At 32.1% G+C, this 57671-nt stretch carries 50 protein-coding genes (1 of these 50 running past the window's edge); 29 read left to right on the top strand and 21 right to left on the bottom strand.

Features of this window, described 5'->3' with window-relative positions:
* Positions 1-1116: the 5' portion of a hypothetical protein gene (locus AA089_RS25585; RefSeq protein ID WP_064972227.1), read on the bottom strand. It extends 666 nt beyond the left edge of the window; the window shows 1116 of its 1782 coding nt (coding positions 1-1116); the start codon lies at positions 1114-1116; its stop codon lies beyond the left edge, outside the window.
* Positions 1117-1229: 113 nt separating this feature from the next.
* Between AA089_RS25585 and AA089_RS17230 the strand changes: the two genes are divergently transcribed.
* The 7 genes from AA089_RS17230 (at position 1230) to AA089_RS17200 (ending at position 9390) form a co-directional block, all read left to right on the top strand.
* Positions 1230-1754 carry an RNA polymerase sigma factor gene (locus AA089_RS17230; protein WP_046758235.1) on the top strand — a complete coding sequence of 175 codons (525 nt, stop codon included), beginning with the start codon at positions 1230-1232 and terminating at the stop codon, positions 1752-1754.
* A gap of 46 nt (positions 1755-1800) precedes the next feature.
* Positions 1801-2715 (top strand): FecR family protein, encoded by a 915-nt coding sequence (locus AA089_RS17225; protein ID WP_046758234.1) that lies wholly within the window; start codon positions 1801-1803, stop codon positions 2713-2715.
* Positions 2699-5224, top strand: a complete 2526-nt coding sequence (locus AA089_RS17220; RefSeq protein WP_046758233.1) for a TonB-dependent receptor — start codon at positions 2699-2701, stop codon at positions 5222-5224. Before AA089_RS17225 ends, AA089_RS17220 begins: the two co-directional genes overlap by 17 nt.
* A 189-nt stretch (positions 5225-5413) precedes the next feature.
* On the top strand, positions 5414-6091 hold the full coding sequence (locus AA089_RS17215) for a response regulator transcription factor (RefSeq protein WP_046758232.1): 678 nt from the start codon (positions 5414-5416) through the stop codon (positions 6089-6091).
* 1 nt (position 6092) lies between these two features.
* Complete coding sequence (locus AA089_RS17210; RefSeq protein WP_046758231.1) at positions 6093-7367, top strand: sensor histidine kinase; 1275 nt, start codon at positions 6093-6095, stop codon at positions 7365-7367.
* Positions 7368-7439: 72 nt separating this feature from the next.
* Entirely contained in the window at positions 7440-8843 is a 1404-nt protein-coding gene (gene omp85 / locus AA089_RS17205) for an Omp85 family outer membrane protein (protein ID WP_046758230.1), read from the top strand.
* Positions 8844-8943: 100 nt separating this feature from the next.
* Positions 8944-9390: a PepSY-like domain-containing protein gene (locus AA089_RS17200; RefSeq protein ID WP_046758229.1), complete on the top strand. Its 447-nt coding sequence runs from the start codon at positions 8944-8946 to the stop codon at positions 9388-9390.
* A gap of 96 nt (positions 9391-9486) precedes the next feature.
* Here AA089_RS17200 and eptA read toward each other — a convergent pair whose 3' ends face one another.
* Together eptA and AA089_RS17190 are read right to left on the bottom strand one after the other, a co-directional pair.
* Positions 9487-11007 (bottom strand): phosphoethanolamine--lipid A transferase EptA, encoded by a 1521-nt coding sequence (gene eptA, locus AA089_RS17195; protein ID WP_046758228.1) that lies wholly within the window; start codon positions 11005-11007, stop codon positions 9487-9489.
* A complete protein-coding gene (locus AA089_RS17190) occupies positions 10991-11872 on the bottom strand; it encodes a phosphatase PAP2 family protein (RefSeq protein WP_046758227.1) in 882 nt (293 codons plus the stop codon). The genes eptA and AA089_RS17190 overlap by 17 nt, the downstream gene beginning before the upstream one ends.
* A gap of 226 nt (positions 11873-12098) precedes the next feature.
* Between AA089_RS17190 and AA089_RS17185 the strand changes: the two genes are divergently transcribed.
* The 5 genes from AA089_RS17185 (at position 12099) to AA089_RS17165 (ending at position 17873) form a co-directional block, all read left to right on the top strand.
* A complete protein-coding gene (locus AA089_RS17185; protein ID WP_046758226.1) occupies positions 12099-12980 on the top strand; it encodes a diacylglycerol/lipid kinase family protein in 882 nt (293 codons plus the stop codon).
* Between the two features lie 83 nt (positions 12981-13063).
* Positions 13064-13636: a phosphatase PAP2 family protein gene (locus AA089_RS17180; protein WP_082113307.1), complete on the top strand. Its 573-nt coding sequence runs from the start codon at positions 13064-13066 to the stop codon at positions 13634-13636.
* Positions 13637-13653: 17 nt separating this feature from the next.
* The gene (locus AA089_RS17175; RefSeq protein ID WP_046758225.1) at positions 13654-14226 is read left to right on the top strand and encodes a phosphatase PAP2 family protein; all 573 of its coding nucleotides are present in this window, start codon (positions 13654-13656) and stop codon (positions 14224-14226) included.
* A 165-nt stretch (positions 14227-14391) separates the two neighbouring features.
* Positions 14392-17133: a gluzincin family metallopeptidase gene (locus tag AA089_RS17170; protein ID WP_156169076.1), complete on the top strand. Its 2742-nt coding sequence runs from the start codon at positions 14392-14394 to the stop codon at positions 17131-17133.
* A gap of 125 nt (positions 17134-17258) precedes the next feature.
* Entirely contained in the window at positions 17259-17873 is a 615-nt protein-coding gene (locus tag AA089_RS17165) for an HD domain-containing protein (protein WP_046758223.1), read from the top strand.
* 384 nt (positions 17874-18257) lie between these two features.
* Here the strand turns inward: AA089_RS17165 and AA089_RS17160 are convergent, their stop codons facing one another.
* The 6 genes from AA089_RS17160 to AA089_RS17135 form a co-directional block, all read right to left on the bottom strand.
* Positions 18258-20210: a heavy metal translocating P-type ATPase gene (locus AA089_RS17160; protein WP_046758222.1), complete on the bottom strand. Its 1953-nt coding sequence runs from the start codon at positions 20208-20210 to the stop codon at positions 18258-18260.
* Positions 20191-20568 (bottom strand): DUF3703 domain-containing protein, encoded by a 378-nt coding sequence (locus AA089_RS17155; RefSeq protein ID WP_046758221.1) that lies wholly within the window; start codon positions 20566-20568, stop codon positions 20191-20193. The genes AA089_RS17160 and AA089_RS17155 overlap by 20 nt, the downstream gene beginning before the upstream one ends.
* 53 nt (positions 20569-20621) lie before the next feature.
* Positions 20622-21038 carry a Fur family transcriptional regulator gene (locus tag AA089_RS17150; protein ID WP_046758220.1) on the bottom strand — a complete coding sequence of 139 codons (417 nt, stop codon included), beginning with the start codon at positions 21036-21038 and terminating at the stop codon, positions 20622-20624.
* Between the two features lie 2 nt (positions 21039-21040).
* Positions 21041-22240, bottom strand: coding sequence for an efflux RND transporter periplasmic adaptor subunit (locus tag AA089_RS17145; protein WP_046758219.1), 1200 nt, complete (start codon positions 22238-22240; stop codon positions 21041-21043).
* A gap of 4 nt (positions 22241-22244) precedes the next feature.
* Positions 22245-26579, bottom strand: a complete 4335-nt coding sequence (locus AA089_RS17140; RefSeq protein ID WP_046758218.1) for a CusA/CzcA family heavy metal efflux RND transporter — start codon at positions 26577-26579, stop codon at positions 22245-22247.
* A 119-nt stretch (positions 26580-26698) separates the two neighbouring features.
* Positions 26699-27079, bottom strand: a complete 381-nt coding sequence (locus AA089_RS17135) for a DUF6660 family protein (protein WP_053002523.1) — start codon at positions 27077-27079, stop codon at positions 26699-26701.
* 544 nt (positions 27080-27623) lie between these two features.
* On the opposite strand from AA089_RS17135, the gene AA089_RS17130 reads away from it, so the two are divergent.
* Positions 27624-27851, top strand: a complete 228-nt coding sequence (locus AA089_RS17130) for a hypothetical protein (RefSeq protein ID WP_046758217.1) — start codon at positions 27624-27626, stop codon at positions 27849-27851.
* A 34-nt stretch (positions 27852-27885) separates the two neighbouring features.
* On the opposite strand, the gene AA089_RS17125 is transcribed toward AA089_RS17130, so the two are convergent.
* From AA089_RS17125 to AA089_RS17075, 11 genes are all read right to left on the bottom strand, one after another.
* Complete coding sequence (locus AA089_RS17125) at positions 27886-28326, bottom strand: heavy-metal-associated domain-containing protein (RefSeq protein WP_046758216.1); 441 nt, start codon at positions 28324-28326, stop codon at positions 27886-27888.
* A 32-nt stretch (positions 28327-28358) separates the two neighbouring features.
* The gene (locus AA089_RS17120; protein ID WP_046758215.1) at positions 28359-30137 is read right to left on the bottom strand and encodes an efflux RND transporter periplasmic adaptor subunit; all 1779 of its coding nucleotides are present in this window, start codon (positions 30135-30137) and stop codon (positions 28359-28361) included.
* Positions 30127-30618 carry a DUF305 domain-containing protein gene (locus AA089_RS17115; RefSeq protein ID WP_156169075.1) on the bottom strand — a complete coding sequence of 164 codons (492 nt, stop codon included), beginning with the start codon at positions 30616-30618 and terminating at the stop codon, positions 30127-30129. Before AA089_RS17115 ends, AA089_RS17120 begins: the two co-directional genes overlap by 11 nt.
* A gap of 17 nt (positions 30619-30635) precedes the next feature.
* Positions 30636-31343 (bottom strand): PepSY domain-containing protein, encoded by a 708-nt coding sequence (locus tag AA089_RS17110; protein ID WP_046758213.1) that lies wholly within the window; start codon positions 31341-31343, stop codon positions 30636-30638.
* Position 31344: 1 nt separating this feature from the next.
* Positions 31345-31929: a DUF2911 domain-containing protein gene (locus AA089_RS17105; RefSeq protein ID WP_046758212.1), complete on the bottom strand. Its 585-nt coding sequence runs from the start codon at positions 31927-31929 to the stop codon at positions 31345-31347.
* Positions 31930-31931: 2 nt separating this feature from the next.
* On the bottom strand, positions 31932-34655 hold the full coding sequence (locus tag AA089_RS17100) for a heavy metal translocating P-type ATPase (protein WP_046758211.1): 2724 nt from the start codon (positions 34653-34655) through the stop codon (positions 31932-31934).
* A 77-nt stretch (positions 34656-34732) separates the two neighbouring features.
* Complete coding sequence (locus AA089_RS17095) at positions 34733-35242, bottom strand: helix-turn-helix domain-containing protein (RefSeq protein ID WP_241480008.1); 510 nt, start codon at positions 35240-35242, stop codon at positions 34733-34735.
* Positions 35243-35293: 51 nt separating this feature from the next.
* Complete coding sequence (locus tag AA089_RS17090; RefSeq protein ID WP_046758209.1) at positions 35294-37609, bottom strand: multicopper oxidase domain-containing protein; 2316 nt, start codon at positions 37607-37609, stop codon at positions 35294-35296.
* A gap of 3 nt (positions 37610-37612) precedes the next feature.
* Positions 37613-38830 carry a TolC family protein gene (locus tag AA089_RS17085; protein ID WP_046758208.1) on the bottom strand — a complete coding sequence of 406 codons (1218 nt, stop codon included), beginning with the start codon at positions 38828-38830 and terminating at the stop codon, positions 37613-37615.
* Positions 38827-42588, bottom strand: a complete 3762-nt coding sequence (locus AA089_RS17080; protein ID WP_046758207.1) for an efflux RND transporter permease subunit — start codon at positions 42586-42588, stop codon at positions 38827-38829. Before AA089_RS17080 ends, AA089_RS17085 begins: the two co-directional genes overlap by 4 nt.
* Positions 42589-42699: 111 nt before the next feature.
* Positions 42700-43113 carry an HYC_CC_PP family protein gene (locus AA089_RS17075; protein ID WP_046758206.1) on the bottom strand — a complete coding sequence of 138 codons (414 nt, stop codon included), beginning with the start codon at positions 43111-43113 and terminating at the stop codon, positions 42700-42702.
* A 639-nt stretch (positions 43114-43752) separates the two neighbouring features.
* Here AA089_RS17075 and serS point away from each other — a divergent pair.
* The 6 genes from serS (at position 43753) to mgtE (ending at position 50502) form a co-directional block, all read left to right on the top strand.
* Positions 43753-45024 carry a serine--tRNA ligase gene (serS, locus tag AA089_RS17070; protein ID WP_046758205.1) on the top strand — a complete coding sequence of 424 codons (1272 nt, stop codon included), beginning with the start codon at positions 43753-43755 and terminating at the stop codon, positions 45022-45024.
* A 722-nt stretch (positions 45025-45746) separates the two neighbouring features.
* Positions 45747-47531, top strand: coding sequence for a tetratricopeptide repeat protein (locus AA089_RS17065; protein WP_046758247.1), 1785 nt, complete (start codon positions 45747-45749; stop codon positions 47529-47531).
* A gap of 64 nt (positions 47532-47595) precedes the next feature.
* Complete coding sequence (locus tag AA089_RS17060) at positions 47596-47910, top strand: DUF4286 family protein (RefSeq protein WP_046758204.1); 315 nt, start codon at positions 47596-47598, stop codon at positions 47908-47910.
* Between the two features lie 17 nt (positions 47911-47927).
* Positions 47928-48374, top strand: coding sequence for a hypothetical protein (locus AA089_RS17055; RefSeq protein WP_046758203.1), 447 nt, complete (start codon positions 47928-47930; stop codon positions 48372-48374).
* A 6-nt stretch (positions 48375-48380) separates the two neighbouring features.
* Positions 48381-49163 carry a 16S rRNA (adenine(1518)-N(6)/adenine(1519)-N(6))-dimethyltransferase RsmA gene (rsmA, locus tag AA089_RS17050; protein ID WP_046758202.1) on the top strand — a complete coding sequence of 261 codons (783 nt, stop codon included), beginning with the start codon at positions 48381-48383 and terminating at the stop codon, positions 49161-49163.
* Positions 49150-50502: a magnesium transporter gene (mgtE, locus tag AA089_RS17045; RefSeq protein WP_046758201.1), complete on the top strand. Its 1353-nt coding sequence runs from the start codon at positions 49150-49152 to the stop codon at positions 50500-50502. The genes rsmA and mgtE overlap by 14 nt, the downstream gene beginning before the upstream one ends.
* Positions 50503-50601: 99 nt before the next feature.
* Here the strand turns inward: mgtE and AA089_RS24910 are convergent, their stop codons facing one another.
* Positions 50602-50823 carry a hypothetical protein gene (locus tag AA089_RS24910; RefSeq protein ID WP_156169074.1) on the bottom strand — a complete coding sequence of 74 codons (222 nt, stop codon included), beginning with the start codon at positions 50821-50823 and terminating at the stop codon, positions 50602-50604.
* A gap of 205 nt (positions 50824-51028) precedes the next feature.
* On the opposite strand from AA089_RS24910, the gene AA089_RS17040 reads away from it, so the two are divergent.
* The 10 genes from AA089_RS17040 (at position 51029) to AA089_RS16995 (ending at position 56737) form a co-directional block, all read left to right on the top strand.
* On the top strand, positions 51029-51556 hold the full coding sequence (locus tag AA089_RS17040; RefSeq protein WP_046758200.1) for a GNAT family protein: 528 nt from the start codon (positions 51029-51031) through the stop codon (positions 51554-51556).
* A gap of 181 nt (positions 51557-51737) precedes the next feature.
* A complete protein-coding gene (locus AA089_RS17035; RefSeq protein WP_046758199.1) occupies positions 51738-51938 on the top strand; it encodes a hypothetical protein in 201 nt (66 codons plus the stop codon).
* 155 nt (positions 51939-52093) lie between these two features.
* Complete coding sequence (locus AA089_RS17030; RefSeq protein ID WP_046758198.1) at positions 52094-52459, top strand: cupin domain-containing protein; 366 nt, start codon at positions 52094-52096, stop codon at positions 52457-52459.
* Between the two features lie 17 nt (positions 52460-52476).
* Entirely contained in the window at positions 52477-53415 is a 939-nt protein-coding gene (locus AA089_RS17025; protein WP_046758197.1) for a 2-hydroxyacid dehydrogenase, read from the top strand.
* A gap of 1 nt (position 53416) precedes the next feature.
* The gene (locus AA089_RS25765; RefSeq protein WP_046758196.1) at positions 53417-53857 is read left to right on the top strand and encodes a response regulator transcription factor; all 441 of its coding nucleotides are present in this window, start codon (positions 53417-53419) and stop codon (positions 53855-53857) included.
* A 101-nt stretch (positions 53858-53958) separates the two neighbouring features.
* Positions 53959-54474 (top strand): DUF4199 domain-containing protein, encoded by a 516-nt coding sequence (locus AA089_RS17015; RefSeq protein ID WP_046758195.1) that lies wholly within the window; start codon positions 53959-53961, stop codon positions 54472-54474.
* 31 nt (positions 54475-54505) lie between these two features.
* The gene (locus AA089_RS17010) at positions 54506-54892 is read left to right on the top strand and encodes a VOC family protein (RefSeq protein WP_046758194.1); all 387 of its coding nucleotides are present in this window, start codon (positions 54506-54508) and stop codon (positions 54890-54892) included.
* A gap of 153 nt (positions 54893-55045) precedes the next feature.
* Positions 55046-55726: a YtxH domain-containing protein gene (locus tag AA089_RS17005; protein WP_046758193.1), complete on the top strand. Its 681-nt coding sequence runs from the start codon at positions 55046-55048 to the stop codon at positions 55724-55726.
* Positions 55727-55824: 98 nt separating this feature from the next.
* Positions 55825-56157, top strand: coding sequence for an ArsR/SmtB family transcription factor (locus AA089_RS17000; RefSeq protein ID WP_046758192.1), 333 nt, complete (start codon positions 55825-55827; stop codon positions 56155-56157).
* A 163-nt stretch (positions 56158-56320) separates the two neighbouring features.
* Complete coding sequence (locus AA089_RS16995; protein ID WP_046758191.1) at positions 56321-56737, top strand: arsenate reductase ArsC; 417 nt, start codon at positions 56321-56323, stop codon at positions 56735-56737.
* Positions 56738-57671: the final 934 nt, after the last annotated feature.

The following is a 57671-nucleotide window of genomic DNA, read 5'->3' as shown; positions in this document are numbered from 1 at the left end:
TGAATTGACTAAAGCAGTGTCATCCACATTTCCATTGTTTCCTGAAGATGTGCAGTCACTTTCAAATCGTAGACGATCATCTCCAAGTCGTAAATCTACTTTTGTCTCATCATTTTCTTGTTCTATCTCATGAAGATTCCAAGTAGCGTTAAAGTCTGGGAAATCAGGTATATTTATGATGACTGAAATGTTATTTCCTGAACCAGAAGATTGCCAAGTTCCTGCAAAGTTTCCAGTACCAGAAGTGATTTGTATGCTTCCATCTGTTCCAAAGTTGAAATTGTAACCTACATAGGTATCTTCTAAATCATTGTCATTTCGTTCTAACTTATCTACCATCCAATTGGAACATTGACTTAATACGGTTGCTAATTGATCGTTTGTACAGTTGTTGCAATCGTCATCATTATAATCATAGTCATCGTCTTCATCGCATACATCATCATAGTTATTGATCGTGTTTTCTAGTTCTGTAAAGTTATTGATGGTAATGGTTTGTCCATCAAAGGTTGTCACTGTAATTGGAAATTGAATGGTAATGATATCGTTGTCATCAATATTTTCAATAAACGCATACATTTCTGCATCATTCATAATAGAAATAGTTTCTAACAATTCATTATTTGTATTAAAGAATGAAGCGACAATAGGATAATTAAAATCTAAACACTCAATATCGTCATCACTTACATTTTGACCGTTACAATTGGCAGTAAATGTTGCAAATTCAGTGGCATTATTAATCACTACTTCTGTAAAATCAGTTAATGTGATGGTAATAGGAAATTGAATTTCTAAATTATCATTATCATCATCAAATTCATCAAAAATAGCTTCAATAGTGGCAAAATCCTCTTGGGAATCAATTGTTATTTCCAGTCCATTTACAACTACCGTGACAGGCAACTGAACAGTAGTACAATTTGCATTATCAATAATATTATCAAAAGAACCATCATTGGTTGCAGTGCGTTGCATCAGGCTTTTTACTGGAGAGTTGATATCCAACGTTTGTTCCTGTGGCGCTTCAATAACTTCCATGTCTTCTGTTCTACAGGAAGTACTTACCATTACAAAAAGTAATGCAATTGCGAAAAGTTGTGTTAGTGCTTTCATAAGTATTTAAGTTTAGTTTTTTCTTCTTTTGCTAATACAACAACCATGAAATTAAAATCCCTGACTTTTGATTAAAAAAAAATGAGTATCTTGATTTTTTAACATTTTTATACGTGGAAAAAGAACTAGAAACTCATGTTTGCGAAGAACGTATTTTTGAAAGTATCTATCGGAAGCTTTCAAAAAATATACATGATTTTTTATATTACAAATATGGTAGCACTTGCAATCCTAATGATACTACACAAGAAGCCTTTTTAAAACTTTGGAAGAATTGTGGTATGGTTTCTCCTTCCAAAGCAAAATCTTTTCTCTTTACAGTTGCTAATAATTTAGTACTAAATCAACTAAAACATGAAAAAGTAAAACTGAAATATCAAAAAACCAATACTCAAACCCATACCAACGAGAGTCCTGAATTTATTATGCAAGAAGCGGAGTTTTTAGAGAAATACAATTCAGTTTTAGAAAATATGAAAGAGGAATACCGAGTCGCTTTTTTGTTAAGCAAGGCAGAAAACAAAAAACAAAAAGAAATCGCAGAAATGTTGGGTATTACTGTTAAGGTAGTAGAATACAGGGTTCACAGAGCTTTTATGATATTAAAAGAACAATTAGAAGGATTTTCCATAAAATAATCAGGGATTTTTTAAAATGAGTTGTTACATATAAAATGCACTAGAAATGGATAATGATAATTTGATACAAAAATGGCTAAATGAGGAGCTTTCAGAATCTGAATTGAAAGATTTTGAACAGAGTGCTGATTTTGAATATTATCAGTCTATTGTAGAAAATGCAAAAAAATTTAAAGCTTCAAATTTTCAAACCGTTGATGATTTTGAAACTTTCAAGGCTAACAAATTATCATCGCAAACACAAAAACGAAATTTTTCAAGAATTTTTATGCCGATTTTAAAAATGGCAGGTGTCTTTGTAGTTTTATTTGGACTATATACACTCTTTTTTAATAACAGCCTTATAACTATTACAACTGTAGCTAGTGAAAAAACTACTATTCTATTACCTGATACCTCTGAAATTGTGCTCAACGCTGAATCATCAATTAAATATGACAAAGAGAATTGGAACAATCAGCGAATGGTACAATTAAATGGAGAAGCCTTTTTTAAAGTTGCCAAAGGAGAAACATTTGATGTGATTGCACAAAAAGATACTATTCGTGTGGTAGGAACGCAGTTTAATGTAAAAAAGCGAACTAACTATTTTGAAGTAACGTGTTATGAAGGCGCAGTAAAAGTTGTAACAGGAACACATCAACGTCTTTTAAAACACGGCGATCAATTGGTGATTCTAAATGATGAATTGATAGAACGAAAATTAAGCGATACAAAACCATACTGGATGCAAAACCTCAGTTCGTTTTCGGCTGTACCGTTGCAAGAAGTCTTTGACGAAATGGAACGCCAATTTAATGTAAAAATTTCTACAGAAAATATGAATGGTCGTCAACTCTTTACAGGAGGTTTTCAACATGATGACCTACAAAAAGCCTTAAAATCAGTTACCGAACCTATGAATTTACGCTTTGAAATAGATACTGAAAAAAGTGTAATCGTATATGAAGTTAACCAATAACATATATACATTTCTTATTATTTTGCTCTTTGCTACATACAGTTTTGGGCAAAATAGTATCGCTCCTGATAAGAAAGAATCGCTGATTGCGGTTTTAGAAAATGTAAAGAAAAAATTTGAGGTTGAATTTAATTATTCACAAGAACAACTCAAAGAAGTCAGTGTCACAACTCCTGATTTTTCAACATCACTTTCCAACATATTACTACAACTTGAAAGAGAAACAAAGTTTACTTTCCAACAAATGGACAGTCGCTTTATTATTGTGAAGTTAAAAAAAGGGGTAATTGTTTGTGGTTTTTTAAAAAATAAAGACACAAATGTTCCCATTGAATCAGCAACCATTCAAGGCTTGACAAACGCCACTACAAGTGATGAAAATGGTTTTTTTCGTTTACAAATTTCTTCTCCGAAAGAATTGATTACTATACGACATATATCTTATAAAACCATACAACGCATTAGTGAAAATTTTACTGAAAATGGATGCGGAAGCGTATATCTTATCCAGCAAGCAGAATCGCTCTCTAGTGTCATTATATCTAACTATATAGCATCAGGAATTAGCAAACTTAGCAATGGTTCGTTCACATTAAATTTTAAGAATTTTGATTTGTTGCCAGGAATGATAGAGAATGATGTATTGCAAGCTGTGCAAGCGTTTCCTGGTATTCAAAGTACTAATGAAACAGTATCTAATTTGAATATTCGTGGTGGAACTCACGATCAAAACCTGATTAAATGGGATGGTATCAAAATGTATCAATCGGGACATTTTTTTGGGTTGATTTCGATGTACAATCCTCAAATTACCCAAAAAGTTCAACTCTTAAAAAATGGTACAGATATAAGTGAAACAGATGGTGTTTCGGGTACGATAGCTATGGAAACAGCCAAAAATATTTCAACAACTTTTAAAGGAAGTGTAGGAGTAAATTTTACGGATGCGAATGTATTTTTTGATACGCCACTTGGTAAAAAATCATCTATACAAATTGCAGCTCGGAAATCAATTAATGATCTGATAGAAACGCCCGCATACAATGCCTATTTTGAGCAAATAGAACAGGATACCGAAGTAGCAGAAAATCAAGAAAATATTATCAATTCTGATAAGGGCTTTGATTTTTATGATACTTCTTTTCGTTGGTTGTATAACATAGATGATCGTAATGAATTACGATTGAATGGAATTTTTGTTTCTAATACATTAAGTTTTACCGAAACATTAGTAACAGGTACTATTGAAGATTCCAGAGAAAGTAACTTGGAACAAAAAAGTTTTGGTGCAGGATTGTATTTTAAAAATAATTGGAGAGACAAACTGTTTACAACACTTGAAATTTACGAATCAGACTATAAGCTAAGAGCTATAAACGCTAATCTGTTAGATTCACAACGTTTTTTACAAGAAAATAAAGTTTCAGAAACCAGTGCAAAATTAAAATTGAATTATTTGTACAATGATAATTTTACCATCAATGCAGGATATCATTTTGTAGAAACAGAAGTGACCAATTTGGACGATATTGACATTCCTTTGATTCGTTTGTTACTATCGGAAGTGTTGCGTACGCATGCTTTCTTTTCAGGAATTAACTATAACTCAAATGATAAAAACACACAAATCAGTTTTGGAGGACGTTATAACTATTTAGATAAGTTTAAAAAGCATATCATTGAACCAAGATTTAGTTTGAGTCATACGTTTTTGGATGATTTTATTGTGGAAGCACAAGCAGAATTTAAACATCAAAACACCTCACAAATTGTGAACTTTCAAAATGATTTTTTGGGTATTGAAAAAAGACGTTGGCAATTATCGAATGATAGCGATATTCCTGTACTTACCAGCAAACAACTATCGGTTGGACTTAACTATCAAAAAAATAATTGGTTGGCAAGTGTTGAAGGGTATTTTAAAGAAGTTGATGGAATTACCACACAAAGTCAAGGTTTTCAAAATCAATATGAATTTACAAAAGCAAGTGGACAGTATGGTGTTTATGGAATTGATATGCTACTTAGAAAAAAACTAGACAACTTAAATATGTGGCTTAGTTATTCGTATATGAACAATGAATACACGTTCAAGTCATTAGAAGCAAATCCGTTTGCTAGTAACTATGATATCACTCATTCGGTAACTTCTGGGATTACTTATTCTTATAATTCTTTAAAATTAGGCTTAGGACTAAATTGGAGAACAGGAAAACCAATAACGATGCCTATTGTTGGAAACGAAATCTCAAACGGAGAAATCAACTACGAACAAGTAAATACTTCACGATTAGAAGATTATCTCCGATTAGACTTTTCAGCTAAATATGCGTACCAATTATCAGAAAAGATGCGATTAGATTTTGCATTTGCACTCTGGAATGTACTAAATACTAACAATCAAATAGAAAAATATTACCGAATTAATTCACAAGATACTGTTTCTGATATACAGCGTTTTTCACTAGGTATGACACCTAATTTTTCGTGTAGGTTGTATTTTAATTAAATTCATTACCTCTTGGTGAACATTACTAAAACTCTTAGATGCTCGAACTCACTCTACATAAACATTTACATTTAAGGATTCTGTAGATAGTAGCGTAATTAATAACTATATTAATCGCAGTGTACATTAATACTTTCTTAAGAATACATTTAGATTTATACACTATATTTATCTATAATTTTTTTTAAAATGAAAATTCTCATAGCAGAAGATGAAATAGAATTACAGCAATCTATTGTTACTTTTTTAAAAAGAGAGAATAATGTGTGTGAAGTCGCTTCTGATTATGAAGAAGCGATTTATAAAGCGTCATTATACGAATATGATATTGCGGTAATAGATATTAATCTTATTACAGGAAGTGGTTTAGATGTTATCAAATTACTGAAAGATAAAAATAATAATACGGGCATTATAATCATTTCAGCTAACAGTTCTTTGGACGACAAATTACTAGGATTAGATTTAGGAGCAGACGATTATATGACAAAACCCTTTCATCTAGCGGAACTAAATTCGCGTATAAAAGCAATATTTAGAAGACGGAAACAAAATGGTGGGGAACATATAATCTTTAATGAAATTAAAATGAATACTGACGCTAGGACAGTTTTTGTAAATAATAATTCAATTCAGTTAACCCGAAAAGAATATGATTTATTATTATTTTTTATTACCAATAAGGAAAGAGTTCTTTCAAAAGAAACCATCGCAGAACATTTATGGGGAGATCAAAGTGATTTATTAGACAATTTTGATTTTATTTATGTACATATTAATAACTTGCGAAAAAAAATAAGTACTGCTGGAGCAAAGTACATAAAAACCGCTTACGGTAGCGGATATAAATTTACTGAAAACTCATAATTTGGAAACACATCAAGACAAAATAAAGCTTCTAAAAAAAATTGCAAAAAGCTACATTCAGTTCGGATTAGTTCTTGCTTTATTATGTCTTATTTCCTTATACTTTATTACAAATGCTATTATTAAAGATGAGACTGATGAAGGTCTTTATTCATCTACTCATAGAATAGAGGAACTCTTAAAACAAAACAAAACAGTAACTTCTTTGAGTCCTTTATTTGAAGTTAGTGAAGTCAGTGAAATTAAACCACAATCAATTGGTTATGTAGTTCTTTATGATGCTTCTCAAAATGAAGATGAAGAATTTCGTGAGTTAAATACATTTATAAAAGTAAATAATGTTAACTATAAAATTACAGTTAGGACTCTTGTAGTAGAATCTGAAGATATATTAATCTCAATCTTGATTGCATTTGCTATCATATTTTTTGTGATGTACTTAGCTCAATACTTTTATACTAACTACATAAATAAAATAATATGGAAGCCATTTTTTGAAAATTTGGAAGCAATCAAAGCATTTTCTGTTAAGTCAAAATCAAAAATTGAATTGAAGGATTCTGATATCTTAGAGTTTGTTGAACTTAATGACAATTTAAAATCATTAACAGAAAAGGTTATTTCAGATTATGAAAACTTAAAACAATTCACTGAAAATGTCTCTCATGAAGTTCAAACTCCTTTAGCCATTATCCAAGCCAAAATTGAAAACTTGATAGACAATTCCAGTGTTTTAAGTGAAAGAGACACAATTACATTAAATGATATACAGCGAAATGTAAGACGATTATCAAAACTTAATAAAAGTCTTATTTTACTAACTAAAATTGATAATCAACAATTTTCAGAAACAGAAAGTATCAATCTTAATGAGCGTGTATCATCAATTATAGAAGCGGTTGAAGAAATAGCTAAAAGTAAAAAAATACTAATTTCTTACAAGGAGCGCGATATAGTTACACTATTAATGAATAAAACCTTGTTGGATGTTTTAATTTCAAATTTAATAGGTAATGCAATTAAATACACCGCTGAAAATGGAAAAATAGTTATTTCGATTACCGAGAATAATTTATCCATAAGTAATAGTGGAACTGAAATCTTACATGCACCTGAAAAAATATTTCAACGCTTTTACAAAGAAAACAATAACACTCAATCTTTAGGGTTAGGGTTGGCTATCGTCAAAAAAATTTGTGACTATCATAAAATGTCAATTCAATACCATTTTAAAGACAGTATGCACCAATATACATTCTCTTATAATTCACTTTAGATTTCCTTTAAATAGTCTTTAGATTCTAAAATTAATTTTGCCTCTGAATTTGTATAGTTAATTTAAGAACGTATGAAAATAATTAATAAGGTTTGGACTCTAGCTTTGATTCTAGCCTTTTCAACACACCTATGTAATTCTCAAGTTAAAGACTCGCTCTCTTTTATTAAATCCAAAAGAATGTCTGATGATGATTTGGCTAAAAAAAAGGAAGGAACTTTTTTTACTGGAATTCCAGACTTTTCTTCTGACCCAATCACTGGCTTTGGTTTTGGAGTAAGAGGTAATGTTTATTGGAATGGGACACGAGACAACGAATTGTTTGCGTACACACCTTATCTAGCGAAACTGAAAGCAAATGTGGCTTATTATACTTCAAACGCTAGAGAATTGACTTTATCTTTAGATGTACCTTATTACAAAGGTTCTCGTTGGAGATTTAAGGTAGATGTTAAAATACAGCAGAATCCTGCTAATCTCTATTTTGGACTTACAGAAGCAACCTTAAACCCTTTAAGATTGCCATCATCACAAAATGGAGAAACATTCAGCACCTATGCTGATTATGATAGAGCTAGAAAAAGATTACGTCCAGGGCAAAATGGAGAAGCAGATTTTGTAACCGATGCCTTGTCTAACCGTTTTCGTGAAACAGAATATATGCTTAATTTGAAGGCAGATTATGCTCTTGGTAATGGAAAATGGCGTATTATGGGAGGATATGAAATACAAAATTTAAAGTATAAAACTTTTGAAGGAAAGGAAGCAGACGCAATAGACCCAAATACAGGAAATACTATTCAGGCACCAAATGGTGTTTCACTATTACGGAGAGATTTTGAACAAAATAAAATATCAGGATTAGATGGTGGTTGGGTATCTATATTACAGACTGCGTTAATATATGATACTAGAGATTTTGAACCAGATCCAACAAAAGGATTTTATTTTGAAATCGCAAATGAATATTCAAGTAATATCATTGGTTCTGAATTCAATTTCAATAAATTATTCATTCAAGGTAGATATTACAAAAAGATACCGTTCGGCAAGCGTACAGTATTTGCAAGTAGATTGGGTATAGGTAATATTTTTGGCAGTAATGCTCCATTTTTTGAATTTCAAGATCAATGGAGTCCAGACGGAAGTATTAATGCGCTTGGAGGTAAACAATCGCTACGTGGTTATAGAGCCAATAGGTTTTTGGCAAGATCACTATGGTTTGCAAATTTTGAACTACGTTATAGATTTACTGAATTCTCTATAGGAAAACAGCGTTTAGCTTTTGGTGTGGCTCCCTTTTTTGATGCAGGAACCGTTAGAGACAAATGGCAAAACTTAAATTTTAGTAAAATTAAAACATCTTACGGAGCAGGTTTACGTGTAGCTTGGAATCAGTCTACCATAATTTCTTTTGATTATGGTAAATCTAAAGAGGATGGACTATTTTATATAGGCATAGGACAAGTTTTCTAATTTTACATTACTTCAAAAAACTTTTTTGATAAACTTTAGATTTCCTTTAAATAGTCTTTAGAATTTAGTAATAACTTACCTTTTATAAAATAAAGAATTTATGAAAATAAAATTACTTACAAATGTATTTATATGTTTACTATTTTTATCATGCGATGAAAAAGAAGTTAAGCAAACTAACGCCCCTAAAACAGTTCAAGAAGCTTTCTTATCAAAGTTTCCTAGTGCTACCAAAATAGAATGGGAAAAAGAAAACGATACAGAATGGGAAGCAGAATTTGAAATGAATACTACGAAATATTCAGCTAATTTTGGATTAGATGGTTCATGGAGAGAAACCGAACATGAGATAGAGGTTTCAGAAATCTCTAAAGAAATTCTGAGTAATTTAAAAGCAGAATTTCCGAACTATAACATAGACGAAATAGAAATTTCTGAAACACCTTCTGTAACATTGTATGAGTTTAGCTTAAAGAAAGGTGATGCTGAGTTAGAAGTTTCTATTAATCTTGAAGGCAAGATAGTTGGCACTATTAAAGAAGATTAATAGATAAATTTGATATTTGGTGCTTTTAAATATTAGCATCAAATATCAAAATCATCTAGTTTAGGATATAAAGTATTTAAAATTTACAAGAATCCTTTATTTTTCATAGATACTCATACTTTCCTCATAAATTGGACTTTCAACTGATAATAGGTCTAAGACAGTATGAAATATGTTGTGTTGTGAATATTCTTGATCCTCTTTTATTATTTTAGATGTATTAGATGACCATACAATAAAAGGAATGTCTAATTGTTCTGTCGGAGCTATACTTGATGGTATTCCATGCATGTAAAGATTATTTTCACCTAATGACTCTCCATGATCAGAAATGTATATCATAGATGACTCATATTTTTCTATCTTTTTCAATTGTTCAATTAAAGTCGCTAATATATAATCAGTATAAAGAATCGTATTATCATACGCATTTATAAGTTCTTGTTGAGTACAATTAGCTAATTCTACACTTTTACATACTGGACTAAATTTTTCAAACTGTTTCGGATACTTTTTGTAGTATGTTGGACCGTGACTTGTATTTGTATGTAAGACAATGAGAATTTTATTTTTCTCACTATTTTCTATCTCTTGCTGTAAATCTTTTAATAATATTTCATCGTAACCACAAATTTCACCTTCACAGTTTTGTCTTAAAAAATCTTTGTTTTGAAAACTTTTTACTTTTATTGTAGGTTCTCCCCAATTAGTAGTTTTCCATATAACATCTACACCATTCCTGTACAAGTAATTTGGTAATATTTCATAAAGTTTTCCTGTGTTCTCATGTTCTAAGATACATTTAAGACCAGCAGTTGTATATGTAGCACAAGATTGAGTTTTAAAATGGTTTACATTATCAATATTAGAAAGTAAAGGGTTTGTGTTTCTATCATATCCATATAAGGAAAAATTACTACTTCTAGCGGATTCTCCAATAACCAGTACAACAATTGATTTTGTGGAATCTTTTATAGTAGCATTTGGCAATAAAATTTGTTTTTCATTTTTCTTATTGATATGACTGTAGTATCTAAAAGTATTAACAACATAAGACCACGGCATAGTAGTAGCACCTAAAGTTTTTGAATTTTTATCAATCCAAAGCCAATTAGATGAGTTTACATACGCTAAGGTTCCAAGCAGTAGTAACGTTACAACAGAATTTAACGCAAATATTTTAATTTTAGGGATTATGATATCCGCCTTGTATATGAAGATACTTGGTATGATTCCAAGAATAATCAGATATAAAAATAAGTTGAATGACAAAAAACTTGTAGATTCTTCATAATTAGTATTGAGTATATTACCAATCATAGTCCTGTCCAAAATAACTCCATAAGTATTTATAAAATACACTGCAACGGCACTAATATTAAATAGTAATATAATTAAATACTTACCAACAACTCGCATTAAATAAATACCAATATAAAAGGCAAACGCATTTAATAATATCGAAGCAACTATTAGACTAAGAAGAAATAATACGCCATTAAAACTTCCAATATTCTTATTTGCGAAAACAAACTTGAAAAAAGGATATTGATAGAGAATTAAATTAATAAAGCTTACAAATAGCGCAAAGTAACTTAATTTAATTTTTTTTGACATATTCCTTTGTTATTGAGAAAAAAGTAAACATTAATGCTATTAAAGAAAAATAAAATATTGGAATATTATGTTTTACAGTTTTCATAAGAATCAAGTAAAACCAATACATTAAAATTAAAAAAATAATTGGATAATATTTTTTTAATTTCATCCAGTACAACCAACTGATATTTCTATTCAAATTAATACCAATAACAGCAATAATAAAACCCAAACAAGCTCCAAAGAGGACATCTCCAGGATAGTGCGCTCCAACAGCAACTCTTGAAAGACCAATAATACAAGCGATTGTAATTAAAAAAAGTGTCCAATAAATTCTATGCACCATTTTTTTTGGCATGAACGCAAACAATAAAATAGTTATAATCATAAACGCGGTCATTGCGTGTCCAGATGGTAATGAAGTATGTAAAATATTTGGTCTTCCCATAATAGTGAATGTATCCATGTCCATTACGGCTGCGGGTCTGGGAACTGCTAATATATGTTTAAGAATGGCTGATGTAATTAATGTGAGTATGGATGAAGTCAATAAAGCTTCCCAAAGTTTTGGTGCAACAAAAAGAAATATAAAAATAAATGGAAACATTACTCTTGCATCTCCTAAATATGTCACATTATATGCTAGATTTGGATACGTTGATAAGATTTCATTTAGCTCTAAAAACATATCTTTTTGTGAATCAACATAGGTGCTTACAAAAGAACCATCAAATGAAAATAAATAATAACTAAAGAATATTAGTAATAATAAAAATGGTACTATTACTAAATTCAAACTTACTTTTTTAAAATTTTGGATAACGATACTATCAGTTTTGATTTTATCTCTTATGGAGGTATCTAATGCTATACTGTTTATCATAAAATTGACTTCAGAATCAAGTTAATAAAGGGGAACATTGTAGTTGTAATGTTTAACTTTTACGCCAATTTATAGTCGAATTCTAAAGAAAACTTAAAGATTTTTTGATCATTTTTTTCTTTAGAATTAATTAAGATTTCAATAGTAATTTCGGAAGTTTTATATCAAGATTCAAAGTCATTTACAAGATGGTATCATCTGTAAAATATTCAAATATAAAATTGTATTGATAAAAATTCACTTCATAGTTAATCCAATTGCAGGATCTGGTCGCAATACTATTTCTAAAAAAATTCTCCAAGATTATTTTGAGGTAGAAATGTTTGATATTTGTATAAAATTTTCAAATTACAAAGGGCACTCAGTTGATTTAACTAAAGAATCAGTACATCAAAAAGTTGATATTATTGTAGCTTGTGGTGGTGATGGAACCATTAATGAAGTTGCTTCTGTTCTTGTAGGAACTTCTATTCTATTTGGAATAGTCCCTAAAGGATCAGGAAACGGTTTAGCGTCTCATTTAGGTATTCCGAAAAATATTAATAAAGCGTTAAACAAAATAAGAAATGGCGAAATTTCTAAAATAGATGCAGGTTGTGTAAATAAACGTTATTTTTTTAGTAATACAGGTTTTGGCTTTGACGCTAATGTCATACAAAACTATGAAGCTCTCAACAGAAGAACACTTTATTGCTATTTAAAAGCGACTGTTCAGTCTTTTCTCAAATACAATAAAAGAAAAGAAGTTATCATAAACATTGACGGTAATTACGAATTAATGAACCCTTTCCTCATTTTTATTTCTAATTCTAATCAACTAGGCTATAATTTTAGTTTAACTCCTTCTGCATCCTTGCAAGATGGACTTTTAGATATCGTTATAGTTCCCAAAATTAGTAGGCTGAAAATTCTTTTGTTTGGTTTTTATTTACTCATCAAAAAACCAAGATTATTTAAAGAAGCTAAGTATTATAGATCATCATCAATCTTTCTAGCAATGAAAAAAGGTGAGTTTTTTTCTTCCCAAATAGATGGCGAATTTTCAATAATAGAAAATAATATATTATTAATTGACATTAAGAAAAATGCACTAAATGTGATAATGTAAAATATACTTTATTGAAAAGACTTTAAATTTTCTTAAGATTTCCAATATAAATTTACAATATAACCCCCAGATTATACCCTTTAATGAAATGTAAGCTTATAAAGACTTTATTATTATGCTTTTTTTTAAGTATCTATCCTGCTGATCTTACAGCGCAAGATACCAGTGAAACAAAACCAAAAGCAGGAACAACACAAACAATTGGAGATGTAATTTTAATAAGTCTTCCATTAGCATCTGTGAGTACTTCATTCATTATAGGAGATAATAAAGGAGCTTGGCAATTCACTAAAGGATTTTTGTTGACTACAGGAATGACTTACGCCTTAAAACTTAGTATCAATAAACAACGACCAGATATGAGTAATGATAATTCATTTCCTTCTGGTCATACTTCCATAACTTTTCATAGTGCAGGATACATCCACAGACGCTATGGTTTTAAATACAGCATACCCGCGTATGCACTAGCAGGATTTACAGCAGCAAGCAGAATAGACTCAAATAAGCATGATCTATTAGATGTCATTGCAGGCTCTATTATTGGACTAGGAAGTAATTTGTTGTTTACTACTGAATATCAACAAAAACACATGGAACTCACTTTTAAGAGTGATGAAAAAGGCTTTCTCGTTGGCTTTACGTATAAATTTTAATTCACATAGTTAATTTAATGAAGAGAATATTTTTTTTATTGATAATGGTTACTACACCATTAGTTATGTTGGCACAAGATTTTGACTCTCCATCTGAAATAAGGAGAGAAACAAACCTAGAATTAGCTGGAGATTATTTACAGCACTTACCCGCTCTAACATCTTTAGTCGTTATTATTGCTGAAAAAGATAAAAAAGGATTTTGGCAATTCACAAAATCTTATGGTACGACACTTGGATTGACCTATATATTAAAATATGCAATAGACAAACCAAGACCTGATGGAAGAACTGATGGAAAAGCTTTCCCTTCTGGACATACATCTGTCGCTTTTTCAGGGGCTTCTTTTTTACAAAGACGTTATGGTTGGGGCTATGGAATTCCTGCCTATGCAGTTGCAGGATTTGTAGCATATAGTAGAATCGAAGGTATTAATGACAGGCACGATGGATGGGACATTTTAGGAGGAATAGTTGTTGGTATTGGAAGTACGTACTTATTTACAACTCCTTATCAAAGAGAACATTTCGAGTTAACTTTTAATAGCGGAGAAGGAAATTATATGCTTGGGTTTAAATATAAATTCTAATGATAAACACGGAATTAATAGTGAAATGAATAAAATTTTAAATATTAATGGATTTAAAAAATCAAGCTAGAGTAGTATATCCTTAACTAAATGAATGTAAAAAAACTTATAACTAATATTATTTTTTTCATTTCAACTGTAGGCTTCGCGCAACATAAAATAATTATGAAAGCGGAGCTTGACTCTGTTACGAATACTATCAAAATCAATCAGAAGTTAGTATATCTCAATACTTCAAAAGATACCTTATCTACTATTTTATTGCTTGATTGGGCAAATAGTTACTCCGATAAAGAAACTCCTCTAGCTGTGCGTTTTGCTGAAGATTTCAGACGTAACTTTCATTTTGCAGGATATAAAACACGTGGTTTCACTGAAATTAATTCAATTTTTAATAATACTAAAGACTCATTGACTTGGAAAAGATTTAATGATATTCAAGATATTTTAGAAATTAATTTATCTAAACCTTTACATCCTAAAGATAGTACTATTGTCAATTTATCATATTCGATAAAGCTTCCACATTATAAGTTTACGGGAAATGGATATACAAATGAAAAAAATTACAATCTAAGACATTGGTATTTAATTCCTGCTGTTTATAATTCAAAATGGGAGATATATAGTAATAAAGACTTATTTGATTTTTATGCTCCTCTGATAAACTATGAGATTGATTTAAAAATTCCAAATGGATATAATTTGGCTTCTGAAATGATGCAAGATGAACAAGTTACCAAAAATAAAAAAGAGATTTTTTTACGTGGAAATAATCTCAGAGACGTAAAATTATATATCCAAAAAATATCGAATTTTTATAATGTAAAAACAGGTGAATTTGAATTAGTAACAAACATTAATTCAGGTAAAACAAATACTTCTACAAAATATAAAGTAGCAAATAAAATTGGGGATTTTTTAAAAAATAATTTAGGAGATTTGTCTACGGATAAACTAATAATTTCAAGTATAGACCAACGTAAAAACCCTGTTTATGGTTTTAATCAGCTTCCCCAAAAACTACGACCGTTTTCTGATGAGTTTCAGTTTGAAATTTCATTACTAAAAAGTACGATTGACGCTGTTTTGAAAAAAACGTTGGTCATAAACCCAAGAACCGAAAAATGGGTGACAGATGGGATATTAGTGTATTTAATGATGAAATACATAAACGACAATTATCCTGAAATGAAACTGGGCGGAGCTTTGACAGAAGTAATAGGTTTAAGATGGTTTCATGCCGCAGATTTGTATTTTAACGATCAATATTATCTAGGATATAAAAACATGGCTAGACTTTTTATAGATCAACCATTAAAAACTCCAAGAGACTCTTTACTCAAATTTAATTATAATATTACTAATACATATAAAGCTGGACTAGGCTTAAAATATCTTGAAGATTATTTGGAAGATAAAACTATTAGCAAAAGTATTAAGCAATTTTATTCAGGAAATAAATTGAAATTGTCATCTGCTAAACAATTTCAAAAGATAATTGACACGCTAGCAAATAAAAATGTTGATTGGTTTTTTAATGAATTCATTTCTGATAATAAGAAACTAGATTTCAAATTTAAAAATGTAGAAAAAATAGGTGATTCTCTTATAATTACGATAAAAAACAAACGTGAAAATACGATGCCTGTTTCCGTATCTTTAATTAAAGATGATAAAGCAATTTACAAAATATGGATTGATGGTTTTACAGGAAAGAAAACAATAAAAATAAAAAATGACAACGCGGATAAATTAGTTATAGATTACGAAAGAAATATACCTGAGGTTGATCGATCAAATAATTACAAAAATTTAAAGGGATTACTGAATAAACCCTTACAAGTAAGATTACTCCAAGATATTGAAGATCCTAGTAAAAATCAAACTTTTTTTATGCCCATCATTGAATTTGATAATATTTATGATGGGTTAACTTTGGGCGGAAGAATATATAATAGAACACTTTTTAAAGCACCGCTTATATATAAAATTACACCTACTTACGGTTTTAAATCTAATGCTTTAATTGGTTCTGCATCGTTAGTCTTTACGCAACAGATAAAAGAGTATGGTTGGTATTCATATACGATAGGACTTTCTGGAGATAGAACAAGTTATGCTCCAAACTTATTTGCAAATAGTTTCTCTCCCTACATTGATTTCAATTATAGAAGAAAAGATTTAAGAAGTAACTTACGTCAATCAATTATATTAAGGAATGTTGCTATTTCACGAGATGAAAGTTCGGAGCTTCCGCTAGAAACACCCAATTATAGTGTTTTCAATGCTAGATACCTTTTTCGTGACTTCAATTTTTCAAATAGTTTTACGTTTCAGGGAGACTTTGAGCTTTCCAAAAACTTTAGCAAAATATCTGCAACAGTATTTTACAGAAAATTATTTCTTGACAATCGAAAAATTAGCGCAAGGTTGTATTTAGGTACTTTTTTGAATAATAAAACGCAGTCTGACAATAACTTTTTTGACTTTGCACTTGATCGACCTACAGATTATTTATTTGATTACAACTATCTTGGAAGGTCTGAGGATGAAGGTATTGTTTCGCAACAATATATAACGGCAGAGGGAGGATTCAAGTCAATACTTGACACTCGATTTGCAAACCAGTGGATAGCAACGTTAAATGGAGAAGTGAGTATTTGGAATTGGATTCACGCTTATGGAGATATAGGTTACCTAAAAAATAAAGGATTAAAGCCATATTTTGCCCATGATTCAGGTGTTAAGTTGAGTTTGGTTGAGGATTACTTCGAACTCTATTTACCAGTGAGTTCAAACAATGGTTTTGAATTATCGCAATATAAATACACTGATAAAATTCGATTTAAAGTGACCTTAAGTATATCAACACTTATTAAACTATTTACAAGACGTTGGTACTGATAAGTTATAGTAACAAAGTCTAAATTTCTGACACAAGCTAAAACGACAATTATTATTTCAAGAAAATTTACAAAAATTAAGCCTCAAATTTTTTCAAAAAGTCTGCGTTATATTAAAACTCAATTATGAATACAACCCTAATAAGTAAAGCGAAAGAATACTGTTTGGATTTACTGACAAATAGTAAATGTAAGTCATTACCATTTCATAGCTACAAACATACTTTAGAAGTTTTTGAAAATGTACAGGTTATAGGTAAATATGAAAATTTAAACGAAACTGATTTAGAAATTTTGATGTTAGCAGCTTTATTTCACGATACAGGAATGTCGATTGAATTTGATAAACATGAAAATATGAGTGCCAAATATGCGCATGATTTTTTGAGGAATTTAAACTTCTCCAACAAAAAAATAGTTGCAGTTATAAATTGTATTAAAGCTACTGTAATGCCACAGAATCCTAAAACACTTTTAGAATCTATAATCTGCGATGCTGATTTATTACATTTGGCAAGTAAAGAATACTTATTGAAAAATAAGTTGTTAAGAAGCGAGTGGAGTGTATATGCAGGACTTCGGCTTACTGATGAAGAATGGTGTCAGTTAAATATCGACTTCCTTACAAATCATAAGTATCATACCCAGTATGGAAAAAGAGTATTAGAGGAGCTAAAAAAACAAAATATTAGGTTGTTGAAAAATTTAAAAGTTAAAAGTTCTTTACAAGAAAAAAGTTAGTTCTTTAGTTCTACTTCAATCGTAGTCTTATAAAAGTTATTTTCTCATAAATATTAAACTAATCTGTTACAAAATTGGTAATATGTGGTATTGCCATTTAAAGAATAATCAAAGTTTCCAAATATTTTGTAAATGGGTGTGCTGAATTAAATTAGGTAATACGGAATTCACATAATACTCGAAATCAATGAACAGCTATCTTATTAACTTATCTAATGTCTTATAGTTGTAATCTTTAAAAGAATCATCACAATGATAATTTATTCTCAGTAAAAATATTGTGGGGATTAATTTTGAAAACCAACAAGGAACATCATTTTATAGTGTTGTAATTTATTATTCACTAGAGATAAAATTAATATCTAGGCAAATTTGATATTAAACCTATTTCCAATTCATTCGTTGTAGTCTGACTGCATTAAGTATTGCCAATAATGCTACACCAACATCTGCGAAAACTGCTTCCCACATTGTAGCTAAACCACCTGCGCCCAATATAAGTACGATTACTTTTACACCAAATGCTAATACAATATTTTGTAATACTATTTGTCTTGTGGAACGACTAATTTTTATAGCAGTAACAACCTTTGAAGGTTGATCTGTTTGAATAATTACATCTGCGGTTTCAATAGCAACATCACTTCCAAGACCGCCCATTGCTATACCAACACTACTAGCGGCTAACACAGGAGCGTCATTTATACCATCTCCAATAAAAGCTACTCTATTTTCAGAATTTTGCTTGAGCAACTCAACTTCTTCTAATTTATCTTCTGGTAATAAACCACCTTTAGCATTTTCAATATTTAATGTTTTTGCTACTTGTTGGGTAATAGAATTTTTATCACCTGAAAGCATCATAATACTTTTAACACCTACTTTGTGTAATGCCGTGATAGTCTGTTTAGCATCATCTTTCAACTCATCTGCAATAACCACATACCCCGCAAATTTTTTATTTATAGCGACCAATACAATGGATTCTACGATAGACTCAGTTTCAGCGGGAACATCAATACTGTTTGCAGTCATTAACGCCTTGTTTCCTACTAAAACTACTTTACTATTTACAACTCCTTTTAAGCCTTTCCCCGCAATTTCTGAAACTGCTTCTGCTTCAAGTATATTGTTATCTGTTTTATATTCCATAATAGCTTTAGCAATAGGATGCGTGGACTGTTCTTCCATAGCCATTAGATAGTCCATAAATTCAGATTCTTTCCAATCTATGGTTTTTATTTGTTTGATTTTGAAAACACCTTTTGTAACAGTTCCTGTTTTATCCATTACTAGAGTGTTAATTTTGGTCATAGCATCTAAATATGAAGCACCTTTAAAAAGAATCCCATTTTTTGAAGCAGCGCCTAATCCACCAAAGTACCCTAAAGGAATAGAAATAACCAATGCACAAGGGCATGATATAACTAAAAATATTAAGGCTCTATATAACCAGTCTCTAAAGATGTAATCATCTACAAAAAAGTATGGTAGTAAAGTAACTCCAATTGCTAAAAACACTACTATAGGCGTGTATATACGAGCAAACTGTCTGATGAACAATTCTGTTTTTGACTTTCGAGCTGTAGCATTCTGAACCAAATCTAATATTCTTGCTATAGAACTATCTTCAAATTTATTAGTTACTTCAACTTCAATAACATTTTCTAAATTGATACTACCTGCGTAAACTTTGGCTTTCTTTACAATAGAGCTAGGTTTACTTTCCCCAGTTAAAGCTGCTGTATTTAATGATGCTTTATCAGATAATAACATACCATCCAATGGAATTTTCTCCCCAACCCGAACTTGAATTTTTTCACCTATACTAACGTTTTCAGGAGAAATTTTTTTATAGTCACCGTTTCGATAAACATTTGCTTCTTTAGGGCGAACGTCTAACAATGCTTTAATATTTCCTTTTGCTCTATTAACTGCTGCACTTTGAAATAATTCGCCTACTGCATAAAATAGCATTACAGCAACACCTTCTGGATATTCTTCAATAATGAATGCACCGATTGTAGCAATAGACATTAAAAAGAATTCTGTAAATACGTCGCCTTTAATGATACTTCTCCAACCTTCAACTACTACAGGAAGTCCGACAGGTAGGTAAGCGATACCATACCAAATTATCCGAATCCAATCTTTGAAAAATGTTACATCAAAATAGTCGAATCCAATTCCAATAATTAGCATTGTAAAACTTACAATAGCTGGAATATAAGCTTTGAAATTATTTGTGGAACTTCCGTGATTGTGTCCATCATCGTGACTATGTTTACTTTCCATATTCGGTTTTATATCTTTTAAATTAACATTCTTTTTTCTCATTTTTATCAAATAGTTTTTGAATATCATCATCAATAGGCATACGCATTAGTGGTGGTATGTCTGCTCCACCTGTGTTACCAAGTGGCACATGATTAATAAATGATTTCCAGCCACCAACAAGCAGTCTAATAATTTGTCCAAAAACTTCTTTAGTGTTTTTTTGCATCAAACCAAATCTCAACATTAACAAATGCGAATATGTATGTTCAATAGGATATAACTGCCCTATAATATGACTCCTCTCTAAATGATACCAAGCTTTATTAAAGTCTTTATGTTTTAAACTATATCTGTAAGATTTTAATTCTGCTAAATAGGCTAATTTTAAAGGTTTTGGTATTTTCAAATTGAATTTCATATTAAATGATTTTTTACAAAAATACTTTTAAAAATAATGCAAAGGAAGTGCATTTACATACTACTACATTTATTACAAATACCTTTTACCACTAGGTTTACGTTTTCAGAAATAAAACCTTCGGGAACGTTTATTTGAGGGATTTTATGATCTGTTAAGCAGACAGTTTCGTTACAATTACTACAATAGAAATGCAAATGTAAATCGGTTTTAATATCGCAACTACATCCTACTTCACATAAAGCATATTTTATTGTGCCCGTACCATCATCAATTTGATGGACAATATCATTTTCAACAAATGTTTTAATAGTTCTGTAGAGTGTTGTTCTATCCGCTTTTACAAATGCGTTTTCCGTGTCACTCAAAGTTACTGCTACTTTTTTTTCAGCAAGAAACTTATAAATTAATAAGCGCATTGCTGTTATACGTATTTTTTTTGACTCTAATAGTTCTTCAATCGTTTTCATAATTAGTGTGAGTGTTCTGCTTCTCCTTTTTTCATTTCAGCAATTAGATAATAAGCATTGTTATAAGCGAATAGGGTGTTATTTTTAATTTCTTCTACAAAAGTAACTTCTATCCAATCTCCATCTTTTGTTCCTGTAATCACTTCAATAGGTATAAAACTCCATTTGTCATTCTTTTTTGCTACTGTAAAAGCATAAAATTTTTCTCCTTCTTTTATGATAGCATTTTCAGGTAATGCTTTCGTGTAACTTTTATCTACTTGAATTTTACCTTGAATGTACATTCCAGGAATTAAATTTCCTTTTTTGTTTTCTATTTCAGCGTGAACATGAACTGCTTTTGGATTTTCTTCAAAAGTTTTACTAACAGAATATATTTCTGCGGTAAGTTCTGTATCAGGAATTGACTGTACTGAAAAACTTACTTTTTGACCTTTTTTGATCTTAAATACATCTTTTTCAAAAACCATTAAATCCGCATGAATATGATGTGTATTTACAATATCAAACAATTCAGTTTGCGGTGCTACATATTGTCCTGTTTTTACCTCTACTTTTTGAACAAAACCTTCTATTGGACTTCGCAAGGGTACATTTTGTACAATATTTCCGTCACCAACAAAAGTAGCATTGATGTTTAATATTTTTAGTTGAGCAGCCAATCCATTAACCAATGTCATTGATGCTTTGTATTCTGCCTCTGCTTTTTGGAAATTAGCACCAGAGCCAACTCCTGCATCGTATAACTTTTTTTGTCGTTCATAGTTTTTCTTTAAAAAATTACTGTTGCTGTAGGCATTCAAATATTCAGTTTGTCGTTTTATGATATCTGGATGAGATAAATAGGCTACTACTTGCCCTTTGTTAACTTTGTCGCCTTCAATGACTTTAATAGATACAACATTAGCTCCTATTACAGCAGTAATTGCAGCTTCGTTTTGTGGTGGCACTTCTAATGTTCCGTTAGCTTCCACATAGCCACTCATATTTCGTAAAGTAAGTGTATCTATTTTCATTTTCAATGCTTCAAACTGTCTTGCGTTTAGCATTACTTCGTTTTCTTGGTGATCTTCTTCATTATCATTTTTTACTTGCTCGTGTGAATGTCCATCATTTTCAGTATGATTTTCTTTACTATCACAAGACACAATTATTAGTGTTGTAAAAATAAATATGATGTATTTATAGGATATTTTTTTCATTGTATTATTGATTAAAATATTGTAATTGGAAAGTACTTTCTAAATAATTTGCTAAAGCCGTTAGTGCTTGCTGTTCAGATTCGATGGCTTCCTTTATGAGTTGTGTAAATGCTGTATAATCAATTTCACCTTCTCTGTATGCTAACAAAGCACCTGATTTCTGACCTTTTGTTAATGGTAAAATTTTGCTCTCATAAAACTTCCAAGCTTTTTTCCATTTTAAATAATCTTCTTTAGCCTGAATAAATTTTGACTCAACTTCTTTTTTTCTAAATTTAGCATTTATTTCTGCTATCTCTGTATCAATTTTTGCTGTTTGTGTTTTGGATTTATTCGTACCTGACAAGAAAGGGATTGAAATACCAGCTTGATAACTGTAGAATCCTGAATTGCCATTGACTCTTTGTAAACCTCCTTGTATATTGAATTTAGGTAAGTTATTAGCTTTGGCAACTTTATACTTTGCATTTGCTTCTGCCACAATATTTTGTGAGATAGTATACGAAGGATGATTTTCTACTGTAAAATTTTCTACGTTAGAGAATGGTTCAATATCAAAATCTTTTGAAACTGTAAATACTTTATCCGAAGCCAACCAGAGATTTAATTCTTGTAAAGCAATTAGATAATTACTATACGCCTGTTCTTTTTTATTTTGAATTTGGAAATATTGATTTCTAGCTGCTAAATATTCTAATTTAGAAATAGCTTCTACTTCATAATTCAAAGCAACTGCTTGTTCAAATTTTGAATAAATACTATCTAATTCTTCAAATAGTAGATAATTTCTTTTCATTTGGTAACAATTAGACCATGCCTTTTTTACTTCTAATTCCAATTCAAGTTCAGATAATTGATATGCTTTTTTAGCTAACTGTATACGTTGTTGCTGTAACTTCTTTTTTGGAGCAATACCGAATATATCTATATTGGATTGTCCAATGCCAATAGTTGTATATATACCATTATCATTATTTATTTCTTCTCCTCCTGTAAAGATTCTAGTTGTTCCAAGTTCGTAAACAATTGCTTTTTGTTTTTCCTGTTTGGTTACTTCTAGTTGTCTTTGTTTTAATAAAGGATATTTATTTTTTGAAATTTCTACGGCTTCTTGCAATGTAATTTCTGTAAGTACATTGTTTTGTTGTTGAGCGTTTACCTGTGTTAAACAACTAAATAACATAACTATTACCATTGTTGGTGTAGCTAATTTTTTATTTGGTTTCAATGAGAAGGATTTATTTTCTACCCAATGATATAAAATAGGTAAAACGAATAATGTGAGTAAAGTAGAGGTCAATAGTCCGCCAATAACCACAGTAGCCAATGGACGTTGAACTTCTGCTCCCGCTGATGCAGAAATAGCCATTGGTAAGAAACCTAAAATATCTGTAAATGCTGTAAGCATAATAGGTCTAATTCTTCTTTTAGTACCTTCAATAATTCTATCTTTTAGATTGGTTACGCCTTCGTCTTTTAACTCATTAAGTCCGCTAATCATTACGAGTCCATTTAAAACAGCAACACCAAAGAGTACAATAAAGCCTACACCTGCCGATATACTAAAAGGCATATCTCTTAGCCACAACGCTACAACACCACCGATAGTAGCCATCGGAATTGCAATGTAAATCATCAATGTTTGAGGTAATGATTTTAGTGCAAAATAAATCAATATAAAAATAAGTAACAATGCAATAGGAACAACGGTAAATAAACGACTACTGGCACGCTCCAAATTTTCAAATGCGCCGCCATAACGAATAAAATAGCCTGATGGTAGTTCTAATTGCGCATCCAATTTTGATTTAATTTCAGTTACTAATGATTTCACATCGCGACCTCTAACATTTATTCCTACATAGGTTCTCCTATTAGTGTTATCTCTACTAATTTGCATTGGACCCGATTTGTATGATATGTCTGCTATTTCTCGAAGTGGTATTTGGGCTCTTGATGGAATATTGATAAAAAGATTTTGAATATCTGTAATATCTTTTCTGTTTTTGGTATTTAAGCGAACTACTAAGTCAAAACGTTTTTCTCCTTCAAAAATTACACCTGCATTACCTCCAGCAAATGCAGATTGCACAATCTTGTTGAGATCATTGATTTGAAGTCCGTATTGTGCTAATTTATTTCTATTGTAAGTAATCGTCATTTGCGGCAATCCTGTTGTGGCTTCGGCTTTCATGTCTCCAATACCCTGTGTTCCTGCTATAATTTTAGATATTTCTTGTGCCTTTTTAGAAAGTAGGTTGATATCATCGCCATAGAGTTTTATAGCAATATCTTCTCGAACACCTTCAAGCAATTCATTGAATCGCATTTCTATTGGTTGTGTAAATTCATAATTAACACCTGGAACAATTTCAATGGCATCTTTCATTTTTTCTATGAGTTGATCTTTAGAAGAAACTGTTGTCCATTGACTTTTTGGTTTTAGAATTACGAAAACATCAGCGATATCCATAGGCATTGGATCGGTGGGTATTTCAGCAACACCAATACGGCTTACAATTTTATCGACCTCAGGAAATTTTGACTTTACAATTTGTTCAATTTTAGTGGTTGTTTCAATAGTTTCACTTAAAGAACTCCCTGGTTTTAAGATAGCATGAAATGCAATATCACCTTCATCGAGTTGTGGTATAAATTCGCCACCCATTCGAGTAAACATAAAAACCGCTAGTGCAAAAAAACCAATAGCAAGACCAATAATGAGTTTCCCTTTTTTTAAGGAACTTTCCAATAATGGTTGGTATTTACGTTCTACCCAATGCACAAATTTATCTCCATACGACTTTTTATCGGATTTAGGCGCTCTCAATATCAAAGCTGACATCATTGGTACATAGGTAAGACATAAAACCATTGCACCAATCATTGCAAAAATGAAAGTTAGTGCCATTGGCTTAAACATTTTTCCTTCAATACCTTGTAACGCTAGAATTGGTAAAAAAACTATTAGAATAATTAACTGACCAAAAAATGCTGCATTCATCATTTTTTTTGAAGCCGAAGATGCTATATCATTTCTCTCTTTAGAAGACATTTTTTTCTTTTTGAGTATTTGTGAAGAAATTAAGAATACTGTCGTTTCAACAATGATAACTGCGCCGTCCACAATGATTCCAAAGTCAATAGCTCCTAAACTCATCAAGTTTGCCCAAACATCAAAAGCATTCATTAATATAAAAGCAAAAAGTAACGATAATGGTATCGTTGAAGCGACAATTAATCCACCTCTCCAATTCCCTAATAAGAATATAAGTACGAATATTACGATCAACGCACCTTCAATTAAGTTATTTGCTACCGTAGAAGTTGTCTCGCCAATTAATTTACTTCTATCTAAAAGTGGCTCTATGACAACACCTTCAGGTAGCGACTTTTGGATTTGTTCCATTCGTTTTTTAACATTGTCGATAACCTCATTGGAATTAGCACCTTTTAACATCATTACTAAACCACCAACAACTTCGCCTTCGCCATCTTGTGTTAAAGCACCATAACGAATTGCCGAGCCGTACTGAACAGTTGCAACATCACTTATTGTAATGGGAATATTGTTTATAGTTTTAATCGTAATTTTTTTAATATCCTCAAAATTACGAACCAAACCTTCCCCACGTATAAAATTGGCTTGATGATTTTTTTCAATATAAGCACCTCCTGTATTTTGATTATTGGCTTCAAGTGCTTCAAAAATGTCTATAATTGTTAATCCTATTGCTTTTAACTCATTCGGATCAACGGCTACTTCATATTGCTTTACTTTACCGCCTATAGCATTTACTTCCACCACACCATCTACCATTGCCATTTGACGTTGTACAATCCAATCTTGCATTGTACGTAGATCAGCAATAGAATATTTGTTACTGTATTCAGGTTTTACCTTTAAAGTATATTGATAAATTTCTCCTAATCCTGTTGAGATTGGTCCCATTGATGGCTCTCCAAAACCTTCGGGAATTTGTTCTTTTACTTCATTTAGTTTTTCTGAAACTAATTGACGAGGAAGATATGTTCCCATATCATCATCAAAAACTATTGTAACCACAGATAAACCAAAGCGAGAGATTGAACGTATTTCTTCCACATTTGGAAGATTACTCATTGCGATCTCTACAGGATAGGTAATTATTTGCTCAATATCTTCAGTTCCTAAATTCGGAGATTGGGTAATTACTTGTACTTGATTATTAGTAATGTCAGGAACAGCATCTATAGGTACTTTAGTCATACTCCAAATTCCTGCTCCAATAATGGTAAGGGTTAACAAACCAATAATAAACTTGTTATTGATTGAAAAATCAATGATTTTATTTATCATAGAAAATATATTAATTTAGTTAAAACAGTCCGAATTACAACGGATTATAGTTGTAATACGAAATGATGAAAATTCCTTTTTTGCTTAAAAAAGGGTGTAGTTATCCTGTAAAAACTAAATTATACTTGTGGAGGTTGTAAGATAGTTGGATTGAAGTTTTTAATTAATCCAGCCGAATAATAAAAGATTTTTGCAGAAATATCTATTGTTGCTAAAGTAAAGTCAACAATTTTAAATTGCATAACATTGATGTGACAACAATTACAATGACAAAACGGTGAGCACAAATCAGAATCTTGATGCCCATAATCGTCATTAACATCATAGGTAATTTCTGTTTTGATTTCGTTTTCTTCATTACTACTATCTCCACATGGGAAAAAGTTTAGTGAAAAGATATATATTGATAATATTGCAGCTAAAAATTTCATTTGGTCAAATATATGAATTATTTGTTGCAATTGCTGTGCAAAAATTATTTGTCGATCTTTATGACTCACTAATTTATATTAAACTTATTTTATAGCAATTTTAAGCGGTTTTAATATAAGAAAATAAGACTATTCTCGTACCTAAATAATTTATAGTCGAAAGAATTTTTCATGAAATTTAAGTTAAATAATGACTAATAAGTGACTCAAGAGTTCCCTATAAGTTACCAAAGAATGACTCAGAATTGACTAATATTTTACCAAAGAATACCCTGTAAATGACTTAAAAAATTTAAAAATTCAAATTATTGATTATTAGACCTTTACATGCTTGCATTTTGGTAAACAAGTTTGGTGAGTCACTTTTTACTCAAAACCGTTGAACTCATTATTGGTATTGTAAAAATCTTCTAAAGCTTATATCCTAAATTTGTAATTGGATATTTTTGACTCCTTTCAAATTGTTCAAGTTACAAAAGTGAACAAATGATTTTTAACAACTTCTATTCATCTTTGCTTCATAACGGAATTTAGAGATTCTGAATAATTACAGCATTCAAAGTATAACGCTTTGATCTCCTTAAATAATTTTTTAATTACAAAGCTTTATTTCATGAAAAGAAAAGAAAATTCAATAGAAGGTAAACTCGATTTAGATTCGATAAAATCAGAAATAAAACCCATCATAAACACAAAAGAAATTTTAAAGCATCCAACTACTAAAATTATCATTTCAGGAATTGTTGTTTACGGATTTTTAAGGGTTTCAAAATATTATGTAAGCGCCTATAGCGGATTAGTGAAAGCTGTAAGGGATGCGAAAAGCAACCTTAAAGGGTAATGATCACAAAACCCTTTAAACCACTTTTTCTTAATCAATGATTGTGTTGAGAATGGTCTTCACTTTTATTTTCTCCAGATTGATTCATTGCCATAGTATGGTCATATTTACAACAACCTGGTAAGTTTTTGTAGGCTTCCTCATTACCTGCTACTTTTTCAGTATCATACCCAGATGCAGCAATTGCATTATGGATTGCCATTGCATCTGCTATAGAACTATCAAAAGAGACGTCTATTTTCTTTTTATTTCTATCCCAGTTTGCAGCTGTAACACCATCAATACTATTAGCAGCTTTTTCAATGGTACTTTTACACATACCACAATTACCTCTTACACCAAACGATAAGTCTGTCATCACAACTTCTTTTGAAACTTCTTTAGTAATTGAACTAACTTCTTTTTTTGTGTCGTTTTTACAACTTGTAAAACCTAAAGCTATTATGATAGCTGCACTTAAAATTACTTTCTTCATTTTTTAAAAATTTAATTATTATTTGTGTTTATTTATTTTATTGTTTGTTTTACTTCACCACATTTTAACATTGCATCACCAAAATATGGGTTTCGTATTTGTTCTTCATTACTCAACCAATACGCACCATTATCGTTATCTGCCATCGGGCAAAATTCAACATATACTTTTTCATTAATACCAAAGAGTTGAACTACATTTATTAAACGTGATGATAGATGTTTGAAATGGTCTCTTTGAGCCTTTATATCAGAAGTTTTAGAAATAGATGTTGCAGAAGATCGTATTTCCTTTACTAATGACATCCAATGCGCGTGAGCGTTATTGTCAGATAATAATTTCATATCAACTTTATCTAAATTGTTTAATAAACTTATTGCATTAACTGAAGTGTTTTTTGAATCTTCTTTAACTAGAGCATCTTTTAAATTGATGTAATCATTATAAACAAATTTTAATTGTTTTTGGAATTTCTCTGATACCGTCAATCTTTGGTTCATATTAGTATGGTTACTTTCTTTTTTTGATGCATTATTATCCATTCCTAAATGTCCTTCGTGACCAGTCATTACTTTGCCACCATCTTTATTCATCATTGATTTTTTACCTTGTAATTGAGCTGCTGCATCAACCGTAAATGTTCCGTTAGTCACGATTTCATTTCCAAGAAATAAACCTTCTAAAACTTCATATTCATTACCAATTCGATTACCTAAAACAACTTCACGCATTTCAAAAACGGTTTGGTCTGGATTGATTTTTAAATAGACCACAGAGCGTTCACCAGTCCAAAGTACAGCTGATGCTGGGATTGTTAATACCTCATCATTACTTCTCGAAACTCGTTCAATATTGGCGGTTACAAACATTCCTGGTTTAAATACATCGTTTTTATTAGAAAGCACCACACGTAAGGTTACTGTTCTTGTTTTGGTATTTAAAATTGGGTCAATAAAATCTACTTTCCCTTTGAACTCCTTATTAGCATAAGCGTTTGTAGTCACTAAAACTTCTTGCCCCTTTTTAAACAAATCGATTTGATTTTCATAGACATCAAAGTTTGCCCAAACCGTATTAAGATTTGCAATTTTTAGCAATGGTTGACCTTGTTTTATGTAATCGCCTTGTTCTACTAATTTTTCGGTAACTGTTCCTGAAACAGTAGCATAGACTGGAAAATTTTCTTTTACTTTTCCAGTTTCTTCTATTTGATTAATTTGACTTTCAGAAAGTTTCCACAACTTCAATTTATTACGAACTGCCTTATATAATGCAGGTTGTGATTCCTTTAATGATGAAGCTGTAATCAATTCTTGTTGTGCTGCATACAATTCTGGCGAATAAATGGTTGCTAATAATTGACCATTACGAACTTCCTCGCCTGTAAAACTGACATTCAATCGTTCTATTCTACCCGAAAAATAACTGACTTGTACTGCGTTTGCTTCTTCATTTTCAGCAATTTTACCAGATAATTTGATGGTGTTACCATCAATTTTTCCTTTGCCAACAATAGTTGTCTGAATGTTTGCTAATGCTATCGCATTTTCGGTTAATTTGAATTGGTCTGCCAACAAACCATCTGCACTACTTTCGGCAGGAATTAAATCCATTCCGCAAATAGGACAATCACCTGGTTCTGGTTGCATAATTTGTGGATGCATAGAACAGGTCCACATTTGATTGGTTTCTGTTGTTTCCGTATGATTGTGCTTTGTACTTTCATTGGACGAACTTCCAAATAGCAACCAACCCAAGAGTAAACCTACTACAAGTAAGCCTACGTATATGACTATTTTATTATTTTTCATTCTGTAATCGATTTATCATTGCTTTCATTTCTTCAATTTCCTTTTTCTGTGCTTTAATAATATCTTCTGCTAACTTTTTTACTTCTGGATCTTTAATATCTGCTCTTTCACTTGTTAAGATTGCTATGGAATGATGTGGTATCATACCTTTCATCCATAGTATATCTCCAACTGTTGATTTTTGGTCTCGCACTAATCCTAAAGCACCAAGAAAAAGCACTATACTACCTATGACAATTCCTAAATTCTTCTTTTTATTCTTGTACATATTCTTCATAAAAAAGAACATAATAAGTGCCATAGTAGCAATACCTAAACATACCATATAAAAGCGTGTGAGACTAAACCATACGTGGTCAAATTCATAGGTATTTAAATACATTGTGATGTACATTGCTATAAATGATGCCCCTAACATTAAAAAGAATTTTGTGTAGTTGCTCATTCCGTTTTCGTTGTTTTTGTGTTCTTGTGTGTTCATAATTTTTAGTTTTTATATTAATTTCTTTTCTTTTTCAATTTTCTAATCGTAGGTGAGGAAGTAAACCAAAGTAAAAATCCGCTTAATACAGTAATTAAGCCTAATAGAGAAAAGGCTCTTAAAACTATTGTATTAAAGTTGTCTCTACCTTCATAATCCATAGTGTGCGTCATCCATAAAAAATCGAACCAACGCCAACTACGATGTCTAACGGTTTGAAATTTTCCGTCTTTAACAGATACATAGGCTTTAAGGGCTTCGTCTGTTTTATATGAAATCACATAAGCAGGCAATAGTTTCTCTCTATATTCGTGATGCTTTCCAACCTTATTTATTTGCTCAATAGCGTCTACCTCTAGACCGTTTTTCATATAGTTTTTAGCAATATAGAGTGCTTCTTCCTCTGTGATGATATTCTTTGGGCTTCCATCTATAGCATTATACAACTGCTTGCCATTTACCCAATAATATGGCACGTTACCAATATCTCTTAAAGCGATGGTGTTAACACCTTCAGAAATATTAAGTTGTGATGGACTAATAAGGTTGTTAAATGCTTTAGGCTGGTATTGCATATTTTTAAAATGGTCTCCGTGAATTTCATCAATATCTGTCCAACTAAAATACAGACCACTGATAGTCCAAAACAAAAATTGAATACCCAAAAACAATCCTAAATATCTATGGGTTTTTCTAATTTTTAATGCTGTATGCCTGTTTACCATTTTATTGATTTATTTTGAATGGAAAGCTAATTGTCACCTTTTCCCAAGCAAGAGAAATACTGCCCTCTGTTTCACTAATCTTATTTACTTTATATTCTAAATGCTCTGTAATTTTATCTGAAATACTTGGTGTCACTTTAAATCGTATCACATCATCATTTTCATTATAATCGTCTTTCCCGTGTTGATTCCAGTTTTTATTAATCATTACAGTCCAATTCTCTTTTGAAGGAATCGTGAAAAATCCATATTTTCCTTTTGGAAGCACCTCACCATTTATAATTAAATCTTTATTGGTTTCAATCCAAGTGGCATTATGTGCACCTGCTTGCCAGACATTATCATAACCAACTAATCCACCAAAAATAATTCGTCCTCTAACTCCTGGTGATGAATAGTCTATATGAATATGTGCATCTCCAATCATTGCCATTGAAGATGTATGTGGGCTTAAAGGTTTCTTTTTAGGTGCATCTTCCTTTTCAGTTCGAGTCTGTTGATGGTTGTGCTCTTCTTTTTTCTGTTCTTGATTTTTACAGCTTAAAACTGAAACTGTTAATACAAATACTATTATTAAATTCTTCATAATTATATTTTAATATTTCTTAATCTTAATGCGTTTACTATTACTGAAACAGAACTAAAACTCATTGCTAATGCTGCTATCATTGGCGACAATAAAATGCCAAAGAATGGAAATAATACGCCTGCTGCAATAGGTACTCCTAATGTGTTATAAATAAGTGCAAAAAATAGATTCTGCTTAATATTTTTCATTACGGAATGGCTTAAATTTTTAGCTTTTACTATTCCGTGTAAATTACCTTTCACCAAAGTTATCATTGCACTTTCTATCGCTACATCTGTGCCTGTACCCATTGCAATACCTACATCACTTTTTGCCAATGCTGGTGCATCATTTATACCATCACCTGCCATTGCAACCACTTTTCCCTTTTCTTGCAATTTCTCAACTTCTTTGAGTTTATCTTCTGGTAGCATACTGGCTTTAAAATCTGCAAGATTAAGTTCTGAAGCTACTGCTTGTGCTGTATCGTGATTATCGCCTGTAAGCATTATAACATCAATGCCTTTATCTTGAAGTATTTTAATTGCTTTGGCACTTGTTTCTTTTATTTTATCTCCTATGACTACATAACCAACAACGGTTTTATCTATCGACAAATAAGAAACTGTTTTACCCTGTTGTTGGTAAGATTTAGCTTCGTCTTTCATTTTAGAAGTAATATCTGCTTTGGCATATTCCATCATTTTTGGATTACCTAATGCTACTTTTTTATCGTTTATTATTGCTTCAACACCTTTTCCTGTGATTGCACTAAAGTTTTCAGATTTTATTATTTCAGCATTATGTTCTTTTCCATATTTAACAGTAGCTTCTGCTAATGGGTGTTCACTATTCGTATTTAATGAAACGATATATTGTAGTAGCTCTTTTTCGTTTAGAGTATCACTAAAAACACCTACTGTTTCTACTGTTGGTTTTCCTTCTGTAATTGTTCCTGTTTTATCAACTATAAGTGTATTTACCTTATCCATTTTTTCGAGAGCTTCGGCATTTTTAATCAATACACCGTTTTGAGCACCTTTACCCACGCCAACCATTACCGACATTGGTGTTGCTAAACCTAAAGCACAAGGACAAGCAATGATTAGTACTGCAATTGCATTGACCAATGCATATACATAAGCAGGTTCTGGTCCCCAAATTGCCCATACCATAAATGTGATTATAGAAATAAGAACTACAACTGGTACGAAATAACCTGATACCTTATCTGCTAAATTCTGAATGGGTGCGCGACTTCTACTGGCATCATTAACCATATGAATGATTTGAGATAAAAGCGTATCACTTCCTACTTTTTCCGCTTTCATTAAAAAGGATTGATTCCCATTAATTGTTCCGCTATTTACTTTATCTTGTTGTGATTTGTTTACAGGAATAGGTTCACCTGTAATCATAGATTCGTCAATGGTTGTTTCACCTTCTGTTATCACACCATCTACGGGAATTTTATCGCCTGGTTTTACTTTTAAAATATCATTTAATTCTATCTTATCGATACTGACTTCAACTTCTTCACCATCTATTATTTTTATGGCTTTATTAGGTGCTAACTTTAATAATTCTTTTACTGCCGAATTGGTTTTGCTATGCGCACGAGCTTCTAACAACTGTCCTAAAAGCACCAAGGTTAGAATAACCGTTGCTGCTTCAAAATAGACGTGTACTGCACCTGATTCTGTTTTAAACTGTGATGGAAAGACATCTGGAAATAACATACCAATAACACTAAATAGCCAAGCGACACCAGCACCAATACCAATGAGTGTAAACATATTGAGGTTCCACGTTTTTATACTTCTATAAGCACGTTCAAAGAACATCCAAGTCGCATAAAATACAACTGGAATGGATAAAGCAAACTGAATCCAATTCCAATATTTTTGTTCCATTATATCGTACAATGGATTGTTATTAAGCATTTCGCTCATTGCGATTATAAAAATTGGGAAAGTGAAAACGGATGCTATCCAAAACTTTTTCAATAGTTTTTTATAGGTTTTTTCTTCCGCTGATGCTTCAGGTTCCATTGGTACTAAATCCATCCCGCAAATAGGACAAGAGCCCTCTTCATCTTTTACAACTTCTGGATGCATAGGACACGTCCATTGCTGTTTGTTGATTGTGGTTAGACTTACTTCTTCGACTAAATCCATACCACAAACAGGACAGTCTCCTGGATCATCGTAGGTTTTGTCACCTTCGCAACGCATTGGGCAGTAGAACGTACCTGTGCCTTGTCCTTTTGGTTTTTCTTTTTTCTCTTGATTAGCATCAGGTCTTTGACCTGCTTTAAAAATGCTATATGTTCCCCCATCTTTTTCTAAAACCTCTTGAAACTTTTCAATTAGTATTTCTGGTTTCATATATATAGTAGCTTCGGCATTTTTTAAATTGACTGAAACACTTTTAACACCTTCAACAGAAGAAAGTGTTTTTTCTACATGAGCCTTACAGCCATTGCAGGTCATCCCATTAACTGGAAAAGTTCTTGTGATTAAGCCATTACCTTTATTTGGATGAATATGATATTTTGCTTTTTTTTCTTGTAGCGCTTTTTCAAAATTGTCTATTGAAATATGCGCTGTCATTTCTATGGTTGCTGTTGATGTTTCAAAATCAATCTCCACATTTTCTACTCCTTCCACTTCTGACAAAGCATTATTAACAGTTCTCATACATCCTTTGCAGGTCATTCCTTGAATTTGATATTTGTGTTTCATTTTTTCATTTTTTAAAAGTTTAACTCACAAAATTATTTTGACTGTATATTTTAAGCTTTTCTAATATTGGATACTTTTTATACAATTTTGTCCAAAGTTTTTCTGGTATCAATTTGTAAGCTCTTATAATCTGTCATAGACATACCTGTTATTTGTTTAAATTGTTTTGCTAAATGACTACTATTTTTATAATTTAAAGTGTAAGCGATTTCAGAAAAATTTAGTTTTTGCATTTGAATTAATTCTTTAACCTTTTCAATTTTTAGATTGATATAATACTTCTCTATGGTTATTCCTTCGTTTTTACTAAATGTTTTACTTAATGTTGTGTAACTTTTTCCTATTTCATTTTCGAGATAGGTTACAATAGTGTTGTCATTACTATTTTCTACATACTGAATTAGTTTTATCTTGATTTTTTCAATCAATGTATCTACTGGGTCTTTAATTAGTTCAAAACCCAAATCTTTAAGTTGTTTATCAAGCTTTTGATAGTTTATCTCTACCTTTTTATCAATTGTGATTTTACCAAGTTGTATGGTTTTGACTTCAATATTTTGATTATTGAATACATTAAGTATCGCCATTTTACAACGGTTACATACCATATTTTTTATGTAAAGATATTTTTTCATTAATTAAAATCTTGCCAAAAGACCACCACCCCAGCCATAACGATTATTGTAGTTTGCTTGTATTGAAAAATTTCTTGATAGTATATAAGAAAGACCTACTAACCATTGTGTTTCACTCTCAAAAGAACTGCCTCCTAAATCATTGACCCATCCAAAGTCTGCTCTATATTCGTATTCTCCCTCGAGGAAAATTCTTGGAAATAGGTAAAGTTCTCTATCAAGTCTTATCCTTGGGCGTAGCTGATTGTCCATACTCACATCTACATTGAACCTGTAGGGTGTAAAGTATTTTACACCAACAAGACCCACCGTATTGAACTCATCAAAGGAATTTGGTATTTCAGTTTCTGTATTCACTCCTACATAGAGACGTAACCAGTCATTAAGGTATCTGTCATAATTTATTTCGGCTTCAAGGTTTTTGTCATAATCAAACTCTGCCCTTAAACCAAATCCATTGCGGATATTGCTTGACATTAAAAAGAGTTCATTAAAATTTGAACCTCCACGCAACAATCCCCAAGAATAATAATGGTCTGTTTCATCAATTAATTTTTGAACAGGGAAATCTTTCATTCTTTCATCACGTGGCGTATCATAACTAAAAATACGAGCCATACCACCCATCATGTGATATAAAATGTGACAATGGAAAAACCAATCTCCGTATTCTTCATTATAAAACTCAATGACTACTTTTTGCATTGGTGGTACATTAACGGTATGTTTTAATGGGGAACGCTCTCCGTTTTCGTTAATTACCCTAAAATAGTGACCATGTAAATGCATTGGGTGGTGCATCATAGTAAGGTTATTGAAAGTAATACGAGTTACTTCGTTACTTTTAATTTTTATTTTATCAGTCTCTGAAAGAGGTACACCATTCATACTCCATATATATCGTTGCATATTTCCTGTAAGATTTAATAAAATATCATTTACAGGTAGGTCTGCATTGTAAGCCGTTTTTTCTTTTGCTTTTAAATGATTGTAATTAAAATAGTTTTTACGGTTTTCATAATTAAAAGAAGAGGTGTCTTTTGACATTTTGGACATATTATGATATTTGTGTGCATTTTTGTTATCCATCTTCATGTCCATTGAGTTATTCATTTGATCTTTATTCATAGACATCTTGTCGCTCATACTCATCTTCATCTTGCCATCTTTCATATTCATTTGCATGCCATAATTCTCTTTAAGATATTCAGGTGTTTTTTTGTTTTTATTACCAATTGTGGCAGGTGCCCCCATCTTCATATCCATTTTAGACATTTGTTTCATCATCTCTATTTTATCAGGTCTATCTATAGTTTTAGCAGGAAATAATGTTCCTTTTCCTATATGAAGTGATGTGTGTCCTGAACCGTCTTGTGCTGTTGCAGTAACCTCTAAAGTTCCTTCTGGAATGGTAACAATAACATCATAGGTTTCGGCAACACCAAAAAGAAAACGCTCTTTTAAAGTTGGAACAACATCTACACCATCACTTGACACCATCATCGGATTACCAGTCCCAAAATCCATCCAATAGTAAGTCGATGCAGAAGCATTTATAAAACGTAAGCGTACTTTTTCTCCTGATTTGAAATCTGGATATTTTGCCGTTTTTTTACCATTAGTTAAAAAAGCAGGATAATAAATGTCTGCAATATCTGCACCTTCCATTCTATCGCGCCAAAACTTAAATTGTGCGCCCAATGCACCTTCTTTTATAACTCTACTTAATGGTACAGCTGTCCCTTTTTTTACTTGATACCATTCGTTACCTCGTTTAAGGTTACGAAGCACATTCATTGGCTTTTCATAAGTCCAATCAGATAATAAAACAACTAAGTCTTTATCATACTCTAATACTTTTTCTTTTGGGTGAATGACTATAGATCCGTAAACTCCTTTCTGTTCTTGTAACATTGTATGAGAATGATACCAGTAGGTTCCCGATTGGTTGATAGGAATTCTATATTGAAATGTGGTGCCTGCTTTAATAGGTGGTGTGGTTAAATAGGGCACACCGTCATAAAAATTAGGAAGAATTAAACCGTGCCAATGAACAGAAGTTTCCACATCCATTTTGTTGGTAACATTAATAATGGCAAGGTCTCCTTCATTAAACTCTAAAGTAGGTCCAGGAATACTTCCATTAATAGTCATAGCATTTGCGCTTACGCCTCCAAGTGTCATTTTATTTTCTTCAATAGTTAGGTTATATTCTTTTATATTTCTTCCTTCTTCTTTTCTGTCATCGCCATTTGTTCCTACTTGGGCAAATGCAATTGATGTTAGGAATAAAAGAAGTATTGTATTAATGGTTTTCATTGTTTACTGAATTAAATAATTAATAATCGTCGTTTGGATGAAATAAGATTTAATAGATTCTATTTGATTTATTTGAAACTTTAATTGTAGCTCTTGAATGTCTAAAACATCATTAAAATCAATCGTTCCTGTTTCGTAGCTTTTGATTAAAATTTCTTCAGCATCTTTGGCTTGTTTTAAGTTCTTGGTTTGCGTAGCATAACTTATTCTTGCAGAAATTCGTTCATTAATCGCTTTACTTAAAAGCGTTTCCAAAGTGTTTAATCGTTCTTGTTTTTGAGCTGTTATTTCTTGCTGTTCTAACTCATTTTGCTTAGTTTGAGATTTATATTTTTTATTAAAAATTGGGATTGACACCGAAACCATTGGCATCACAATATCTTTACCGTTATCCGAGAAATTCATATCTGGTCTTTCAGAAACATTGATGTAGTCTAATCCAAAACCAATCATAGGACTGCTTTCTTTTTGGTTAAGTAATTCTGATTTTTCTATAGATTGATAAAGTTTGTCAAACTTTACTAATTCAGGATGTATAGATAAGTTTTCGGAATTAAATTTAAAGTCTTTCATTGGAATTGTTAAACTATCTAAAACCGATACATTTATTGTATTATCTCTATTTAAAAAGTTATTAAAATTAGTTTGTTCTGCTAAATACTTTCGTTGCAATACGTTTTTTAATTGTCTCAAATCGTTTTGTCGTATTTGTAAACGCAATACATCTACTGCGGATGCTTTACCAACTTCAACAAATGTTAAAGCCATTGTTTCGTAAGTTTCTAAAAGTTTAATATTATCACTTATTACATGCTGTTTTGCTTGGTTGGCATACAGATCGTAATAGGATTGTGATACCGAAGCCATTAATTTACGTTTTGCAATAACAATGTCTTGATATTTGGTGTCTGCCAATGCTGATATATAATCTTCACGCGAGCTAATAGTACCAAACCAAGGTAGCATTTGTTTAGCTGAAACCTTAAATCGTTGTGAACCAGTTCTTGTTTCAGGCTCGCTCACAAAATAGCCAACACCAAATTCTGTATTAGGAAGTGTGTTTACTTCGTTCACTTTTTCAGAAACTCTTTTGTATTGTATTTCAAATTTTTGAATTTCTGGATTATTGGCTAGTGCTTCATTTATTAGTATTTCTAATTGTTGAGCATTAGAAGTACTAAAAGCTAATAAACCAATAAGTGTATAAATTATTTTATTCATTTGTTTGCCCTTTTCAATTTAAACTCTTCTCTCCAGCTATATAATACTGGTACAATAAAATAAGAGGTAATGTCTATAACCATTCCTCCAAATATTGGAATCGCCATAGGTATCATAATATCACTTCCTTTTCCTGTGGATGTTAATACTGGTATCAGCGCCAAAATGGTAGTAACTGTTGTCATTAAACACGGACGAATACGTTTTTCGGCTGCTTGCAAAGCGGAAGTTCTAATGCTCTTTTTATCGGCAGGTTTTTCTCGCTCAAAAGTTTGCGTGAGGTATGTTGCCATAACGACACCATCATCTGTTGCAATACCGAATAGAGCTATGAAACCTACCCAAACCGCCACACTTAAATTGATGGTTTTCATATTGAAAAGTTCCCTCATATTTTCTCCAAACAAACTAAAATTGAAAAACCAATCTTGACCGTAAAGCCATAGCATAATAAAACCACCTGCAAATGCAACCGTTATTCCTGTAAATACCATTAGTGACGTAGTAACAGATTTGAACTGGAAATACAGAATCAAGAAAATAATAGCAAGTGCTAATGGAACGACAACGGACAATGTTTTTTCTGCTCGTAACTGATTTTCGTAAGTTCCTGTGAATTTATAACTAATGCCTTTAGGAACAGTTAATTCTCCTGAATCTATTTTCTGCTGAAACAATGCTTGTGCATTTTCAACAACATCCACTTCTGCAAACCCATCTAATTTATCAAACAACACGTAGCCAACTAAAAAGGTATCCTCACTTTTAATTACCTGCGGACCTTGCTCATACCTAATCGTCGCTAATTCGCTTAATGGAATAGGGCTTCCTTTTTCAACAGGAATATAAATACCTTTTATTTCGTCTGGATTACCACGCAACTCTCTTGGATAACGTACTCTAACAGCATAACGCTCTCTACCTTCAACCGTTTGCGTTAAAGCCATGCCACCTATTGCAACCTTTAGCACGTTTTGCACATCTTCAATTGACACACCATAACGTGCTATCTTTTCCCTATCAATATCAATGAGCAAATACGGTTTACCAACAATTCTATCTGCAAAAACAGCTTCAACCTTAACACCTTCTGCCTGTTTCAAAAGACTTTCTAATTGCAAACCAAACGCTTCAATTTGTTTTAAATCTTGTCCTTTTACTTTTATTCCCATTGGTGCTCGCATACCTGTTTGAAGCATTACCAACCTGGTTTCTATGGGTTGTAATTTTGGTGCGGAAGTAACGCCTGGCAATTTGGTAACTCTAACAATTTCATTCCAAATATCGTCTGGTGATTGTATTTCTGGTCGCCAATTCCTGTAGTATTCTCCATTATCGTCTTCAATTAGTTGAGACCTTTGGACATTAAATAAAGTTGATTTGATTATCACTTTGTTCTCGACTGCGCTCGAACTGACAGCTATATTTTCGTTATGAATTAAACGACCATCTTTTAATTTAAATAAACCGTCCTCATTTACTTTGTAACGTTGCCTTTTTCCTTCGGAATTTCGCATATATTCAGATTTGTACTTAATCATATTTTCATACATCGACAAAGGTGCTGGGTCTAAAGCCGATTCTGTTCGACCAGCTTTTCCAACTACGGTTTCAATTTCTGGAATAGTAGCTACTGCCATATCTAATTGTTGAAGCACTCTTTTGTTTTCTTCAACACCAGAATGTGGTAATGAGGTTGGCATTAATAAAAATGAACCTTCATTTAAAGATGGCATAAATTCTTTTCCAGTATTGTTCATTATCCAAATACCAGAAATAAGCACGGTAGTTGGTATCATTAAAAACAAAAGTTTGTTTGCTAAAGCCCAGTTTAAAATCTGTCCATAATACCTTCTGAAAATTGAAAATATTCCTAAAATTCCGAAGCAAATAATCGCTACAAAAATTAAGTTAATGAAGATGCTTCTGTCAAAACCTAGCGGTCTCCAATATTCAGTAAGTAAGAATACAATAGCAGCACAAGAGATGACAATATTAATAAGATTACTATTCTTTTTGTTCAGTTTTCCCGAAACTCCTAATAAACCTGTAACACCAAAAGCAATTAAAACTATACCTAACCAATATCCAACACCTATAATTGCGATTCCAGCAATTATTAAAGCACCATTTAAAATATGCTTAAAAGAATTTTTAAGTGATGTTTTTCTGAATAAATAAGCTGCAAATGGTGGAATTAAAAACAATGCAATGACTAAAGATGCTGATAACGCCATCGTTTTGGTAAAAGCAAGTGGTCTGAACAGTTTTCCTTCTGCACCAATCATTGTAAACACAGGAACAAAGCTGATAATTGTAGTTAATACCGCAGTTAAAATCGCTCCAGAAACTTCGGCTGTGGCATTATAAACCACTTCATTTGTAGGTAACTCTGTACCATCTTCTCGTAATCGTAATTTGTCATCATCGAGATGGCGAATCATATTTTCTGCTAGAATGACGCCTACATCTACCATAGTTCCAATAGCAATAGCAATACCAGAAAGTGCTACAATATTGGCGTCTACGTTAAACAGTTTCATAGTAACAAAAACCATTAAGACTGCAACAGGTAACAATCCAGAAATTAAAATAGAAGCTCTTAAATTGAAAACCATAACAATAATAACCAAAATGGTAATTAATATTTCTAGTGTCAATGCTTCATTAAGCGTGTCTAATGTTTCTTCAATAAGCTCTGTACGGTCATAGAAAGGAACGACTGTTAATTGAGATGTTCGTCCATCTGCCAATACTTTTGTTGGTAATCCACCTTTCAGTTCATCAATTTGCGCCTTTACATTGTTAATGACTTCCATTGGATTTGCTCCATATCGTGCCACTACAACACCACCAACCACTTCCGCACCTTCTTTATCTAATAAACCTCTTCGCGTTGCTGGACCTAATGATACTTTACCAATGTCTTTGATCTTAATTGAAGTAAAATCCTCTGAAGTCACTACAGCGTTTTCAATATCTTCAACAGATTTCACATAACCCAAACCACGTACTAAATATTCAGCTTGATTAATTTCTATAGTCTGCGCACCAATATCTTGATTGTTACTTTTTACCGCTTTTACAATCTGGTTTAAGTTAATGTTATATTGACGCATTAATTCTGGATTGACATCCACTTGATACTCCTGAACATAACCACCAATGGAAGCGACTTCAGAAACACCACTTGCAGAGGATAGCGCATATTTCACATAGTAATCTTGAATACTGCGTAATTCTTGTAAATCCCAACCACCAGTAACATTTCCGTTTTCATCACGTCCTTCAAGTGTGTACCAAAATATTTGTCCCAAACCTGTTGCATCTGGACCCAAAGCAGGATTAACACCTTCTGGTAATAAACCGCTTGATAATGAGTTTAGTTTTTCGAGAATACGACTTCTACTCCAGTAAAATTCTATGTCTTCTTCAAAAATGATGTAGATACTTGAAAAACCAAACATAGACGAACTACGAATGGTTTTTACTCCAGGAATACCTAACAAAGATGTTGTTAGTGGATAGGTAATTTGGTCTTCTATATCTTGTGGTGAACGACCATCCCACTTTGTAAATACAATTTGTTGATTTTCACCTATATCTGGTATGGCATCTACGGCTACAGGATTGCTTGGTAAAAATCCTGTATCCCAATTGAAAGGTGCATTTACTGTTCCCCATCCTACGAAAAGAACGAGTAGTAGTACTGCAACGAGTTTATTCTCTATAAGAAATTTGATTGCTTTATTAAGCATATAGTTTGATTATTAAACAGTTAGACATTGATGTTAGGAAAACACCGAATACAGTAAATTATCCTTATAAACTTATAAAGCCATAGGATAAAACAGTCTATTGTTTAAAAATCAAATTAAGTATGTCTCGTCAATCTTGTAGATACGCCTTATAACGAGTGGCGGTTTATATTCTTCGTAAGAAGATACATTGTTATCTAAACCTTCAAAGAGGTAAATATAGGTATGGACAAATGAAGCAATAAATACCTGTTGCTCAAACGTAATTTTGTCAAATTGCAGTTGTAATTCGTCCTGACCTTCTATTGCTAATTGTTTATCATCGCAACATTTTTTTTTAGTAATAGAGCATCCTTCGGTAGAGGGTTTTTCCATCTCCATACCGCAACCTTTGTCTTTATTAAAAATAGATGTTTCAACTAAGGTATCTCCGCAATAGTGTAAATTGATGGTAAATGACATTGTAGATACAAAAACTACAAATGCCATAATTATAACGAATATTTTGTTTAGAACCTTGTTCATCTTATTGCAAATGTACAAATTTTAATTAAACTCGACGTTTTTAAAAGTGAATTTAATACCCAAAAAAAGTAAAAATTGTTATTGTAAATTCATATTCATTTGTAAACTTTTTAGCTTTATTACTCAACTTACATATATTTTTTTGTCCAAATTCTTTGTTTTTTTGATGGTAAAAACTTTTAAAGTACTAAAAAGCGATTATTAGCAGAAATCCAATTTTAACTTTTTTAAAGTTTTTTTGCGTATTTTAATCAAAAAATTTTAAATAAAAATTTCAAAAAATCAGAATCACATATTTTTTTATTTAAAATTTACGGGAATTATTTAAGTTTTTATGATTGTCTAGTCCTAAATAACCGATACAGATACTTGATAAAATTCTGTCTTGATATTTAATAAGGTGGGGGTGATTTTTTTTAATTCAAATAAACAAAGAAAATTAAAGATTTATCCATATTTTTGAAACATATAACTTAATAAAATAAGAATACAAAAACGAATACGATTCAGCGTTAACCTGGCATTCTGCTTTTATTTACACATCTAACTATCAGTAGGTTATGATTTTTTAGATATAAAAGGAAAAGCCGAAAGCCTGACCGAAGAGCCATCGGAGGAAACGCCATAAACAACAGTATAATGTTACAATTACAATTTATTAGAGACAACAAAGCCGCAGTAATTGAAGCTTTGAAGAAGAGAAATTTTGATGCTACTGAAATTGTAAACGAAGTCGTTTCGTTAGACGAAGCACGTAGAAGTTTGCAAGTTGAGTTAGACAACACCTTAGCTTCCTCTAATAAATTATCCAAAGAAATTGGGCAATTATTCAAAAGCGGAGAGCCAAAGAAAGCTGGGATTTTACGTGAAAAAAGCACGCAATTAAAAGCAACTTCGGAAACGCTAAAGAATGATTTGAAAGAAAAAGAAGAAGCCGTTGCCCAACTTTTATATACCATTCCGAATGTACCAAATAGTATAGTTCCTGCGGGAAATAGCGAAGATGATAATGAAGAAGTTTTCCGTAAAGGAGACATTCCAACATTGCATGAAGGCGCACAACCACATTGGGAATTGGCTAAGAAATACGATATCATTGATTTTGAACTCGGAAATAAAATTACAGGCGCAGGATTTCCTGTGTACAAAGGAAAAGGTGCGCGTTTGCAACGTGCGTTAATTCAGTATTTCTTGGATAAAAATACCGATGCTGGCTACACAGAATATCAAGTACCACATTTGGTCAATGAAGCTTCTGGTTTTGGAACTGGTCAGTTGCCAGATAAAGAAGGACAAATGTATCATGTTATAGGCGATAATTTATACCTAATTCCAACGGGAGAAGTTCCTGTGACGAATATTTTTCGTGACGAATTGCTAAAAGCAGAAAGCTTGCCAATTTGTTGCACAGGCTACACACCTTGTTTCCGTCGTGAAGCAGGAAGTTATGGCGCACACGTTCGTGGACTAAACCGTTTGCATCAGTTTGATAAGGTAGAAATTGTCCGTATCGAACGTCCTGAAGATTCATATGCAGCATTAGACACCATGGTAGAGCATGTAAAGGAAATGTTAGAAGAATTGAAACTTCCATACAGAATTTTACGTTTGTGTGGTGGCGATTTAGGCTTTACAGCAGCGTTAACTTATGACTTTGAAGTGTTTTCTACGGCGCAAGATCGTTGGTTAGAAATTAGTTCGGTTTCTAACTTTGAGACATTTCAGGCTAATCGTTTAAAGCTGAGAATCAAAGATAAAGATGGTAAAAAGCAATTGGCACACACCTTAAACGGAAGTGCTTTGGCATTGCCAAGAGTTTTGGCAGGAATTTTAGAAAACTACCAAACGGAAAACGGAATTCAAATTCCTGAAGTATTACAGAAATACACAGGTTTCGATAGTATTTCATAAAGTTCATACTGCAATTATAAAAATTAAAAAAGATCGACAATGTATTTTGTCGATCTTTTTTGCTTTTTGCCGACAATTGAAGTATGTTTGTCATCCAAATCTGAACATACATGTATGTTACGTAATCCATAGGTTAATAGCTAGTACGTAACATGCAGAACTAAACACGAAATGCTATACACCCAAACCTAGTTTTAAATAGTTTTAATCTATGGAATTTTATAGCTGATAGAAATGCCCGAACAATATTCGGGCATTTTGTATTTTGAGAAGTTGTATCTGAAATTGAATCTGAAGTTGAAGTTGAAGTTGAAATTGAATCTGAAATTGAAGTACGAATTCACACAATACAAAAGCGCAGTCTAAAAATCTAAAAGCGATAGCGGTCTAACTTCTAATAACATTACAATTTATTTAACATACTTAAAGTCGAATTTAAAACTTAATTCCGTTTACAATCTTTTCCGAAGTATAGCAGGAATTTTTCGTTAAAAATTTTTGAAGCCTTGGAAAAAATTTAGAAAAATTCATGCGGTTTTAGTTTTTTTCAGAAAGAAAAACTAAAAATACCTCTGGAAAAGCGCACTTTCTTTTGTTTCTTTTCTTTGTGCGAGCAAAGAAAACGAAAATAAAAGCTGTTTTTTTTGAAATTTAACTTCAATGGAGTTTATATTAAACTAACGTTAACATACTTTATGTTATCTTTGAATAAAAGCTTTTCTATGCGTTATATTTTATGTTTACTCATCAGTTTGGGAATGTACAGCACTACATTGGCACAAAATGATGCATTGGCGCGTCAATATTATGAAAAAGGAGAATACAAAAAAGCAATTGTCGCTTTTGAAAAACTCTACAAAGAATCGCCGCGTAAAATCAATTATTTCATTGGAATCGTCAATAGTTACCAGCAAATGGAAGACTTTGATACTGCCGAAAAACTACTATTAGAAGCAATTCAAAAGCCCAAAGCGAGTCCTATATTATTTGTTGAAACTGGCTTTAATTATGATTTGAAGAAAGATTCGATTAACGCAAAAAAATATTACCAAAAAGGAATTGAATATACCGAATCTAAAATTTCGGCTTCCTATATCGTTGGACGTGCTTTTGAAAGAAAGTCATTGCTTGATTATGCATTGCGCGTTTACCAACAAGCACGTGCGGCAAATCCAAATTATAATTTTCTCAACAATATTGCTAGAATTTATGGCGAAAAAGGAGACATCGAAAAAATGTTTTCAAGCTATTTGGATTTAATCAAAGATCGTGTAGAACAAAAAGGATATGCACAACGGATTATTAGTCAGTTTTTACGAAATGATCCCAATGATGAAAACAATATTCTCTTCCGAAAAATTTTGCTCAAACGCAATCAACAAGAACCAGATTTATTGTGGAATGAACTCTTGAGTTGGTTGTTTATTCAACAAAAACAATACAAAAGAGCATTTATCCAAGAAAAGGCAATCTACATGCAAGGCGATGCTTCTTTGCAACGGATTTTTGACTTGGCGCGCATGAGTATTGAAGATAATGACGACGAAACGGCACGTGAAGTGTTGACATATATTATTGAAAAATCAAATCAGAATGAAACGATTATTCGTGCTTCACAATTGTTAATTCAGCTCGATATTGAGTCTGTAACAAACGGAAATTACGAAGAAATTCAAAAACGATTTGACGAACTTTTTACAGAATATCCGCGCGACTACCGAACGGTTTTGTTGCAACGTGATTACGCAAACTTTATGGCGTTTCAGAAAAATCAACCAGATGCTGCAATTACGTATTTAAAAGAAACCATTCAGCAACCGCTAAACAAACGACAGCTTGCCACCGTAAAATTGGCGCTCGGCGATATTTTGGTATATCAAGAACAATTCAATCAGGCGTTAATTTACTTTTCACAAGTTCAAAAAGCCTTGAAAAACGATATTATTGGACAAGAAGCACGGTATCGAGTGGCGCGCACGAGTTATTACAAAGGCGACTTTGCTTGGGCAGAAACACAGCTAAAAGTTTTAAAATCGTCGGTTTCACAACTCATTGCAAATGATGCTTTAAAGTTGAAATTAATTATCTCAGACAATTCCTTAGAAGATTCTACACAAACAGCCTTGAAAAAATACGCGAAAGCAGATTTATTGGCGTATCAATTAAAAGAAACAGAAGCCATCAATACCTTAGAAGATATTTTACAAAATCATAAAGGCGAAAAAATTGAAGATGAAGCTTTGTTGATGCAAGCCGAATTGTACGAAAAACGAAATGAGTTTGACAAAGCACGATTGAACTACAAAAAAATCATTGAGTTTTTTAAAGATGATATTTTGGTAGACGATGCATACTTTGCGATTGCCAACTTGTACCTTACCGAATTTGATGATCCTGATACAGCAAAAGATTACTTTGAAGAAATCATTTTCAATCATCAAGACAGTATTCACTACGTAGAAGCACAAAAAGCCTATCGAAAGTTACGCGGCGACACAATTAATTAGTGGCTGTTTTCCCTTTCTGAAATTTAAAAATCGTAATTTTGTACTCAAATTACAAAACACAGCTATGTACATTTATAATGTAACGATCAATGTTGACGAAAGTATTCACGAAGCGTTTTTAACTTGGATAAAAACACATATTCCTGAAGTTTTAGCCACAGGTAAATTTACAAGTGCGCGACTCGTCCAAGTGATGGTCGAAGAAGAAATGGGCGGAACTACGTATGCCGTACAATACACTGCAACCTCAAAAGAAAATATAGAAGCATATTACAATGAAGATGCAACGCGTTTGCGAGAAGATGGTATGAAAAAATTTGCTGATAAAATGCTCGCATTCCGCACAGAACTCAGTGTAATTCAAGATTTCACAGCATAATTATTGACTTTAGACACATGAAAGAGAAACGATATTATTCACAATTTTCATACTTTATCAAAATACTGTTCATTGTTATTTTACTAGGTTTGGCATTCTATTTTATCACGGAAGCATCAGATCTAATTGCAGAAAAACTTAGCAGAGCACTTCGAAAAAATATGGTTGCTACAGAATATGTATTGAATGCTTTCGTGGGTATCATTCTCTTACTCGCCATTCTTTTAGTGATTGTGAGAGGAAAACCGCAAGTTACCATCAATGCAACAACACTTCGCACCAACCGTTTTAAAAGAGATTTCTCGGAAATAAAATCATATCACAAAGGCAAAGGTGGAAGCGAACCGTACATTATTTCAAATGATGGAAAACAATTAGACATTGAACTTTCTTGGTTTTCAAAAAAAGATAGAACCGAAATCGAATCACTGATCATTCAACAAATAGAAACTGCTAACTTATAATAAGAAATGTCAGATAAAGTAAGAGCAAAAAAACACTTAGGACAGCATTTTCTAAAAGATGAAGAAGTTGCAGAACGAATTGCGGATACACTAACGCTAAACAAGTATAAAAACGTGTTGGAAATTGGTCCAGGAATGGGCGTTTTGACGAAATATTTGTTAGACAAACCCATTAAAACCTACGTTTGTGAAATTGATACAGAATCCGTAACCTACTTACGAGCTCACTATTTGCAGCTTTCGGATAGAATTATTGAAAAAGATTTTTTAAAGTACGATCTTACACAAACATTTCAGCAAGAACCATTTGCCATTATTGGAAACTTCCCGTACAACATTTCCACGCAAATTGTGTTCAAAACCTTAGAAATGCGCGATCAAATTCCTGAATTTAGTGGCATGTTTCAAAAAGAAGTGGCGCAACGTATTTGTGCATCACATGGAAACAAAACCTACGGAATTCTATCGGTTTTAACGCAAGCTTTTTACGAAGCAGAATACCTTTTTACGGTTCCGCCAGAGGTGTTCAATCCGCCACCAAAAGTAGATTCGGGCGTTATGCGACTCATTCGAAAAGAAAATTACACACTTCCGTGCGATGAAAAATTATTCTTTAGAGTTGTCAAAACTGCCTTTCAACAACGAAGAAAAACACTTCGAAACAGTTTAAAAACATTCAATCTTTCCGATAATTTAAAAGAAGATACTATCTTTGGGCTTCGACCTGAACAATTAGCTGTTCAAGGATTCGTAGATTTAACCATCAAGATAGCAAATGATTCCGTTTAAACTCAGTAATGAACTCATTGCGCAAGTAGCAGCGCATATTGAGAACAAAAAAGATTCACTACTTCTAGAATTACTAGAAGAGGTTCACTATGCGGATATTGCAGAAATCATTGATGAACTAAATCTTGAAGAAGCAACGTATATCATCAAACTGTTAGACAGTGAAAAAACATCCGATATTCTTACGGAAGTTGATGATGATGTGCGTGAAAAAATTCTTGAAAATCTTTCTGCCAAAGAAATTGCCGAAGAAATTGACGAACTCGATACGGATGATGCCGCAGATATTATTTCGGAACTTCCCGATGAGCGAAAGCAAGAAGTAATTTTAGAGTTAGAAGACAGAGAACATGCCAAAGAAATTGTAGAATTACTTCGCTATGATGAAGATTCTGCTGGTGGATTAATGGCGAAAGAATTGGTAAAAGTCAACGAAAACTGGAATGTACTGACCTGTGTAAAAGAAATGCGAAAACAAGCAGAAGAAGTAACACGCGTACATTCAATTTATGTCGTTGATGATGATGATATTCTAAAAGGACGATTATCGCTAAAAGATCTACTAACAACTTCTACTCGTACAAATATTAGTGATGTATACATTCCGAAAGTAGATTATGTAAACATAAACGACAAAGCAGAAGATGTTGCCAAAGTAATGTCGAAATACGATTTGGAAGCCATTCCTGTCGTTGACGAAATGAAGCGTTTGGTCGGTCGTATTACCATTGATGATATTGTAGATGTTATCCGTGAAGAAGCGGAAAAAGATTACCAATTAGCAGCAGGTATTACACAAGATGTAGAAGCCGATGATAGCATTTGGGAACTCACACGCGCACGTTTGCCTTGGTTATTTTTAGGATTACTTGGCGGAATTGGTGCAGCAGCCATCATGGAAGGTTTTGAAGGAATGATTAGTAAATATGCCATTCTTTTCTTCTTTACACCTCTAATTGCAGCAATGGCTGGAAATGTAGGTGTACAATCGAGCGCCATTATTGTACAAGGTTTGGCAAACGACGATTTGAAAGGAAGTATCAAAAATCGCTTGATAAAAGAAATGTTATTGGCCACACTAAATGGAATTGCCTTAGCAATTATTCTATTTATAGTTGTTTTAATTTGGAAAGATAGTTTTTTAGCTGCTTTAGCCATCTCAGTTTCCTTAATCATTGTCATTATTGTTGCAGGAATTATAGGAACGTTTATTCCATTATTCTTAGACAAGCGCGGCATTGATCCTGCCATCGCTACAGGTCCATTTATTACTACAAGCAATGATATCTTCGGAATTTTAATTTACTTCATGATTGCCAAATTGATTATTGGTATCTAAAAAAAAGCGAGCCGAAGCTCGCTTCTAAACCCAATATGTCATGAATAACTTTTTAGGTTTCAATTAAAAATGTACGCTTTGGTAACAAACAACTGCTTCTTAGCAAATAAAAAGCGGATTGCATGATAAATCACAAGACCCATACATAAATGATAAATCACATGTGTAATCATTGATACTTTGAACAGTATGACAATCTTCTGGATAACAAGATATGTCTTTTGTAGGTCGAATCACTTTTCCTCCACTTAATTTTGTATGATTAAATCGAGAAATAGCATGCTTGTTCAGTTTTAATGATTTTAAATTTTTTTTCTTCATAATATAATATTTTTTAAATCGTTAATGATGAAACAAATGAAGCACTATTTTTGTAGTTAAAAAAGGAAAGCAAACCGTGATTATCGAATTAACGGACTGAAAATCAAGGTTTTGCAGAAAAAGTAACTTATATATAACATTCTGAATATCAATACTATAAAACAACACTAAGCCGACAATTATCGAATACAAGGTTACAAACGAAATGGAAAATCATACAATTAGAAAAGCAGTTCCCGCTGATGCAAAATTTATATCCTTATTGGCAAAAATCAACTTTTCAGAGTCCTTCAGTAATTTATTTGCTTCCGAAGAAGAACTTAGACGGTATATTGATCAAAAATTTTCTGTGGAAAAAATGAAAGATTCGCTTCAAAAAAGTGAAAATGTATTTTTGATTGCTTACGCACATACGCTTCCCGTAGGATACGCAAAACTTAAAAAAAATATTCCCGTTCCTGATACGGCATATAAAGAAGCGGCAGAACTTCAAAAACTATATATTTTAAAAGATTACATTTCAAATGGAAACGGTTTAAAATTAAAAATAGATTTTTTTGAAGAAATTCAGAAACTTAGTATTAAACGTGTTTGGTTAAAAGAATTGCACACAGATCAACATACACTGAATTTTTACAATAGACACAAATTTTACAAACATCACACACAATCATTCACTATCGGAAAAGAAGACTTTGTTTTTAATATTATGATGAAAACCCTTGATCATTAATTCATAGTCAATTTTTTTAAAATTTATAAAGTGTATTTCTTCTAAACACACTACTTCAAAATATAAAACCCTGACTAACAGCCTTTCAAAATATAATTATATAACAATTAGCAAAAAATATGTAACGTAAAAAACTTGAATGATGTGTAATTTTACAGTCTAATCAACAAAAAAAATAGATATGATAAAGACTTTAGGATTTATAATGACAATCGGAGCAGCAATAGCACTTATATTAGGCGTATTATCAATTTTTGGAAACATGAGCATGGGAAGTGCTACTTGGCCAATGACAATTTTGGGAGTAGTTTTCTTCTTTGCAGGAATCGGACTTTTAAAATACCGAAAAGATACAGATGCCATTCAAGCAGAAAACAGCTAAACGCTAGTAACAGCTCATAATCATCATCAAAAAACATAAAAAACTTAGTCTCACTTTACCCATGTGAGGCTTTTTTTATGCATAAATAAAAAGCATACAGGTGAAAACCTGCTGAGATTCTAAAAATTTTCGTCAAAAAAAAGTACTTTAGTCACATGAATACAATCAACATCAAAGAAAAAATTGCCCTTGTAAACACACAATGGCATCCGCATCAAATTGCTACTGTTGACGATATGCAAGTCATTTTGGCAAAAATTAAAGGCGAATTTGTTTGGCATGCACACGAAAATGAAGACGAACTTTTTCAAGTCATTAAAGGAACATTATATATGAAATTTCGCGATAAAACGGTAACCGTTAAGGAAGGCGAATTGATTGTTGTGCCAAAAGGTGTAGAACATTGTCCTGTAACCAAAGACGGCGAAGAAGTACATCTTTTATTGTTTGAAAAACGATCTATAGCACATACTGGCGATGTAAAACACGAACTTACACAAGCCAATTACCCAAAAATTTAAATCAAAAATTTATTCCTGTGAAGATATTACATCTTGATGAAAATCATCCATTACTTATATCACAATTAGCAGATTTAGGTCATACCAATCATGAAGATTACACATCATCAAAAGCAGAAATTGAAGCCAAAATTCACAACTACGATGGCTTTATCATTCGCAGTCGGTTTCGTATTGATGCAGATTTTCTCACGAAAGCAAAAAATCTAAAATTCATTGGAAGAGTTGGCGCTGGTTTGGAAAATATTGACTGTGAATTTGCAGCACAACAAGGAATAAAATTGATTGCTGCGCCTGAAGGAAATCGAAATGCCGTTGGCGAACATGCATTGGGCATGCTGCTCTCTCTACTAAACAAACTCAACAAAGCAAACAAAGAAGTCCGCGAAGGAAAATGGTTGCGCGAAACCAACAGAGGTTTCGAATTAGATGGACAAACTGTTGGACTCATTGGATATGGAAATATGGGAAAAGCATTTGCAAAAAAACTTCGTGGTTTTGATGTAACTGTTATTTTTTATGATTTAAAAGAAAATATTGGCGACGAAAATGCTACACAAGTGTCACTTTCAGAATTGCAACAAAGAAGTACGGTATTGAGTTTACACACGCCGCAAACGCCACGAACACTGAATATGATTAACGTAGAGTTTATCGAAGGTTTTCAGCATCCGTTTTGGTTTATCAATACGGCAAGAGGAAAAAGTGTGGTAACCAAAGATTTAGTCGCAGCATTACAAACTGGAAAAATTTTGGGTGCAGGTTTAGACGTATTAGAATATGAAAAAAGCTCATTTGAAAATCTATTCAATGAGGATCAAATGCCAGAAGCATTTCAATACTTAATTCAGGCAGAAAATGTATTACTTTCTCCACATGTTGCTGGTTGGACAAAGGAAAGTAAAGAAAAATTAGCGCAAACCATTGTAGATAAATTTACAGCATACTATCACTAAAGTGAAAAAAACAGTTTTCATTTTTACGACCTTAATCATTGCATTGCTTGTATTGTTTCAACTCAGCAAATTTTCTGTGATGCAAGGAAATTCATCCTTAGAATTTAGCATTGCCGCAGTTGCTGTAATTTTTCTGTTTGTTGGTATTTACATTAACAAACAACGCGAAGCAAAAAATAATACTTCTACATCAAACACAAATACAGAAAAACAAACCGTTGATTACACACAAATTGAAACTTTAGGACTTAGCAAACGTGAATATGAAGTATTGTGCAAATTAGCACAAGGACACACCAATAAAGAAATTGCTTCACTCCTATTTATTTCAGAAAGTACGATAAAAACGCACGTTTCTAATCTCTACGTCAAACTTGATGTAAAGCGTCGCACACAAGCCATTCAAAAAGCGAAAGAGCTTCAAATACTACCTATTTCCTAAAATTACTACCTTCGTATGATGAAATTGGTACTTTCGTATGAGTCATGATTTCTAAGCTAGTCATACTTTTGAAGTGTTCAATTTTTTAAACTTTTACACATATGAAAAATACAGTATTAAAATATGGATTGTATGGTTTTCTAACCGCTTTTTTGCTATTCTTTATCGCATTATATTTTGGTCAAGGACTTTCGTTTAAAACACAAGAAATTCTTGGCTATGCTACGATGATAATTTCCTTAAGTTTTGTCTATTTTGGCATCAAACACTATAAAAATTATGAATTAAATGGTGAAATAAGTTTCAAAACAGCTTTCGTTGTTGGCGCGCTCATTTCTCTCTGTACAGCTATTGGTTTTGGACTGATGGATGCAATTTACATTACACAAATAAATCCTGATTTTGCAGAACAATACTTAGCGTACGAATTTAATTTGTTAGATGCACGAACCGATTTATCGCTGGAAGATATCAAATTTGAAAAACTATCATTACAAAAACAAAGTGAAGCTTATGGAAATCCGTTCACCGTATTTTTTGTCATGACGATGATGGTTTTCGTCATTGGAGTCATCATTTCACTACTTTCAGCAATCCTTTTACACAAAAAAGAATAACCTCATAACAACAATAAAAAACGAATACAGTATGAAAAATAGAGTAACAGGTTTAGGCGGATTCTTCTTTAAATCAGAAGATTCAAAAAAACTCAAAGGTTGGTACGGAAAACACTTAGGCTTACCTGTAGACGATTACGGTTGTACATTTTGGTGGAAAGATAAAGACGGGAACGATTGTTCTACACAATGGAGTCCTTTTGCAAAAGACACTACTTATTTTCAGCCAAGTGAAAAACAATTCATGATGAATTTTAGAGTCGAAAATTTAGTGGAATTACTAGCCGTCTTAAAAAAAGAAGGTGTTACTATTATTGGCGAAATTGAAGAATACGAATATGGTAAATTTGGTTGGATTCTGGATCCTGAAGGAAATAAAATAGAATTGTGGGAACCTAAAGATGATGCTTTTAAATAATTTGGATACATAAATGTATATACTGATTCAACTATGTAACAATTTGTGATTATTGTAAACTAATTAGAATAAAACAATGATTACAAACATAGTAGAGTTATAAAAATTCAAAAAAAACCTTTATTTTTAGACTCCAATCAAAAAAGCTGAATTATGAGTGATGACAACAAAGAGTTAGACAAGAAAATAGAAGATACTGCGCAGGAAGCTTCAAAAAAAGCCGAAACTATTAAAGATTCAGCAACAGAAAAAGCACAGGAAGTAAAAGAAGAAACTACAGAAGCGACTGGAAATAAAATTGACGAAATTAAAAGTGAAGCCAAAGAAGCCTTTATAGGTGTCAAAGAAAAGGCCACCGAATTTACAGGAGAAGCCAAAGAAAAAATTAGCGAATACGCTGACGTAGCCAAAGAAAAAGCGGCTGACTTCGCAGAAGATGCAAAAGAAGCATTTGGTGATGCAAAAGAAAAAGCTACCGAATTCGCAGGAGAAGCCAAGGAAAAAATTAACGAATACGCTGATGTAGCCAAAGAAAAAGCGGCTGACTTTGCAGAAGATGCGAAAGAAGCGATTGGTGATGCAAAAGAAAAAGCTACCGAATTTGCAGGAGAAGCCAAGGAAAAATTTGAAGAATACTCAGAAGTTGCCAAGGAAAAGGCCAGTGAATTTTCAGAAGAAGTAAAAGAAGCATACGAAGATGTAAAGGAAAAAGTAAGTGAGTTTACAGAAGAAGCGAGCGAACGCATTGAAGACTTCACAGAAGAAGCCAAAGAAACCATTGAAGAAACTAAGAAAAAGACAAAAAGCTTCTTTCAACGTTTGTTTGGAAAATAATCAATATCAAACCATAACATAAAAAATAAAAACGAAAAAGCTGGGAATATTTCCAGCTTTTTTTATCTTTATTGTAATATTACATTATAATAATTGTTATGGGAATTACAAAAAATCACATCTTTGATGACTATCAAAATCAAACAGCTTTAATTACGAAAGTTTTAGGACATCCTGCGCGTATTTCCATTTTACAACACATCAGCAAAAACGAATATTGCAATTGCAACGAATTGGTAAAAGCTACAGGATTGGCGCAACCAACGATATCGCAACATCTTTCCGAAATCAAAAAAATAAAATTACTAAAGCAGAAAAATCAAGGGAAAAATATCTTTTATGCTATTGATACTGAATTGCTCAATCAATACCGTAGAACTATCAATGATTTCTTTGTGAAGATTCAAGTGAATTGCCAATCGAAAAGTTAGTCCATTATCCTATGTTAAAATAAGGTCATTTTTTCAAAACGATGCTTCCTTTCATAACTCTTCTACTTACTTTTGTGACTAAATTTGATTAGTTTTTGAAGATTCTTTACTTTAATAAGTGTGTCTGTTCTTCAAATTTTAGTCACAAACCTACCATAAAATTATGAAAAATGTACTTGTGCTTTGTACGGGAAATTCCTGTAGAAGTCAAATAGCAGATGGATATCTGAACCATTTTGCAAAAGAAAAAGCCACTATTTACAGTGCAGGAATTGAAACGCATGGCGTCAATCCGAAAGCAGTTGCCATTATGAAACTAGATGGAATTGATATCTCTGAAAATACTTCTAACAACGTTTCTGAATATTTAGATATTGATTTCGATTTCATCATTACTGTTTGCGATCATGCACATGAACACTGTCCATACATTCCAAGTAAAAACGCCAAACGCATTCATCAGAATTTCTTTGATCCTTCAAAAGTAACTGGCTCGGAAGAACAAATTTTTAACGCGTTTAAGAAAGCAAGAGCACAAATTAAAGCGTTTTGTGAAGAGTTTGTTGCTACGGAATTGTAGTTTTCTTGGGTCTTGGGTCTTGGGTCTTGGGTCTTGGGTCTTAAAAATATCTTTCTTCATTTAAAATAAATGCCTTTTAGGTACTTCTCGATACAAAATTTCTTGGGAAATTTCACTCGAAGTGACGTTGCTTGTTGTTCGTTGTTCGTTGTTCGTTGTTCGAAAATTAAACTTTTCAACTTATAAACAAACACACTGCTTTCATTGTTCAAGGTTCTATGTTCAGGGTTACTGCTGAGTACTTTTACATTCTGAATTCTTTATTCATTATTCGGTGTTTGGTGTTTGGTGTTTGGTGTTTGTTATTCAAAAATTAAACTTTTCAACTTATAAACAAACACACTGCTTTCATTGTTCAAAGTTCTATGTTCAAGGTTGCTGCTGAGTACTTTTACATTCTGAATTAATTATTCGTTATTCGGTGTTTAGTGTTTGGTGTTTGGTGTTTGTCCAGAATACTTCTCAATTCTGAATTCGGTGTTCGGTGTTCGGTGTTCGTTATTTGTTCAGAACACTTCTCAATACTCAATTCTCATAGCTCAATACTAATTTTTCTATTCGGTGTTTGTTGTTGGTTGTTTGTCCAGAATACTTCTCAATTCTGAATTCTGAATTCGGTGTTCGGTGTTCGTTATTTGTTCAGAACACTTCTCAATACTCAATTCTCATAGCTCAATACTAATTTTTCTATTCGTTATTCGGTGTTTATTGTTGGTTGTTGGTTGTTAACTGTTAGTTAGTTTATTTATTTTGGGTAATTTTATTTTCAAACACCTTATTTATAGGGACTTACACTTATTTTCTTAAAATGCTATTTTCTTGATTTTTATAAGAGTACCGCCAAAGAGTACCGTTTTACTATTTTTTTAATCTTCAAATATATCTAATTCTTTAATGGCTTTATCTACGATTCGCTCGTCAATATAATGCTTTT

The sequence above is a fragment of the Kordia jejudonensis genome (assembly GCF_001005315.1).
GTDB lineage: Bacteria > Bacteroidota > Bacteroidia > Flavobacteriales > Flavobacteriaceae > Kordia > Kordia jejudonensis.
Note: the sequence above shows the minus strand (reverse complement) of the source record. Positions and strands in the feature narration are given on the sequence as shown.

What these genes read in the sequence shown, in the direction of transcription:
- omp85 (WP_046758230.1), top strand. Translation starts at nt 7,440, where the DNA reads ATGAAAATAATTAATAAGGTTTGGACTCTAGCTTTGATTCTAGCCTTT.
- AA089_RS17055 (WP_046758203.1), top strand. Translation starts at nt 47,928, where the DNA reads ATGAAAGAGAAACGATATTATTCACAATTTTCATACTTTATCAAAATA.
- AA089_RS17200 (WP_046758229.1), top strand. Translation starts at nt 8,944, where the DNA reads ATGAAAATAAAATTACTTACAAATGTATTTATATGTTTACTATTTTTA.
- AA089_RS17000 (WP_046758192.1), top strand. Translation starts at nt 55,825, where the DNA reads ATGGGAATTACAAAAAATCACATCTTTGATGACTATCAAAATCAAACA.
- AA089_RS17225 (WP_046758234.1), top strand. Translation starts at nt 1,801, where the DNA reads ATGGATAATGATAATTTGATACAAAAATGGCTAAATGAGGAGCTTTCA.
- AA089_RS17155 (WP_046758221.1), bottom strand. Translation starts at nt 20,568, where the DNA reads ATGAAATTCAATTTGAAAATACCAAAACCTTTAAAATTAGCCTATTTA.
- AA089_RS17030 (WP_046758198.1), top strand. Translation starts at nt 52,094, where the DNA reads ATGAATACAATCAACATCAAAGAAAAAATTGCCCTTGTAAACACACAA.
- AA089_RS17140 (WP_046758218.1), bottom strand. Translation starts at nt 26,579, where the DNA reads ATGATAAATAAAATCATTGATTTTTCAATCAATAACAAGTTTATTATT.
- AA089_RS17010 (WP_046758194.1), top strand. Translation starts at nt 54,506, where the DNA reads ATGAAAAATAGAGTAACAGGTTTAGGCGGATTCTTCTTTAAATCAGAA.
- AA089_RS17060 (WP_046758204.1), top strand. Translation starts at nt 47,596, where the DNA reads ATGTACATTTATAATGTAACGATCAATGTTGACGAAAGTATTCACGAA.
- AA089_RS17085 (WP_046758208.1), bottom strand. Translation starts at nt 38,830, where the DNA reads ATGAATAAAATAATTTATACACTTATTGGTTTATTAGCTTTTAGTACT.
- AA089_RS17165 (WP_046758223.1), top strand. Translation starts at nt 17,259, where the DNA reads ATGAATACAACCCTAATAAGTAAAGCGAAAGAATACTGTTTGGATTTA.
- AA089_RS17105 (WP_046758212.1), bottom strand. Translation starts at nt 31,929, where the DNA reads ATGAAGAATTTAATAATAGTATTTGTATTAACAGTTTCAGTTTTAAGC.
- AA089_RS17120 (WP_046758215.1), bottom strand. Translation starts at nt 30,137, where the DNA reads ATGAAAAATAATAAAATAGTCATATACGTAGGCTTACTTGTAGTAGGT.
- AA089_RS17040 (WP_046758200.1), top strand. Translation starts at nt 51,029, where the DNA reads ATGGAAAATCATACAATTAGAAAAGCAGTTCCCGCTGATGCAAAATTT.
- AA089_RS17150 (WP_046758220.1), bottom strand. Translation starts at nt 21,038, where the DNA reads ATGAAAACGATTGAAGAACTATTAGAGTCAAAAAAAATACGTATAACA.
- AA089_RS17160 (WP_046758222.1), bottom strand. Translation starts at nt 20,210, where the DNA reads ATGAGAAAAAAGAATGTTAATTTAAAAGATATAAAACCGAATATGGAA.
- AA089_RS17035 (WP_046758199.1), top strand. Translation starts at nt 51,738, where the DNA reads ATGATAAAGACTTTAGGATTTATAATGACAATCGGAGCAGCAATAGCA.
- AA089_RS17175 (WP_046758225.1), top strand. Translation starts at nt 13,654, where the DNA reads ATGAAGAGAATATTTTTTTTATTGATAATGGTTACTACACCATTAGTT.
- AA089_RS17065 (WP_046758247.1), top strand. Translation starts at nt 45,747, where the DNA reads ATGCGTTATATTTTATGTTTACTCATCAGTTTGGGAATGTACAGCACT.
- AA089_RS17080 (WP_046758207.1), bottom strand. Translation starts at nt 42,588, where the DNA reads ATGCTTAATAAAGCAATCAAATTTCTTATAGAGAATAAACTCGTTGCA.
- AA089_RS17180 (WP_082113307.1), top strand. Translation starts at nt 13,064, where the DNA reads ATGAAATGTAAGCTTATAAAGACTTTATTATTATGCTTTTTTTTAAGT.
- AA089_RS17015 (WP_046758195.1), top strand. Translation starts at nt 53,959, where the DNA reads ATGAAAAATACAGTATTAAAATATGGATTGTATGGTTTTCTAACCGCT.
- AA089_RS17075 (WP_046758206.1), bottom strand. Translation starts at nt 43,113, where the DNA reads ATGAACAAGGTTCTAAACAAAATATTCGTTATAATTATGGCATTTGTA.
- serS (WP_046758205.1), top strand. Translation starts at nt 43,753, where the DNA reads ATGTTACAATTACAATTTATTAGAGACAACAAAGCCGCAGTAATTGAA.
- eptA (WP_046758228.1), bottom strand. Translation starts at nt 11,007, where the DNA reads ATGTCAAAAAAAATTAAATTAAGTTACTTTGCGCTATTTGTAAGCTTT.
- AA089_RS17115 (WP_156169075.1), bottom strand. Translation starts at nt 30,618, where the DNA reads ATGAACACACAAGAACACAAAAACAACGAAAACGGAATGAGCAACTAC.
- AA089_RS17145 (WP_046758219.1), bottom strand. Translation starts at nt 22,240, where the DNA reads ATGAAAAAAATATCCTATAAATACATCATATTTATTTTTACAACACTA.
- AA089_RS17100 (WP_046758211.1), bottom strand. Translation starts at nt 34,655, where the DNA reads ATGAAACACAAATATCAAATTCAAGGAATGACCTGCAAAGGATGTATG.
- AA089_RS17005 (WP_046758193.1), top strand. Translation starts at nt 55,046, where the DNA reads ATGAGTGATGACAACAAAGAGTTAGACAAGAAAATAGAAGATACTGCG.
- AA089_RS17170 (WP_156169076.1), top strand. Translation starts at nt 14,392, where the DNA reads ATGAAAGCGGAGCTTGACTCTGTTACGAATACTATCAAAATCAATCAG.
- AA089_RS17125 (WP_046758216.1), bottom strand. Translation starts at nt 28,326, where the DNA reads ATGAAGAAAGTAATTTTAAGTGCAGCTATCATAATAGCTTTAGGTTTT.
- AA089_RS16995 (WP_046758191.1), top strand. Translation starts at nt 56,321, where the DNA reads ATGAAAAATGTACTTGTGCTTTGTACGGGAAATTCCTGTAGAAGTCAA.
- rsmA (WP_046758202.1), top strand. Translation starts at nt 48,381, where the DNA reads ATGTCAGATAAAGTAAGAGCAAAAAAACACTTAGGACAGCATTTTCTA.
- AA089_RS17190 (WP_046758227.1), bottom strand. Translation starts at nt 11,872, where the DNA reads ATGATAAACAGTATAGCATTAGATACCTCCATAAGAGATAAAATCAAA.
- AA089_RS17215 (WP_046758232.1), top strand. Translation starts at nt 5,414, where the DNA reads ATGAAAATTCTCATAGCAGAAGATGAAATAGAATTACAGCAATCTATT.
- AA089_RS17130 (WP_046758217.1), top strand. Translation starts at nt 27,624, where the DNA reads ATGAAAAGAAAAGAAAATTCAATAGAAGGTAAACTCGATTTAGATTCG.
- AA089_RS17095 (WP_241480008.1), bottom strand. Translation starts at nt 35,242, where the DNA reads ATGGCGATACTTAATGTATTCAATAATCAAAATATTGAAGTCAAAACC.
- AA089_RS17220 (WP_046758233.1), top strand. Translation starts at nt 2,699, where the DNA reads ATGAAGTTAACCAATAACATATATACATTTCTTATTATTTTGCTCTTT.
- mgtE (WP_046758201.1), top strand. Translation starts at nt 49,150, where the DNA reads ATGATTCCGTTTAAACTCAGTAATGAACTCATTGCGCAAGTAGCAGCG.
- AA089_RS17090 (WP_046758209.1), bottom strand. Translation starts at nt 37,609, where the DNA reads ATGAAAACCATTAATACAATACTTCTTTTATTCCTAACATCAATTGCA.
- AA089_RS17110 (WP_046758213.1), bottom strand. Translation starts at nt 31,343, where the DNA reads ATGGTAAACAGGCATACAGCATTAAAAATTAGAAAAACCCATAGATAT.
- AA089_RS24910 (WP_156169074.1), bottom strand. Translation starts at nt 50,823, where the DNA reads ATGAAGAAAAAAAATTTAAAATCATTAAAACTGAACAAGCATGCTATT.